At 64.5% G+C, this 54,817-nt stretch carries 56 protein-coding genes (2 of these 56 running past the window's edge); 32 read left to right on the forward strand and 24 right to left on the reverse strand.

Going from position 1 to position 54,817, the window contains the following annotated elements:
* The 7 genes from NKJ58_RS15620 to NKJ58_RS15650 all read left to right on the forward strand — a co-directional run.
* On the forward strand, positions 1-285 hold the 3' portion of the coding sequence (locus NKJ58_RS15620; RefSeq protein ID WP_023744114.1) for an SDR family oxidoreductase. 498 nt of this gene lie to the left of the window's left edge; 285 of the gene's 783 nt are visible here — the last part of the coding sequence; its start codon lies off the left edge, out of view; it ends in the stop codon at positions 283-285.
* Positions 282-1,817: a mannitol dehydrogenase family protein gene (locus NKJ58_RS15625; protein WP_352518427.1), complete on the forward strand. Its 1,536-nt coding sequence runs from the start codon at positions 282-284 to the stop codon at positions 1,815-1,817. Before NKJ58_RS15620 ends, NKJ58_RS15625 begins: the two co-directional genes overlap by 4 nt.
* A 21-nt stretch (positions 1,818-1,838) precedes the next feature.
* A complete protein-coding gene (locus NKJ58_RS15630) occupies positions 1,839-2,753 on the forward strand; it encodes a sugar phosphate isomerase/epimerase family protein (protein ID WP_352518428.1) in 915 nt (304 codons plus the stop codon).
* Positions 2,754-2,831: 78 nt separating this feature from the next.
* Positions 2,832-3,866, forward strand: coding sequence for an ABC transporter substrate-binding protein (locus NKJ58_RS15635; protein ID WP_023704174.1), 1,035 nt, complete (start codon positions 2,832-2,834; stop codon positions 3,864-3,866).
* Positions 3,867-4,134: 268 nt separating this feature from the next.
* A complete protein-coding gene (locus NKJ58_RS15640; RefSeq protein ID WP_352518429.1) occupies positions 4,135-5,685 on the forward strand; it encodes a sugar ABC transporter ATP-binding protein in 1,551 nt (516 codons plus the stop codon).
* The gene (locus tag NKJ58_RS15645; RefSeq protein WP_023669686.1) at positions 5,682-6,653 is read left to right on the forward strand and encodes an ABC transporter permease; all 972 of its coding nucleotides are present in this window, start codon (positions 5,682-5,684) and stop codon (positions 6,651-6,653) included. Before NKJ58_RS15640 ends, NKJ58_RS15645 begins: the two co-directional genes overlap by 4 nt.
* Positions 6,654-6,915: 262 nt before the next feature.
* The gene (locus tag NKJ58_RS15650; RefSeq protein WP_023669687.1) at positions 6,916-7,896 is read left to right on the forward strand and encodes an ABC transporter permease; all 981 of its coding nucleotides are present in this window, start codon (positions 6,916-6,918) and stop codon (positions 7,894-7,896) included.
* A gap of 354 nt (positions 7,897-8,250) precedes the next feature.
* Here NKJ58_RS15650 and NKJ58_RS15655 read toward each other — a convergent pair whose 3' ends face one another.
* Together NKJ58_RS15655 and NKJ58_RS15660 are read right to left on the reverse strand one after the other, a co-directional pair.
* Entirely contained in the window at positions 8,251-8,691 is a 441-nt protein-coding gene (locus NKJ58_RS15655; RefSeq protein WP_023686526.1) for a lipid-binding SYLF domain-containing protein, read from the reverse strand.
* Positions 8,692-8,851: 160 nt separating this feature from the next.
* A complete protein-coding gene (locus NKJ58_RS15660) occupies positions 8,852-9,844 on the reverse strand; it encodes a hypothetical protein (RefSeq protein WP_023710848.1) in 993 nt (330 codons plus the stop codon).
* Positions 9,845-10,042: 198 nt separating this feature from the next.
* On the opposite strand from NKJ58_RS15660, the gene NKJ58_RS15665 reads away from it, so the two are divergent.
* The 3 genes from NKJ58_RS15665 to NKJ58_RS15675 are packed head-to-tail and all read left to right on the forward strand — an operon-like array spanning position 10,043 to position 11,935.
* Positions 10,043-10,711 carry a GNAT family N-acetyltransferase gene (locus NKJ58_RS15665; RefSeq protein WP_031199642.1) on the forward strand — a complete coding sequence of 223 codons (669 nt, stop codon included), beginning with the start codon at positions 10,043-10,045 and terminating at the stop codon, positions 10,709-10,711.
* A gap of 13 nt (positions 10,712-10,724) precedes the next feature.
* Positions 10,725-11,225, forward strand: a complete 501-nt coding sequence (locus NKJ58_RS15670) for a hypothetical protein (RefSeq protein WP_352853432.1) — start codon at positions 10,725-10,727, stop codon at positions 11,223-11,225.
* 8 nt (positions 11,226-11,233) lie between these two features.
* Positions 11,234-11,935: a cytochrome P450 gene (locus NKJ58_RS15675; protein WP_352853433.1), complete on the forward strand. Its 702-nt coding sequence runs from the start codon at positions 11,234-11,236 to the stop codon at positions 11,933-11,935.
* Here the strand turns inward: NKJ58_RS15675 and NKJ58_RS15680 are convergent.
* The 4 genes from NKJ58_RS15680 to NKJ58_RS15695 form a co-directional block, all read right to left on the reverse strand.
* Positions 11,919-12,833 (reverse strand): glycosyltransferase family protein, encoded by a 915-nt coding sequence (locus tag NKJ58_RS15680; protein ID WP_023733568.1) that lies wholly within the window; start codon positions 12,831-12,833, stop codon positions 11,919-11,921. The genes NKJ58_RS15675 and NKJ58_RS15680 overlap by 17 nt on opposite strands.
* Positions 12,830-13,705 (reverse strand): alpha-1,2-fucosyltransferase, encoded by an 876-nt coding sequence (locus NKJ58_RS15685; protein ID WP_023686531.1) that lies wholly within the window; start codon positions 13,703-13,705, stop codon positions 12,830-12,832. Before NKJ58_RS15685 ends, NKJ58_RS15680 begins: the two co-directional genes overlap by 4 nt.
* A gap of 105 nt (positions 13,706-13,810) precedes the next feature.
* Positions 13,811-14,170 (reverse strand): hypothetical protein, encoded by a 360-nt coding sequence (locus NKJ58_RS15690; protein ID WP_023691921.1) that lies wholly within the window; start codon positions 14,168-14,170, stop codon positions 13,811-13,813.
* 88 nt (positions 14,171-14,258) lie between these two features.
* The gene (locus NKJ58_RS15695) at positions 14,259-15,407 is read right to left on the reverse strand and encodes an amidohydrolase (RefSeq protein WP_023733569.1); all 1,149 of its coding nucleotides are present in this window, start codon (positions 15,405-15,407) and stop codon (positions 14,259-14,261) included.
* Between the two features lie 278 nt (positions 15,408-15,685).
* Here NKJ58_RS15695 and NKJ58_RS15700 point away from each other — a divergent pair, with 278 nt between their 5' ends.
* From NKJ58_RS15700 to NKJ58_RS15710, 3 genes are all read left to right on the forward strand, one after another.
* A complete protein-coding gene (locus NKJ58_RS15700) occupies positions 15,686-16,681 on the forward strand; it encodes a GlxA family transcriptional regulator (RefSeq protein WP_023707585.1) in 996 nt (331 codons plus the stop codon).
* Between the two features lie 68 nt (positions 16,682-16,749).
* On the forward strand, positions 16,750-17,031 hold the full coding sequence (locus NKJ58_RS15705; RefSeq protein WP_023707584.1) for a type II toxin-antitoxin system ParD family antitoxin: 282 nt from the start codon (positions 16,750-16,752) through the stop codon (positions 17,029-17,031).
* Positions 17,028-17,342, forward strand: a complete 315-nt coding sequence (locus tag NKJ58_RS15710) for a type II toxin-antitoxin system RelE/ParE family toxin (RefSeq protein ID WP_023707583.1) — start codon at positions 17,028-17,030, stop codon at positions 17,340-17,342. The genes NKJ58_RS15705 and NKJ58_RS15710 overlap by 4 nt, the downstream gene beginning before the upstream one ends.
* Here the strand turns inward: NKJ58_RS15710 and NKJ58_RS15715 are convergent.
* The 3 genes from NKJ58_RS15715 to eglC are packed head-to-tail and all read right to left on the reverse strand — an operon-like array spanning position 17,329 to position 21,837.
* On the reverse strand, positions 17,329-18,648 hold the full coding sequence (locus tag NKJ58_RS15715; protein ID WP_023707582.1) for an HlyD family type I secretion periplasmic adaptor subunit: 1,320 nt from the start codon (positions 18,646-18,648) through the stop codon (positions 17,329-17,331). The genes NKJ58_RS15710 and NKJ58_RS15715 overlap by 14 nt on opposite strands.
* Positions 18,649-18,651: 3 nt before the next feature.
* The gene (locus NKJ58_RS15720; protein WP_352853436.1) at positions 18,652-20,412 is read right to left on the reverse strand and encodes a type I secretion system permease/ATPase; all 1,761 of its coding nucleotides are present in this window, start codon (positions 20,410-20,412) and stop codon (positions 18,652-18,654) included.
* Complete coding sequence (gene eglC, locus NKJ58_RS15725; RefSeq protein WP_023733571.1) at positions 20,413-21,837, reverse strand: endo-1,3-1,4-beta-glycanase EglC; 1,425 nt, start codon at positions 21,835-21,837, stop codon at positions 20,413-20,415.
* 415 nt (positions 21,838-22,252) lie between these two features.
* Here eglC and NKJ58_RS15730 point away from each other — a divergent pair, with 415 nt between their 5' ends.
* Positions 22,253-22,696 carry an SRPBCC family protein gene (locus NKJ58_RS15730; RefSeq protein WP_023683102.1) on the forward strand — a complete coding sequence of 148 codons (444 nt, stop codon included), beginning with the start codon at positions 22,253-22,255 and terminating at the stop codon, positions 22,694-22,696.
* A gap of 70 nt (positions 22,697-22,766) precedes the next feature.
* On the opposite strand, the gene NKJ58_RS15735 is transcribed toward NKJ58_RS15730, so the two are convergent.
* The 3 genes from NKJ58_RS15735 to NKJ58_RS15745 form a co-directional block, all read right to left on the reverse strand.
* A complete protein-coding gene (locus NKJ58_RS15735) occupies positions 22,767-23,732 on the reverse strand; it encodes a hypothetical protein (RefSeq protein ID WP_352518431.1) in 966 nt (321 codons plus the stop codon).
* Positions 23,733-23,860: 128 nt separating this feature from the next.
* Positions 23,861-25,363, reverse strand: coding sequence for a helicase HerA domain-containing protein (locus tag NKJ58_RS15740; RefSeq protein WP_023691930.1), 1,503 nt, complete (start codon positions 25,361-25,363; stop codon positions 23,861-23,863).
* A gap of 137 nt (positions 25,364-25,500) precedes the next feature.
* Positions 25,501-26,142, reverse strand: coding sequence for a glutathione S-transferase family protein (locus NKJ58_RS15745; RefSeq protein ID WP_352518432.1), 642 nt, complete (start codon positions 26,140-26,142; stop codon positions 25,501-25,503).
* A gap of 146 nt (positions 26,143-26,288) precedes the next feature.
* Here NKJ58_RS15745 and NKJ58_RS15750 point away from each other — a divergent pair, with 146 nt between their 5' ends.
* Positions 26,289-26,519 carry a hypothetical protein gene (locus NKJ58_RS15750; protein ID WP_023669703.1) on the forward strand — a complete coding sequence of 77 codons (231 nt, stop codon included), beginning with the start codon at positions 26,289-26,291 and terminating at the stop codon, positions 26,517-26,519.
* Positions 26,520-26,650: 131 nt separating this feature from the next.
* On the opposite strand, the gene NKJ58_RS15755 is transcribed toward NKJ58_RS15750, so the two are convergent.
* Positions 26,651-27,136: a hypothetical protein gene (locus NKJ58_RS15755; RefSeq protein ID WP_352518433.1), complete on the reverse strand. Its 486-nt coding sequence runs from the start codon at positions 27,134-27,136 to the stop codon at positions 26,651-26,653.
* 175 nt (positions 27,137-27,311) lie between these two features.
* Here NKJ58_RS15755 and NKJ58_RS15760 point away from each other — a divergent pair, with 175 nt between their 5' ends.
* Together NKJ58_RS15760 and NKJ58_RS15765 are read left to right on the forward strand one after the other, a co-directional pair.
* Complete coding sequence (locus tag NKJ58_RS15760) at positions 27,312-27,677, forward strand: RidA family protein (protein ID WP_023683098.1); 366 nt, start codon at positions 27,312-27,314, stop codon at positions 27,675-27,677.
* 104 nt (positions 27,678-27,781) lie between these two features.
* Positions 27,782-29,014, forward strand: a complete 1,233-nt coding sequence (locus NKJ58_RS15765; RefSeq protein ID WP_352518434.1) for an amidohydrolase/deacetylase family metallohydrolase — start codon at positions 27,782-27,784, stop codon at positions 29,012-29,014.
* 208 nt (positions 29,015-29,222) lie between these two features.
* On the opposite strand, the gene NKJ58_RS15770 is transcribed toward NKJ58_RS15765, so the two are convergent.
* On the reverse strand, positions 29,223-31,010 hold the full coding sequence (locus NKJ58_RS15770) for a flavin-containing monooxygenase (RefSeq protein WP_352518435.1): 1,788 nt from the start codon (positions 31,008-31,010) through the stop codon (positions 29,223-29,225).
* A 401-nt stretch (positions 31,011-31,411) separates the two neighbouring features.
* On the opposite strand from NKJ58_RS15770, the gene NKJ58_RS15775 reads away from it, so the two are divergent.
* From NKJ58_RS15775 to NKJ58_RS15805, 7 genes are all read left to right on the forward strand, one after another.
* Positions 31,412-31,501, forward strand: coding sequence for a K(+)-transporting ATPase subunit F (locus tag NKJ58_RS15775; protein WP_023669708.1), 90 nt, complete (start codon positions 31,412-31,414; stop codon positions 31,499-31,501).
* An 18-nt stretch (positions 31,502-31,519) separates the two neighbouring features.
* A complete protein-coding gene (gene kdpA / locus NKJ58_RS15780; RefSeq protein WP_352518436.1) occupies positions 31,520-33,223 on the forward strand; it encodes a potassium-transporting ATPase subunit KdpA in 1,704 nt (567 codons plus the stop codon).
* 8 nt (positions 33,224-33,231) lie between these two features.
* Positions 33,232-33,459, forward strand: coding sequence for a hypothetical protein (locus NKJ58_RS15785; RefSeq protein WP_352518437.1), 228 nt, complete (start codon positions 33,232-33,234; stop codon positions 33,457-33,459).
* On the forward strand, positions 33,456-35,549 hold the full coding sequence (kdpB, locus tag NKJ58_RS15790) for a potassium-transporting ATPase subunit KdpB (protein WP_352518438.1): 2,094 nt from the start codon (positions 33,456-33,458) through the stop codon (positions 35,547-35,549). The genes NKJ58_RS15785 and kdpB overlap by 4 nt, the downstream gene beginning before the upstream one ends.
* A gap of 12 nt (positions 35,550-35,561) precedes the next feature.
* Positions 35,562-36,128 carry a potassium-transporting ATPase subunit KdpC gene (gene kdpC / locus NKJ58_RS15795; protein ID WP_023683093.1) on the forward strand — a complete coding sequence of 189 codons (567 nt, stop codon included), beginning with the start codon at positions 35,562-35,564 and terminating at the stop codon, positions 36,126-36,128.
* A gap of 67 nt (positions 36,129-36,195) precedes the next feature.
* On the forward strand, positions 36,196-38,928 hold the full coding sequence (locus NKJ58_RS15800) for a DUF4118 domain-containing protein (RefSeq protein WP_352518439.1): 2,733 nt from the start codon (positions 36,196-36,198) through the stop codon (positions 38,926-38,928).
* Positions 38,925-39,617, forward strand: coding sequence for a response regulator transcription factor (locus NKJ58_RS15805; protein ID WP_023683092.1), 693 nt, complete (start codon positions 38,925-38,927; stop codon positions 39,615-39,617). The genes NKJ58_RS15800 and NKJ58_RS15805 overlap by 4 nt, the downstream gene beginning before the upstream one ends.
* Positions 39,618-39,632: 15 nt before the next feature.
* On the opposite strand, the gene NKJ58_RS15810 is transcribed toward NKJ58_RS15805, so the two are convergent.
* Positions 39,633-40,223: an invasion associated locus B family protein gene (locus NKJ58_RS15810; protein WP_023683091.1), complete on the reverse strand. Its 591-nt coding sequence runs from the start codon at positions 40,221-40,223 to the stop codon at positions 39,633-39,635.
* A gap of 247 nt (positions 40,224-40,470) precedes the next feature.
* On the opposite strand from NKJ58_RS15810, the gene NKJ58_RS15815 reads away from it, so the two are divergent.
* Both NKJ58_RS15815 and NKJ58_RS15820 read left to right on the forward strand, forming a co-directional pair.
* The gene (locus NKJ58_RS15815; protein WP_023669716.1) at positions 40,471-40,743 is read left to right on the forward strand and encodes a hypothetical protein; all 273 of its coding nucleotides are present in this window, start codon (positions 40,471-40,473) and stop codon (positions 40,741-40,743) included.
* Between the two features lie 122 nt (positions 40,744-40,865).
* Positions 40,866-41,342 carry an NUDIX hydrolase gene (locus NKJ58_RS15820; protein WP_023669717.1) on the forward strand — a complete coding sequence of 159 codons (477 nt, stop codon included), beginning with the start codon at positions 40,866-40,868 and terminating at the stop codon, positions 41,340-41,342.
* A gap of 6 nt (positions 41,343-41,348) precedes the next feature.
* Here the strand turns inward: NKJ58_RS15820 and NKJ58_RS15825 are convergent, their stop codons facing one another.
* From NKJ58_RS15825 to NKJ58_RS15845, 5 genes are all read right to left on the reverse strand, one after another.
* A complete protein-coding gene (locus NKJ58_RS15825; protein ID WP_031197621.1) occupies positions 41,349-42,215 on the reverse strand; it encodes a citryl-CoA lyase in 867 nt (288 codons plus the stop codon).
* Positions 42,212-43,390 carry a CaiB/BaiF CoA transferase family protein gene (locus NKJ58_RS15830; RefSeq protein WP_031192914.1) on the reverse strand — a complete coding sequence of 393 codons (1,179 nt, stop codon included), beginning with the start codon at positions 43,388-43,390 and terminating at the stop codon, positions 42,212-42,214. The genes NKJ58_RS15825 and NKJ58_RS15830 overlap by 4 nt, the downstream gene beginning before the upstream one ends.
* 15 nt (positions 43,391-43,405) lie before the next feature.
* A complete protein-coding gene (locus NKJ58_RS15835) occupies positions 43,406-44,929 on the reverse strand; it encodes a tripartite tricarboxylate transporter permease (protein ID WP_023683088.1) in 1,524 nt (507 codons plus the stop codon).
* A gap of 4 nt (positions 44,930-44,933) precedes the next feature.
* On the reverse strand, positions 44,934-45,470 hold the full coding sequence (locus NKJ58_RS15840) for a tripartite tricarboxylate transporter TctB family protein (protein WP_023683087.1): 537 nt from the start codon (positions 45,468-45,470) through the stop codon (positions 44,934-44,936).
* A gap of 125 nt (positions 45,471-45,595) precedes the next feature.
* Positions 45,596-46,573: a Bug family tripartite tricarboxylate transporter substrate binding protein gene (locus NKJ58_RS15845; RefSeq protein WP_023683086.1), complete on the reverse strand. Its 978-nt coding sequence runs from the start codon at positions 46,571-46,573 to the stop codon at positions 45,596-45,598.
* A 206-nt stretch (positions 46,574-46,779) separates the two neighbouring features.
* On the opposite strand from NKJ58_RS15845, the gene NKJ58_RS15850 reads away from it, so the two are divergent.
* Positions 46,780-47,553: an IclR family transcriptional regulator gene (locus tag NKJ58_RS15850; protein ID WP_023683085.1), complete on the forward strand. Its 774-nt coding sequence runs from the start codon at positions 46,780-46,782 to the stop codon at positions 47,551-47,553.
* Here NKJ58_RS15850 and NKJ58_RS15855 read toward each other — a convergent pair.
* From NKJ58_RS15855 to NKJ58_RS15865, 3 genes are all read right to left on the reverse strand, one after another.
* Complete coding sequence (locus tag NKJ58_RS15855) at positions 47,540-48,640, reverse strand: OmpA family protein (RefSeq protein WP_023733581.1); 1,101 nt, start codon at positions 48,638-48,640, stop codon at positions 47,540-47,542. The two genes, NKJ58_RS15850 and NKJ58_RS15855, sit on opposite strands and share 14 nt — an antisense overlap.
* Positions 48,641-48,760: 120 nt before the next feature.
* On the reverse strand, positions 48,761-49,300 hold the full coding sequence (locus NKJ58_RS15860) for a GNAT family N-acetyltransferase (RefSeq protein ID WP_023683084.1): 540 nt from the start codon (positions 49,298-49,300) through the stop codon (positions 48,761-48,763).
* A gap of 142 nt (positions 49,301-49,442) precedes the next feature.
* Positions 49,443-49,673 (reverse strand): YdeI/OmpD-associated family protein, encoded by a 231-nt coding sequence (locus NKJ58_RS15865; RefSeq protein WP_023683083.1) that lies wholly within the window; start codon positions 49,671-49,673, stop codon positions 49,443-49,445.
* Positions 49,674-49,814: 141 nt separating this feature from the next.
* Between NKJ58_RS15865 and NKJ58_RS15870 the strand changes: the two genes are divergently transcribed.
* The 4 genes from NKJ58_RS15870 (at position 49,815) to NKJ58_RS15885 (ending at position 53,512) form a co-directional block, all read left to right on the forward strand.
* Complete coding sequence (locus NKJ58_RS15870; protein ID WP_023704193.1) at positions 49,815-50,270, forward strand: DUF2214 family protein; 456 nt, start codon at positions 49,815-49,817, stop codon at positions 50,268-50,270.
* 178 nt (positions 50,271-50,448) lie between these two features.
* Positions 50,449-51,426 (forward strand): tripartite tricarboxylate transporter substrate-binding protein, encoded by a 978-nt coding sequence (locus NKJ58_RS15875; RefSeq protein ID WP_023704194.1) that lies wholly within the window; start codon positions 50,449-50,451, stop codon positions 51,424-51,426.
* 94 nt (positions 51,427-51,520) lie between these two features.
* Positions 51,521-51,994: a tripartite tricarboxylate transporter TctB family protein gene (locus NKJ58_RS15880; RefSeq protein ID WP_023686558.1), complete on the forward strand. Its 474-nt coding sequence runs from the start codon at positions 51,521-51,523 to the stop codon at positions 51,992-51,994.
* 9 nt (positions 51,995-52,003) lie between these two features.
* Entirely contained in the window at positions 52,004-53,512 is a 1,509-nt protein-coding gene (locus NKJ58_RS15885; RefSeq protein ID WP_023817173.1) for a tripartite tricarboxylate transporter permease, read from the forward strand.
* Here the strand turns inward: NKJ58_RS15885 and nth are convergent.
* Positions 53,472-54,305 carry an endonuclease III gene (gene nth, locus NKJ58_RS15890; protein ID WP_023683078.1) on the reverse strand — a complete coding sequence of 278 codons (834 nt, stop codon included), beginning with the start codon at positions 54,303-54,305 and terminating at the stop codon, positions 53,472-53,474. The two genes, NKJ58_RS15885 and nth, sit on opposite strands and share 41 nt — an antisense overlap.
* Positions 54,306-54,327: 22 nt before the next feature.
* On the opposite strand from nth, the gene NKJ58_RS15895 reads away from it, so the two are divergent.
* On the forward strand, positions 54,328-54,817 hold the 5' portion of the coding sequence (locus NKJ58_RS15895; RefSeq protein WP_023733582.1) for a DUF2244 domain-containing protein. The gene runs 5 nt beyond the window's last position; 490 of the gene's 495 nt are visible here — the first part of the coding sequence; it begins with the start codon at positions 54,328-54,330; its stop codon lies off the right edge, out of view.

Genomic DNA, 54,817 nt, shown 5'->3' on the forward strand with positions numbered 1-54,817 from the left:
ACGCTGACCAGGAACGCCGCCAACGCCCACCGCTTCGACCGCATCCGCGTCAACGGCATCAATGTCGGCTGGACCGACACGCCGGCCGAACGCATCATGCAGGCGGAGACATTGGGCAACGGCCCCGGCTGGCTCGACAAGGCCAATGCCGCGCAGCCTTTCGGGCGGCTGCTGACCCCGAACGACATCGCCAGCCTCGCCGTCTTCCTGCTCTCCGACGCCGCCGGCCCGATGACCGGCGCGGTCATCGACCAGGAGCAGGCGGTGATCGGAGCGAACCGGTGAGCGCTTCCACCGAAACGCTTGGGCCGGCGCTGCTCGATCGCTTGCCGGCTTCGGTCCAGACACCGTCCTACGACCGCACGATGCTGGCGCCCGGCATGGCGCATCTCGGCGTCGGCGCCTTCCACCGCTGCCATCAGGCCGAATACACCGACGATCTCATCTCGCTGCGCTTCGACCGCTGGGGCATCGTCGGCATCAACATCCGTCCGCCCAGCCTTGCCGACACGCTGGGACGACAGAGCGGGCTCTACACAAGGCTGATCCGCGAAAACAGCCACATCGAGGCGCGCGTCATCGGCAGCATCGTCCGGGTGGTCGACAGCCAGGACAGTGCCGCACCGGCGCTCGGCGTGCTGATTTCACCTGATATCGAACTGGTGACGATGACGGTGACGGAAAAAGGCTATTGCCACGTCCCGTCCAGCGGCGAACTCGACCTCGGCCACCCTGATATCGTCCATGACCTCGCCAACCCCGAGACGCCGCGCAGCGTGCCCGGCCTGTTGGTGCGGGCGCTGGAGCAGCGCCGGGCCACGCATGGGCGGCCGCTGACGCTGCTGTCCTGCGACAACATTCCGGCCAATGGCGTCATCCTCGGCAACGTCGTGCGCAGCTTTGCCGAACCGCGCGGCAATGGGCTGGCCGATTGGATCGCGGCCAACGTCGCATTCCCCTCGGCCATGGTCGACCGCATTGCGCCGGCGGTGACGCAGGACGATCTCGACAGCGTCGAAAATTGGTTCGGCTACCGCGATGGCGCTGTCGCTGTCGGTGAGCCGTTCCGGCAATGGGTGATCGAGGAAAAATTCGCCGGCCGCATGCCGCGCTGGGATCTGGTCGGCGCCACCTTTGTCGACGACGTCACGCCGTTTGAGCATCTCAAGATGCGGGTGCTGAATGGCGCCCAGACGGCACTCGCCACGCTCGGCGTTCTGGCTGGTCTCGAGCACACATCGGATGCCATGGCCGACCCGCTGCTGTCGGACTTCATCAGGCGCATGCTGGTCGAAGAGACTGTGCCGACGCTGATGCCGGTGCCGGGCATCCTGCCGCTCGCCTATGTCGAGCAGAGCCTTGCCCGGCTGAAGAACACCGCGATCCGCCACCGCAACCACCAGGTCGCAACCGACGGTTCGCAGAAGATCGTCCAGCGCCTGCTCAACCCGATCCGCGACCGGCTCGCAATGGGCCAGAGCATAGGCCTGCTGTCGGTGCCGGTCGCCGGCTGGATGGCCTATCTCATCCATGCTTCCGCACGCTTCGGCAAACGCTGGCCGGTGTCGGATCCCTATGCCGGCAAGGTCGCCGCGATCGCCGATGCGACCGGTCGCGATGCCAGCGCGCTGGTGTCCGCCATCCTTGCCATCGACGGGATATTCGGCCCCGGCCTTGCCGCAGACGATACGTTCCGCGCGGCCGTGATATCGGCGCTGGGCGACCTGCTGTCGGACGATCCGATGGCGGCTGTCCGGCACAGTCTCGAACAAGATGAGGTCGCGAGGTTGAAGCGATCCAAACAATCGGCATTATAGTCGTCGGTCTAGGGAGGCAGAATGAAACTTGGAGTGCTTACAGCACCGTTTGCGGAGACGCCGCTTGGCGAGGTCGCCGACTGGGCGCACTCGGCCGGCTTCGAGGCGCTGGAAATCGCCTGCTGGCCGAAGACATCCGGCGCGACGCGACGCTATGCCGGCACCAGCCATATCGATGCCGCTTCCACCTCGCCCGCGCAGGCCAAGGAGATCGTCGCTTCGCTGACGGAGAAGAAGCTGACGGTCTCCGGCCTCGGCTACTATCCCAACCCGTTGCATCCGGACCCTGCCCATCGCGAGGCCGTCATCGGCCATCTGAAGAAGGTCATCGTGCTGGCCGCCAATATGGGTGTGCCGGTGGTCAACACCTTCTGCGGTGGCGATGCCTCGAAGACCGTCGACGTCAACTGGCAGGACGCGCTGAAAGTTTGGCCCGAGACCGTCGCCTATGCGCGCGGCCACGGGGTAAAACTCGCCTTCGAGAACTGCCCGATGATCTTCAGCTATGACGAATGGCCGGGCGGGCACAACATCGCCTATTCGCCGCTGGTCTGGCGGCGCATCCTCGAAACCTGGGGCGGCGAGGTCGGCATGAATTTCGACCCCTCGCACCTGGTCTGGCAAATGATCGACCAGGGCCGCTTCATCAAGGAGTTCGGCCCCTACATGCTGCATGTCCACGCCAAGGATTTGATGATCGATCATGATGGTTTGTATGAGCGCGGGATTCTTTCCGCCGGGATAGGCTGGCAGGTGCCGCGCATGCCGGGATTGGGCGATGTCGACTGGAGCGGCTTCTTCTCCGGCCTCTACCGCGCCGGCTATGACGGCTCGGTCATCATCGAACATGAGGACAGGCGGTTTGAAGGCAACGACGATGCGGTGAAGCGGGGCTTCCTGCTCGCCCGCGACGTGCTGCGCCCCTTCGTCAAATGACGAGGTGAATGACTTGGTCCGATCCTGCCGAAGGGTCTGGCCCTGAGACGAAAAACAACAATGTGGAGGAGTACTGACATGAAGAAAATACTGACCATGGTCCCGTTGCTTGCGGGCGCTGCCTTGCTGGCATCGATGGGCGTGTCGTCGGCCGAAGCCAAATATACGATCGGCATTTCCAACACCGTGCAGGGCAATGGCTGGCGCGAGGAAATGGTCTGCGCCATGAAGGCGCAGGCGCTGGCTTCGGGCGAAGTGACGAAGCTCAACATCGCCCACCGCAACACCGATGCCGCCGGCCAGCTCGAAGACATCCGCAATCTGATCAGCGCCAAGGTCGACGCCATCGTCGTCAACCCCGCTGATCCCGCCGGCATCAAGGCGGGCTTGGAAGAAGCCACCAAGGCCGGCATCGTCGTCGTTGCCGTCGACCAGGCGGTGACCGAACCGTCGGCCTACATCATCTCCAACAACCAGGAACAGTATGCCTATCTCGGCGCCAAATGGCTGTTCCAGCAGATGGGCGGCAAGGGCGAAGTGTTCTACATGCGCGGCGCCGCCGGCGCCTCGGCCGATAGCGATCGCGACAAAGGCTTCAAGAAGGCGCTGGCCGAAAACCCCGGCGTGAAGGTGGCGCAGGAAGTCTTCACCGGCTGGCAGCAGGATCAGGCCAAGCAGCAGATGCTGTCGTTCCTGGCCACCGGCACGCCCTTCAACGGCGTGTGGACGTCGGGCATCGACAACGTCATCGTCGACGCGCTGGTCGAATCGCAGGCGCCGCTGGTGCCGGTGGTCGGCGCCGACAATGCCGGCTTCGTCGGCCAGCTGAGCTCGGTGAAAGGTCTCGTCGGTGCAGCCGTCACCAACCCCGGCTCGATCGGCGGCGCGGGCGTGACGCTGGCGCTGCAGATCCTCGACGGCAAGAAGCCGGCGCAGCAGACCGTGCTGGTCGACCCGCAGCTGTGGGACAACGCCACCGACGAAGGCAAGGCCAAGCTGAAGGCAGCCGCCGACCCGTCGCTCAGCCCGGAATGGCCGGTCTCGATCTCGATCCCTGAGTGGACGACCTACACGAAAGAGCAGATCGTGGCCTGCAAGGGGCCGGGGGAGTAAGCCTGGTTTGAGTGAACTGGCGAGGACGGCGCACGGCCGTCCCCGCCACACAGACTAGCGCTCTGCGGCGCCCCCCTCTGTCCTGCCGGACATCTCCCCCACAGGTGGGGAGATTGGCTGTCATCTCGGCTTTCGCTAATTTTCTACGTCGCAAGACGAGGGGCGGCGCCGGAACTGCCAATCTCCCCCCTTTTGGGGGAGATGTCCGGCAGGACAGAGGGGGGCGCCGTAGAGCGCCAGCAAGAGAATTTCTGATGCGGACATCGATTTGACCACCAGCCCCCTCCTCGACGCCACCGGCGTCGCCAAGAACTACGGCGCGGTTGCAGCACTTCGCAACGCGTCGCTCTCCGTGCTGCCGGGCGAGGTCCACGCGCTGATGGGCGCCAACGGCGCCGGCAAGTCGACGCTGGTGAAAATCCTGACCGGCGCCATTCCAGCGAACTCCGGGCGCATCCTGATTCGCGGTGAGGCGCGCGACATTCGCTCGCCGGCCGCCGCGCGCCGCGCCGGGCTGCTGCCCGTCTACCAGGAACCGTCGCTGATCCCCGATCTCGACGTTCTCTCCAACCTCAGGCTCACCGGCACGCCGGTCGAGCCGTTCCGCGCCTGGGTGCGCGAGCTCGGCATTGCCGACCTCGATCTGCGCGACACCGCGCGCGACATCCCGCTGGCCGTGCTGCGCGTGCTCGACCTGGCGCGGGCGCTCGCCGTCGAGCCGGACGTGCTGCTGCTCGACGAGATGACGGCGGCCCTGCCCGCCAACCTCGCCGAAAAAGTGCTGGAAGTGGTGCGCCGCCAGGGCGATGCCGGTCGCGCCGTGATCTTCATCTCGCACCGCTTCGTCGAAATCTCCGCACTGTGCGACCGCGCCACCGTGCTGCGCGACGGCGAGACCGTCGGTGTCGTCGACATCGTACCCGGAGTCGAGGAAAAGATCGTCGAGCTGATGCTCGGCACCCGCATCGTGAAAACTCATGTCGCCGCCCGCAGCGCCGCCGAGAAGGCCGCGCCCGCAGCTGCCCGGCCGCGCATCTCCGTGCGCAATCTCCGCGTCGGCGCCAAGCTCAGCGACGTCTCCTTCGATCTCGCCGACGGCGAAGTCGCCGGCGTCGTGGCGCTCGAAGGCCAGGGCCAGGACGAATTGTTCGCCGCCCTTGCCGGCTCGATCCGGCCCTCCGGCGGCACGATCGAAGTCGATGGCCAGCCAGTGAAATTCGCCCACCCGATCGACGCCATCCGCGCCGGCATTGCCTATGTGCCGGGCGACCGCTCCGAGGCGCTCGCCATGCAGCGCTCGGTCCGTGAAAACATCGCCCTGCCCTTCAGTGCCGCGCTGCGCAACTGGGGGCCGATCAACATGCGCCGCGAGCGCGCGACCGTGCTCAGCGCCATCGAGCGGCTGCAGATCGACACCCGCGCCCAGGGCGAAGTGCAGCGCCTGTCCGGGGGCAATCAGCAGAAGGTGACCATCGCCCGCTGGATCGCGGCGGATGCCCGCACCATCCTGTGCTTCGACCCGACGCGCGGCATCGATGTCGGCACCAAGCAGGAGATCTATAAGCTGCTGCGCGAACTCGCCGGCAACGGCAAGTCGGTGCTGTTCTACACCTCCGAACTGGAAGAGGTGCAGCGCGTCTGCGACCGTGTCATCGTCATCTTCGGCGGCCGCCTCGTCGACATTTTTCCGGTCGAGGAGGCCGACGAGCCGGCGCTGATGCGCGCCGCCTACGGCCTGCCGCGCGGCGCCAAGGCCGATATCGGCATATTGGCTGATCCGACCGCGAACACTTCGGCTTCGCCGGAGGCCGCGCCATGAGCCATTTCCTGCGCCGCCAAGGCTGGGTCGTCGGCCTGTTCGCCCTGCTCATCGTCCTGTTCATCGCCACCAGGATCATCCAGCCGGCCTATGGCAGCAATGATTTCGGCTCGCTCGCCCGAGCCGTTCTGCCCTATGCCTTCGCAGTCGCCGCGCAGACCGTCGTCGTCATCGCCGGCGGCATTGACCTGTCGGTCGCCGCCATGATGGCGCTGACCAGCGTCACCGCGGCGTCGATGATGAATGGCGCGAGCGAGGAATACGCGCTGTTCGTGGTGCCCTTCGTGCTGGCCATGGGTTTCGTGCTCGGCGCACTCAACGGCCTGCTCATCGTCGTCACCCGCGTGCCCGACATTGTCGTGACGCTGGCCATGCTGTTCGTGCTGCAGGGTGCAGCCCTGCTGGTACTCGACGCGCCGGGCGGCGGCATCGCCGAATGGCTGAAGGCGCTGATCTCTGGCACCGTACCGATCCCCGGCCTGCCCGACGCCATAGACGCCTGGCTGCCCAAGGCGCTGCTGGTGCTGATCGTGTGCCTCTGCGTCATCTGGATACCGCTGCGGCGCTCGCGCCTCGGCCTCTCCATCTACGCCATCGGCTCTAGCGAACTGGCGGCGTTCCGCTCCGGCGTGCCGGTCAAGCGCACTCGCATCATCGCCTATGCGCTGTCCGGCCTGTTCGCCGCCTTTGGCGGCCTGGCGCTGACCATGAGCACCGGCATCGGCGCCCCCATCCCCGGCCCCTATCTGCTCGCCAGCGTCGCCGCCGTGGTGCTGGGCGGCGTCGCGCTCGGCGGCGGCAAGGGCGGCCTGCTCGGCCCGATCGTCGCCGTCTTCGTGTTGCGCCTGGTGCGCACGGATTTGACGCTGCTTGCCATCGACCCGAATGTCACCGCCATCATCGAGGGGCTGATCATGGTGGCGGTGGTGATGTTCGGGGCGTTTATCACGATGCGGGGGCGGCAATGATGGGTGTGCTGTCGCAGAGAGACGTCGGCGTTCCTTCGCGCCCCCCTCTGTCCTGCCGGACATCTCCCCCACAAGGGGGGAGATTGGATGTCGCGACGACCTTCGCCAATCTCCAACCTTGCACGAATGAGCGAGGCGCTGAAGCTGCCAATCTCCCCACAAGTGGGGGAGATGGCCGGCAGGCCAGAGGGGGGCGCCGTAGAGCACTGTCCTCGCCAACTTGCCGCACCTTGCAAACCTCATCGCGAGCAAGAGCCGCCCCATGAGCACCACCGCCATCACCCCGGTCCCCTTCGGCCGCCGCATAAAGCGCTTCATGGCCGATCGCCCGCTCATCCCGCTGATCGTCCTGCTCGCCATCCTGGTTATAATCCTGCAGGTCCTGCGCCCCGGCATCGTCAACGAGCGCTGGATCGCCAACACCATCAAATTCGCCATCCCGCTGGCGATCCTCGCGGGATGCCAGACCATGACCATGCTGACCGGCGGCATCGACCTGTCGGTCGGCACGGTGGCAACGATGAGCGCCTTCATCATGGCGACGCAAGTGGTCAACCAGGACCCGGCGGTGGCGTTCCTGCTGGCGATGATGCCGGCGGTGCTGATCGGCCTCGTCAACGGCATCGGCGTCGGTGTCTTCCGCGTCCACCCGCTGATCATGACGCTGGGCACCAGCCTGATCGGCACCGGCTGCCTGCAGGTCTACCAGCGCACGGTGATCGCGTCGGGCGCAAAAATCCCCGACTTCTTGGCTTGGCTCGGCACCGGCGTGACATGGGGCTTCCCCAACGCGCTGCTTTTGTTCGTGCCGCTCGCCGCCCTCATCGTCTTCACGCTCGCCCGGACCGGCTTCGGCCGCCTGCTCTACGCCGTCGGCGACAATGAGCGCGCGACCCGCCTGTCGGGCGTGCAATACTGGCAGGTCATCACCGCGCTCTACGTCACCTCCAGCGCGCTCGCCGGCATCACCGGCCTGCTCTATATCGGCTTGATCAAGGCCCCCTCGCTGTCGCTCGCCGAACCGCTGGTGCTGCCCTCGGTCGCCGCCGCCGTCATCGGCGGCACCTCCATCTTCGGCGGCCGCGGCGGCTACACCGGCACCATCATCGGCGCCCTGATCCTGACCGTGCTGACAACACTGCTGACCATCCTGCAGATGCCGGAGGGGGCACGGCGGATCTTGTTCGGGCTGATCGTGCTGTTCGTGACGGCGGCGTATTTGCGGATTGTGGAGGAGCGGTAGGGGGCTGGCGGCAGTAGTGCCGCCGGTCCGGCGCTGCAAGCCAGGCTTACCCGTCAGAAGCGCAAGGCTATCGCCTACGGCAGCGCCAGCCCCCACTCCGTCTCGGCTTCGCCGAGCCACCTCTACCCCCACGTCCGTGGGGGAGAGGAAATGCCAAGCTTTCATAGGAAGGAAATCCAAGTTTTTCTTGAGGCAGAACCTAAGCCTTTGAAGCCGCGACTTCCAAAATTAGCGTTTCCTCTCCCCCACGAAAGTGGGGGTAGAGGTGGCTCGGCGAAGCCGAGACGGAGTGGGGGACCGACCTACTGATTGCCACCATCCTGGGCGACCTTGCCCACCCAGACGCAACGCCCCTTACTTCAACGAAATCGCCATCCCGCTCAGATCCGCATTCACCTGCAGGCCCACCTGCCGGCCGGTAAGCTCGAGCTGGGCGCCCTTGTCGTTGGTCATGACGATCACCTGCGCCCCCTTGCCGAGCGCGCCGCCACCGCCGGCCGCGCCATAAACGCCGGTCGCATCCCGCACCCTGCGGATATGGCGCACGGTGCCCCGGAAATAGGTCTTGGAAACCCCGAAGGCGAAGCCGCCCGAAACGCCGCCGATCGTGATGGGATAGGAGCGGCCGTGGAAGGTCAGCGTCCCCTCGCCGCCGGAACCGCCGACGAAGAAGGCCGCCTTGTAGACGGCAAAGCGGATCGTGCCGCTATCGGCATGCGCGGCGCTGGCAGCGCTGACGGACACAGTTGTGATGGCCGCAACCGCAAGCGAACGAAAGCTGGACGAGATGGTCATGGTGGGAGCTCCTCAAGTGCGCCGCTTGCCCAGCCGGCAGGCGGCGTCGAATTCGTAACCAACTTGAACAATCTAGCCCGTGATTTGGTTCCAGGCAGGCTGTGACAAGATCCGACGAAACGTGACGTGGTGTACTTTCGGGTTGCGGAGGAGGCGGCGCCTATTTTCTCTTCCTGAGCACTTTTCGCAGCATTAACTTCAGCCGCCTCATCTGGTAATGGCGCCGCAACTTGGCCAGCGCCGACTGGTGGGCGGTGTCGATTGCAGCCAGCGAGTCCGCCTCGGTAGCCTGCGGCAGCGCGAGCAGCGCGTCGGCCTGAAGATCGGCAAAGGGCTTGGGGTCATAGCTGGCGAACGGCGTCGGCGGGTCGCTGAGCACGGTGGGGTTGCTGTTGATCTCGAACACCACCAGCCTGCCGTCGACGAATGTGTAGTCGATGCGTCCATACTGCATATGGGCTTTTTCGAAGACCCGCATGACCGCATTGGCGTCAGGATTCGTATCGATATAGGTCCTGATTTCTTCGATATGCGCCGGCAGCAATTGCTCGGGCGAATTCTTGACGAACCACGATTTCGACATGGCGCAATGCTGGCCGTAGATCGTATCGCCGACCCGAAACGCCGCGTACTTCCTGAAATAACCGTCCATTCCGGGGGTGCCGATCATCTCCACCACCATCGGCCGCACTAGATCGCTACCGTCCAGCCGGGCGATCGCGGCGTCCAGCGCCGGCCGGTCGTGCAGCAGCGGCGGCTCCCTGTAGAGTGCGCCCGTCTCGTCGCGGATGAAAACGGGATAGCGTATCGGCTCTTCCAACTCGTCCGGCCTGAACACACGAAAAGCGTTGCTGCCGTCGGCGTGAAGCAGGCGCAGCAGGTCGAAGCGCTGCAGGCTGGCGGTCGGGTGATTGAGCTGCGTCAGGCCGGTGTTGTCAGCCAGTTCGGCGCTGATGCCGGCCGCGCGGCTCAATTCGTCCGATGTCAGCCGGTCCATGTCGGACCAGATGACCACCCCGGCGCGAACGCCGCGCAGCAGCCCGGCATCCTCGTAGCGCACCAGCCGGAACCACGCCTCCAGGTCAGTCCGGTGATACAGAAGCACCACCGCCTGCGTGTAGGCGTGCTCCCGATGCGCGACGTAAAATATCATGCGCTTCCGTTGTCCGTATGTAATTGCAAAGGGGAACCATGATGATTAGACAGGCTTGTGAAAGCCGTGAAATGGTTCTCGATCCGGCATGCGTCAAACAGGAGATAGAACAGGTTGACGTTTCCGTGAAGCTGCAAACCGCATTGGCAAGAAACTGCCATGCGCCATCAACGCGTTAGAAGTCGAGGCAGCCGACACATGAATTTAGACGATGTTGCGATACCCATCCGCCGGTTAGAGCTGGAAGACATGCCGTTGCTGATGGAGCTTGAGGCTGCCGCCTGGGCAGCCCCGCTGCAGGCGAGCGAAACGACCATCCGCCACCGGCTGGCACTCGGACACACCATGTTCGGCGCGATCGATGGCGATCTGCTTGCCGGCACCATCTGCTTTGCCGAGACCAGCCAGGATCCGCTGGTGCGCGCCGATTTCCCCAGGAATTTCGATGCCTATGCATCGCTGCCGCGCAGCGAGCCGGTTTACGCGCTTTACGCCTACAATCTCTGCGTCCGGCCGAGCCATCGCGGCACCAACACGGCGGTGCGGCTCTTGAAGGAGATGGAGAGCCACGGCCGCCGCCTGGGCGCCAGCTGGCTGATCGGCGATGGCCGCTGCTCGTCCTATGCCGGCTCCTCGGGCGACGAGTATGATCATGTCAAGGCCGATGCGCGGTTCCGCGCCACCATCGACCGCTGGAACCAGACCGGCACAAGACCGCCGCTGGAAGAGATCATCCGCGATCCGCTGCTGCGCATGCACTACCGCGTCTACGGATGCGAGTTCCTCTACGTCATGCCGGACTTCTTCCCGCAGGACGCCACGTCAGGCGGCTTCAGGGTCATTTCAGCCAAGAATCTCAAGGCATGAGATTCGAGCCGTCATGACAGCTCCGCATTTCGATCCGTTCGCGCTCGGCGACGACCCGTTTCCGCATTTCGCCCGCATGCGTGCCGCCGGCGGCATTGCGCGCGGCGTCGCGCCCTATCCCGAACTGGCCGACGCGCATTATGTGTTCAGCCATGAGCTGGTGTCGGGCGCGCTGAAGCATCCCGCTCTTCTTCAGGCGCCGCCGGGTACATATGAAGAGGTCCGCCGCAAGCTCGTCGACCATGCGCCCATGGCTCTGCTCAGCCGCTCGGTGCTGCTCGCCGATCCGCCTCAGCATGGCGCCTTGCGCCGGCCGGTCGCTGGCTTTTTCTCACGGCCGGCCATCGAAGCGCTGACGCAAGGTCTTCGCGCGCTGAGCCACGAGCTGGTCGAGCGTGCGCTGGCGGGTGGCCGCGTCGACGCCGTCGCCGGGCTCGCCGTGCCGGTGTCCTTCTGGCTGCTGCAGGAAATCCTCGGCATCGAGATCGAGGACCCTTGGGCGTTAAATCGGTGACCCGCCGCATGGCCAGCGCATTCGACCTGCGAAGAGCGCAGCCGCCGGCAGCAAGCGCCGAGGCCTATCGCGAATGCCAGGCTTTTGTCGAGGAGCGGCTGGCTCGACAGGCCTACCGGCCGGACGGAATGGTTGCCGGCATGGTGCGGGAGGTTGCGCAAGGCCGCTGGTCGCGCGAGGACATGGTGGCCAACATCGTCTTCATGCTGTTTGCCGGACAGGAGACTGTCGTCGACGCTCTCGGCAACGCAATTGTTGCGCTGGATCGCTTTCCCGAACAGCGCGCGCTGCTCGAGCGCGGCGCTGTCGACTGGAGCAGCGCGGCGGCCGAACTGCTGCGCTATGGCGCCTCGGTGCAATACGCCGTCGCCCGCATCGCGGCGCAGGACATCGACCTCGGCGACGTCAGGATTGCGGCTGGCGAAGCGGTCGTGCCGGTGCTCGGCAGCGGCAATCGCGACGATGCCGTCTTCGCCGATGGCGACCGGCTGGACCTCACGCGCCCGCCAACCATGTCGATGACCTTCGGCACCGGCCTGCATGTCTGCCTCGGGCAGCATGTCGCCCGTATCGAGATCGCGGCGATGATAGAAGCCCTGTTCACCCGTGCGCCCGGATGGCGGCTCGATGCCGCAAATGCCGAGCGCCGCGCCTCGATGTCGTTTCACGGCATGGCTACCGCGCCGCTGATCCTCAACCCCGCTGCGTGAAAAGCGGCCGCGTCTGGGGGATGACCGCCGGGTCGAGCGACCTGACGATTTCCGAAACCTTTGCCCGCAAGGCGCCCACCGTCGCATCGTCGAGCGGATCGAGAATATCGTTCTGATCTCTCGATACCCGGTACTCGTCCAGCGACGGCGCCTCGCTCGACGGCGTGAAGCCGCCGCCGCGGGCATGCTTGTCGGCCAGTTCCTGCCTCGATTTCACGGCATAGTGGCGGATCCAGCCGATCTTCCATTCCATCGGCATGGCCGCCGGGTGCTTGTCGAGCGTCATGCCGTCGACCAGCGTCCTGCGCAGCGAGATGCGGAAACCGTGCGGGTGCGGCATGAACTGCCCGGGATCCCGCAGCGCCTTGCGCAGCACCGAGGACACGCGGGCAAACGACTTCTTCCAGCGCGCGGTCGGGGCGTCATGCGTGCCGCGCCTTTGAAACCGCACCGTCACCAGTTCGTCGTCATAGGCCTCTTTGCCGTCGCTGCCGAAATTCACCCAGCGAAAGGCGACGCTGCGCACGCCCGGGCGGCTAAAAAGCGAGCGGACCAGTTCGGCTCCGCTCCAGGGCGGCGCGTCGAGCGGCTCGAGGAACTCGTCGGCGTCCATGAAGCCCAGATAGCGATAGCCGTGGAGCAATGCCTGCCAGTAAAGATAGGAATAGGCCCGCCGCTGCGGCAGCACCGTGTCGTGTCGCCAGTCGACCAGCCGAATCCAGCCGGCATCGCGCAACGCCTGGAGCACCGCCGTCTGCGGTCCGGCGCTGCAGTTGTCGGCGATCATCAGGTCGAAGCCATGCAGCTTGTGCCAGGCGACCCACTCGATCACATAGGGCTGCTCCAGCTTCATGATCGCGCAGATCACCGGCCTGTTGACGGAAAACGGAATTCTCATCGCAACGCTTTCCCCGCGCCACCCGCTGCTGCTTGAGGCTCGACCTGCCGGAACGGGATCGCATCGCCATAAAATGCCGCAAGCTGCTCCGAAGAGCCCGTCCAGTCGCCCATGTCGAACTGGTGGAACCGATAGCGTGGGTCGTCAAGGGGCAGCAGGTCGATATCCGGCCTGATGCACCGGTCGAATATGCCGGCCACCGGCAGATGGATCGTCCGCGCCGAAGACAACCAACCGGCCAGCCAGGAGAAGCTGCTCACCCCCGTGACGAGATGGCTCGCCCGGCGCAGCGTCTCGAAATCGGTCAATGGCGACGCCTTCGGCGCGAAGACAGCATCGGGAAAACGCTGACGCAGGCGCCGGCAATAATCGTTGTCGTCATGGGTCTGGCCGACGAAGACCGGCTTGCGGCCGCTATCCTTGATGAGCGTCTCGAAGAAGCCGAATGGCATCGGGCAATAGTTGCGGTGGAAGCCGTCGAGGATGTCGCCGGCCCGCACATGGATGACGAGAAAATCGTCGCCATGGGTCGGCGCTGCGACGGCACGCCCGTCGAACAGCCCGGAGACCTCGTCCCGGTCATAATAACCCAGCCGCTGCGCGAAGCCCTTGAAGCGGATGCTCCGCGCCCGCCTGTCGCGGAACGCGGCTATGATCCCGTCGAGGTCGTAGCGGTGATAGCCGTCGACCCGAAGCAGCCGGTATTTCCACAACAAAGGCGGCCGCACCCTGGCAATGGACCATTCCGGCAGGTCGGCGTCGCAGACATAGCCACCGGGGATACGCTTCGCCAGCACATGGCAAAACATGTACTGGAACATCTTGTTCGCCATGCCGCCAAACGGCTGCATCACGATGGGCACTTGCCGCATTGGACCCCTTTCGCCAAAGACGGTCATTGTTACCCGAGCTGCGCGGGCCGGTCGACTGGCCTCTGACGCCAAGGGCGCATCATGATCGCCGCCGGCAAGCCACCCTCAGGGGTAATGCGTCGGCTTTGGCGCGTAGATCTTTGGATCGAAGTCCAGATCCCTCGGCAAGGGCAGGCTTGAGCACTGCAAATGCACCTCGCGTGCGAGCAGCCTTCGCTGCTTCTGCTCGTTCTCCTTGATGGCCGCCACGAGGCCCATGCTGTAGGGCCCCAGCACGACGCCGGCGGCCCATCCCGGATGCTCCTTCTCGCGCGCGTCGTAATTCATGGCATCGGTGCGGGCCTGCTGGCATTCCGGCGTCGCCCATTTCGGGTCTTGGGTCGAGAGCGAGGCTCCATACTGGACCGGAGACGATACGCACCCTGCCACTGTCGCAGTCAACGCGACGACCATTGCAATTCTCATCCGCAAGCCCCTCCTAATGTAGGAGGCGACTACAAGACGATTCCAGCGGGAAAAAGGCAGCTTCAGGATGCGGATTTTGCAGGGCCGCTCACCCCAGCAGGTTGCGCGCCGTGCGCATGAAGATCTTCGAACCGATCGGGATCAGATCGTCGGGAAAATCATAATCGGGATTGTGCAATGACGGGGTGCGCTCGCCCGCGCCGAGGAAGAACATCGCCGACTTCGCCTTGTGGCCGAAGATGCCAAAATCTTCCGAAGCGCGCATCGGCAGGGCTTCCTCGCTGCGCGCGACGCCCTCTTCGTCCAGCGCGCGGTTGAGATGTTCCACCGCGTCTGGAGCGTTGACGCTGGCGACGAAGATCTCGTGATAGTCGCAGCGCACGGAAAGGTGGTGCTCGGCCGCGATCCTGGTGGCCAACGCTTCCGCCGCCGCGACCAGTTCCGCCATGCGCTCGTCGCGCCTTGTACGCAGCGTCGCCCACACCTCGGCGTAGCCGGGCGCGATGCCGAACACGGCCTCGCCCATCGTCGCATGGGTGACGGTGACCATGCTGAAATCATCGTCGGCAAAGGTACCGCGCCCCAGTGCCGGAAGCGTCGGCATCAGCTGGCTGATCGCCGGCATCGGCGACACGCCGGTTTCGGGCATGGAGGAATGCGCGGTCTTGCCCTCCAGCACGATGCGGATGCCGCGCGAGGCGCAGTTGACCACGCCGGGCTTGAGCCGCACCTCGCCGAACGGCACGCCCGGCAGATTGTGCAGCGAGAAGGCGAAGTCCGGCGCGATCTCGCCAAAGCGTGGATCGGCGACGACGCCGGCGGCACCATTGCCGGTCTCCTCCGCCGGCTGGAACATCAAGACGACGCGGCCGCGCGCCGGCCGTTCTCGTCCGAGCTGACGGCCAAGTGCGGCCAGGATCGCGGTGTGGCCGTCATGGCCGCACATATGCGATTTTCCCGGCACCTGCGAGGCATGCTCGACGCCCGAAAGCTCCTCGATCGGCAGCGCATCGATCTCCGAGCGGAACAGCACCGTCGGTCCCGCCTGGCCGCTGTCATAGACCGCCGCCACGCCATGACCGCCGAGGCCGGTCAGTACCTTGTCCGGCCCTGTATCGGCGAGGAAGCTGACGACTTCCTTGGCGGTCTGTTCTTCCTCGTTGGAGATTTCCGGGTTTTGGTGCAGCTTGCGGCGCCATGCCGTCAGCTCGATGATATCGCGATTGGTGAGGGTCATGGCTTGGGCTCCGCTTTGGTGCTGCAGGTTACACAAACACGATAGGGTTTTTCTCACGCCGTGCCATGCTGATCAATTCCACTGGTCCATCTGCCTGTCTTGTGTGAGCGTAGATGACGACATCCCATGACCACCACACAACCCAGAGAATTTCCAGCTCCGCACTGAGGCCGTCGATCTCATCTCCGACATCCGGTGGCTTCTCCTGAAAAGCGCCGCGTGCTCGCCTGTGCGACATCTTTGCTTCCATCCACCCGAAGGAACGTTTCGGAGCAACAATGGCCAGGCGGTTTGCGTTTCTCTTGGTTCGCGACTTCACGCTGTCGCCGCTGTCGCTGTTCATCGACACGCTGCGGCTGGCCGGCGATGAAGGCGACCGCAGCCGCCGGATCGAGTTCGACTGGGAGATCGTCGGCGAGCGTGGCCTGCCGATCCGCGCGAGTTGCGGTGTCGAGTTGCTGCCGACCAAGGCGATCGGCAATCCGCAGGAGTTCGATAATGTCGTCGTGGTCGGCGGTCTGCTCGACACCAACCGCAGCCTCAGCTCCGAAAAGGAGGCCTTCCTGTTGCGGGCGGCCGAAAAGTGCGTGCCGCTGACGGCACTCTGCACCGGCAGCTTCGTGCTCGCGCGCTACGGCCTGCTCGATGGCTACAGTGCCGCCGTCAGCTGGTTCCATATCAAGGATTTCCGCAGCCAATTCCCTGACGTGAACGCCCATGCCGACAGCCTGTTTTCCGTCGATAGGGGCCGCTCGACCTGCGCCGGCGGCACGGGTGCGGCCGACCTTGCCGGCCATTTCGTGTCGCAGTTCATCGGCCGCAAGGCTGCGGAAAAAGCCGCCAAGATCCTCGTGCTCGACCGCATCCGCTCGAGCCTGGATGTGCAGCCCGTCGGCGATCTCTTTCCGGCCGCGTCGAGCCGAGCGGTGAAACGGGCGCTGCTTCTGATGGAAAGCAATCTCCAGGAGACGCTGTCGGTCGCCGAGATCGCGGGCCGGTTGCATTTATCCCGGCGCCAGCTTGAGCGGCTGTTCTGCGCCGAGCTCGGCATCGGCCCGATGGCCGCCTATCTTGCGCTGCGCGTACATCAGGCCAAGTCGCTGCTGGAGGGGAGCGACTTGGCAATCGGCGACATCGCCTACCGCTGCGGTTTTCCCAATGCCGGCCATTTCAGCCGTGTCTTCCGCCATCAGACCGGTATCACGCCGACCCATCTCAGGCATCCGAACCGAATGTCCGGTGTCTTTGCCGACGGCAAGGGGAGCGGTCCCTAAGCCTATATTGGGGCGTGCGATCTCGCCGTTGGTATGATAATATCATACCAACCTGATAGGAGGGATCCATGTCCGCCACCGAAAAACGCACCTTCAGCCTGCCGGCCGAGCAGGCTGCTTTCATCGACCAGCTCGTTCGGTCCGGCACATACGCGACCAGCAGTGAAGTGATCCGCGCCGGTCTTCGCGCATTGCAGGAACGCGACGCCGCTGTGGAGCGCTGGCTGCGTGAGGAGGTCGCGCCGACCTATGATAGGTGGAAGGCAGACCCCTCCCAGGCCATCCCGGCCGACAAGTCTTTTGAAAGCATTCGCGCACATCACGCAGCTCGCCTCAAGGGGAACGTGTGAAGCGCCGGCATGTTGTCCTTTTGCCGGAAGCCCAGACGGACCTGTTATGGATATACGATACGGTCGCTCACGCATCCGGCAACCTCACCGCCCTTCGCTACATCGAGCGGATCGAGCGATTTTGCCTGGGTCTCGACTATGCCTCGGAACGCGGAACCCTAAGGGATGATGTGCGGCCGGGGCTTTGCATCGTTGGCTTCGAGCGCCGCCTGACTGTGGCCTTCACCGTAGAAGGCGACCAGGTGGTGATTCTCAGGGTGTTCTACGGCGGCGTCAACTGGGAGGACGAGTTGGCGCCTATCGCTCCGTGAACGCCCGCGCGAACGAGTCCAGCATCGGCCGCGCCAGATATTCGAGGAAGGTTCGGTCGCCGGTGCTGATAAACGCCTCGACCGGCGTTCCCGGGTAAAGCTGCTCGGCTTTCACGCCCTGCGGCAGCGTGTCGGTGATCTTCAGCCTGGCGCGGAAATACGCCTCATGCGTGGTTTCATCGATCAGCCGGTCGGCGGAAATTTGCGTCACCGTAGCCGGGACCTCAGGGGTGAGGCGCGCGTTCAGGGCGGACAGCCTGAGCTTCGCCGGCTGGCCGACGCGAACCAGGTCCACGTCTTTCGGCCGCAGCTTCGCGTCGACGATGAGGCCCGACGCGGTCGGCAGGATCTCCATGATCTTCTGCCCCGGCGCAATCACGCTGCCTTTGGAGTTGTAGATCGAGGATACCACGATGCCGGCTGCCGGCGCCTTGATCGTCGTGCGCCCCAGCACCGCCTCGGCTGCGGTGATCTGTTCGCCGATGTCGGCCAGGCTGGTGCGAACCTCGTCGAGCTTGGTCAGCGCGTCCTCGACGCGCTGCGTGGTCGCGCGCTCGACCTGCGCCTGGGCTTCGACGATCTGCGTCTTGGTCGCTGCGATATCCGCCTCCAGCGCGCCGGCCTGGCCGACCAGATCGGCCTCGCTGCGCAGAAGCTGCGAATATTCGCTGCGGTTGGTGAGACCCTTGTCGAGCAGGCCGGTCTTGATGCCGAGTTCCTTCTTCACGATCTCGGCCTGTTGCTGGATGGCGAGTTTCTGCGCCTCCAGTCCCAGCGCCGACTCACGATGCATGGCGACGCGCTGCGCCAGGATCGACTGCTCGGAGCGGAACCGGGCGAGCCTGGCCTCGAACTCCTTCTGCTGTTCGTGCACCAGATTGTCGAAATCGCGCTGGAACGGCGCGGGTGCTGCTTCGGCGATCGGCGCCAGCCTGTCCGATCCGTCGCGCTCGGCCTCAAGTCGCGCGGCACTTGCCCTGAGCGCGATCGTCTGTCTGGTCAGCCGGTTGAGGTCGGTCTGAGCCGCCCTGCGGTCGAGCAGGACCAGCGGTTCGCCTTGTTGCACGCGGTCGCCTTCATGCACCAGCAACTGCTCGATGATGCCGCCCTCGGGGTGCTGGATGAGGATGTTGCCGCCCGTCGCCGAGATCGTGCCGGAGGTGATCACCGCGCCGGAGAGCGGCGCGTTCGCCGCCCAATAGCCGAAGCAGCCGACGAAGAGCGCTATGGCCACGTAGCCGACGACGGCCATGCGGCGGAAGTCGGTGCGCGGTCGACCTTCGAAGGCGAGGCTCTGCTGCATCATCGTCTATGACCCGAAGCGGACGCTGTGCGGGCGCACGGTCGGCACGAACGAGCCTGTCACCACCGCGCTCCCGGCCTTGCCGGCCGCCGGTTGCCTCAGCACCTCGCTCGCAGGGCCGAAAGCTTCGACCATGCCGTTGCGCAGGACCATGACGCGGTCGCAGGCCGCGGCGATCGAAGGGCGATGCGTGATGACGACTGTCGTGACGCTTACACTTCGCGCGGCCGAAAGCATCCCTTCGAGCGCCGCCTCCCCACTGCCGTCGAGATGGGCGTTGGGCTCGTCCAGCACCAGCATGCGTGGCTTGCCGTAGAAGGCGCGCGCCAGCCCTATCCGCTGGCGCTCGCCGCCCGACAGCACGGTATGCGACGGGCCTATCATGGTCTGATAGCCGTCGCGCAGCGTGAGAATCAGCTCATGCGCCTCGGCGCGCCTGGCCGCTTCGACGATCGCGGCGTCATCGGCGTCGGGTTCGAAGCGGGCGACATTTTGCGCGATCGATCCCGGGAAAAGCTCCACCTCCTGCGCGAGATAGCCGATATGCCTGCCAAGCTGGGTTTCGTCCCAGCTCCTCAGGTCGGCGCCGTCGACCCTGACCGCGCCGCCGGTCGGCTGCAGCGCGCCCACAAGCAATTTCGCCAGCGTCGATTTGCCGGCCCCGCTCGGGCCGACGATCGCCACCGCTTCGCCGGCGCCGATGGCAAAATTCAACCGCTTGAGGATGGGCTCCGTGCCGAAAGCCGCAGTCGGCGCGATGAAGAACAGATCCTGCACCGAAATCGCGCCCAATGGATCGGGCAGTGCGAGCTTGCGCCCCTGCGCTGGTTGCGCCGCAAGGGCGGTGTCCAGCCGCTTCCAGCATCGCTTGGCGTCGACGATCTGCCGCCAGGATCCGATCAGCTGGTCGAGCGGCTGCAGCGCGCGCGACGACACCAGCGACGAAGCGAAGATCATGCCGGCGGTCATCTGCCCTTGTAGCACCAGCCACGCGCCGGCGCCGAGGATCGCCAGTTGCAGCATCATGCGCAGCGCCCGCGACGTCGCGCTGAAGATCGCATTGGCGCTTCCGGAACGGTCATGCAGGGTCAGCACCTCAGCAACGTGTTGTCCCCAGACCGCGGCGGCATTTTGCACCATGCCCATGGCGCGCAGCGTGTCGGTGTTGCGGGCGAAGGCCTGTTCCGCCTGGCTGGCCACCGCCGAGCGTTCCGCCGACATGGCATCGTTCCTGCCGATGGCAAGCTGGTTGGCCACGACCAAGAGAAACAGCAGCACGGCGCCGGCGAGCGTCAGCCAGAACAGGACGGGATGGATGAAATAGAGCAAGGCCAGGAAGACGGGCGCAAACGGCAGGTCGAACAACACCGCCACGCCGCGCGACCTGATGAAGGCGCAAGCAGTGGCAAGGTCGTTCAGCGGCGACAGCCCGCTGCCGGCATGTCTGGCGCCAAGCGAGGCGGCGAACGTCCGCGCGCCCAGTTTCTGGTCGACGGTGGCCGCAACACGCTGCGCGTAGATGGCGCGGACCGCGTCCAGCAGGCCGAGGAAGGCGAGCGCGACCACCGCCATGACGGAGAGATAAAGCAGAGTCTCGACGCTGGAGGACGGCAACACCCGGTCATAGACCTGCAGCAAATAGAGCGGGATCACCAGGAGAAGGATGTTGATCAGCAACGAAAAGATGCCGATATCGGCGATGCCGCGCAGGAAAACCGGGCGCAGGCCGATGGCCGCATCCCTGAGTGGCGCGCGGTCCCGTGACATCTAGACGGCGTGCTCGGCTGTCGTGCTCAGATGGCTCTGCTGCAAATCGTTCAGCGTATAGGCGTGGATATAGTCGATCTTCATTTGCGCGGGCGTCGCCAGATGGTCGGGCGGCGCGCCGGCTTGACCGCCGACCGCAAGGTCGACCAGCATATACATGGGCTTGTTCATATCGGACGGCGTCGCCGCTTCCGCGACCTGGACGCCATCATAGGTCCAGACCAGCTTGTCCGGCGTCCACAACAGGCCATAGGTGTGATAGCCGTCGGTGTTGGAGACATTCACCGTCGACCCGACCGTGGTGTGGGTTCCCGTCTCATTTGTGTGCGCGGTCATGAGAAGCGCATTCGGGTTCTGCCCATACATTTCGATCACGTCGAGTTCCGGTGGCCATGAACCGTCTTCGGGCAGAAGCCAGAAGGCCGGCCACGCGCCGGCGTTTTCCGGGAGATCGGCCCGCATTTCGAAATAGCCATAGGTCTGCGAGAAGGTGTCGTGCGTCGTCAGTATGCCGGAAGTGTATTCGTAATTGTTGATCAGCGGCTTGATGTCGTCGGGCGTATGCGCCGCGGTTATGGTGAGCACGCCGCTTGCGACGCTGAACGGATGGACCGAGCTGGTCGGCGCATAATTGGCGTCGATATACCATTGCAGCTCGCCGTTCTGGGGCTGCGAGCTGCCGTTCTGCGCCCCCCACCAGAAATTGGAATCCCAGATGCCGCTCTGGCCGTTCCACAGGCTCAGCGTGTTGAAATCGTCGTTGAAAGACAGCGTCATGCCGGTCTTGTCGATCGGCAGCTCGAACTGGCCGGGCTGAAACTTGTCGATCGTGGTGTTGTGGAACACCAGCACCTCGCTCGAGCCGAGGTTCAGCTGCACGTTCGATCCCACCTGGACCATATTGGCGTGGACGGCCTCGAACGAGGTGAAGGCATAGCCGTTGAGGCGCACCGTGTCGGTCGCGCCGAAATCGGAGATAAGGTCGCTGCCATTGCCCTTGGTGATGATGAAGGTGTCGGCGCCGGCGCCGCCGATCAGCACGTCATTGCCCTTGCCGCCGTCCAGCGTCTGGCTGCCAGCGCCGCCCGTTATGATGTTGTCCTGACCATTGCCGAAGGCATAGTGGCCGTCGCCGGTGACGACGAGGTTCTCGAAATTCGCGGGCAGCTTGTAGCTCATCCAGGTATCGATCGTGTCGACGCCCGCGCCGTAGTTCTCGACCGCTTTGTTGATCGTCGAATAGAGATGGTAATAGTCGTCGCCCGCGCCGCCATACATGGTGACCTTGACGTTGGTGTCGCCCCAGAAGGAATCGTTGCCCGAGGTGCCGTAGCGGTAAGGCGCGCCTCCAGTCGCCGAGAACCAATGGGTGGAAGCGCCGGTATACGGAAGTGGAATGCCTTTGGCGTTGAGGACTGTGGTCATTCCGACACTCCTTGCGCGTGCTGCCTTGGTCGTTCGACAACCTTCGAGCGACCATTTCGGATCAACTCTTAAATTGATCCGTCGTTCCAGGGAATCATTCTATAGTACACCAAGGAGATCGTCGCCCATCATTTAATAGATAATGCCGAAGGCGTTAAGCTGATCCTAATACAACTTTGTAGGAGAGACTTACAATTTTAATAAATTGTGAGATCCGCGCCGAAAAGTTAGGCAACCTGTCAATGATGCATGCAATTTGACGCGACACGACCGCCTGCCTGAGGCGGCGGTCGAAGTCGCGGGCGGATGGCCGCGGGCAAAGGGCTCAAGAAAATTTGACAGGCTATGTCGGACCGGGTGAGGTTCACCCGTCCTTGGGGCATCGGACAACGAAACCACAAAGGATACCGAAGAGATGCCAAGCACCGTACGTTTGCACCGCGTTCTGACGACCAGCCCGGAGAAGGTCTACCGCGCATTCACAGAAGCCGACGCGCTGGCGAAATGGCTTCCGCCGAACGGCTTCACTTGCACGGTACACAGCTTCGACGCGAAAGTCGGTGGCGCCTTCAAGATGTCGTTCCGAAACTTCACGACGGGCGGCAGCCATTCCTTCGGCGGCGAATATCTCGAACTCGTTCCCGGCGAGCGCCTGCGCTACACCGACAGGTTCGACGACCCCAATTTGCCCGGCCAGATCGAAGTGACCGTGCTCCTGAAGAAAGTGTCGGTCGGCACCGAACTCGACATCACCCAGGCCGGCATTCCGGACGTTATTCCGGCTGAAGCCTGCTATCTCGGCTGGCAGGAGTCGCTGCGCAATCTGGCAAAGCTCGTCGAACCCGAGATCAATCAGTAGAGCCCATCGGATCGGCGGCGCCGCCCAGCCAGTCCGCGCCGCCGACAATGCCGAGCCGAGGACTCATCCCTCACGGCCCGGTGCAGACCGGCAACGGTTGCGGCGGCGGTGGCGGGTTGTCCTTGGCGTATTGCGCGATGATCGGCTCAAGGCTCTTTCGCGGCCAGAATTTCGGCTTGCCGATCTCCTTCAGGCAGGACGCATTCCAATAGGCGCCCGATTTACCAACGGCGGCGATGTCGCGCGATTCCGGGTAGATATAGAGCGTCGTCGGATTGCCCTTCACCATCGAAATGATCTGGTCGGCGTCGGACGGCGACCAGCTGGTGCAGCCATTGCTGCGGCCGCCGGCATAATCCACCAGCTTGCCGTATGGCACGAAGCCGTCATGGTCGGCATAGGAGCTGTTCGGGTTCTTGCGCACGCACATGCCGCGCAACAGCCGCGCCGCGTGGCCGCCGATCACCCGCTGCCTGGCATTCGCCGTCTCGCCCTCGCCGTCGAACTGGATGAAGGTGCGCAGCAGCGCCTGGTCTTTTTTTGCGCCGATGCGGTAAAAACCCTTGAATGAGGTCTTTGCCTCGCCGGTCATATAGGCGCCACCGGTCGTCAAGGACGAGTCCAGGGCATTGCCGAAGTTTCTCGCGCAGCGCTTCCCGTTGGAGAAATCGACCACGCCTTTCAAATTGCGGCCGCCGCCATGGCCCGACGAGATCGCCCTGAACGACTGCTTGGCCTCGCAAATGACGTAGTAGCGCCGCCCTAGCACGCCATTGCCGAGATCGCCGGGGCGCGTCGCATCCATGGCGAAATAGCAGCCATTGTGGACCGCGCCTTGCGCGACCTTTTTTAGGTAAAGCGCGCGCGCCCGCTCCAGCACCACTTGCGAAATCTCGCCGTCGTCATTGCCGACATGGGCCTGCAGCCAGGCCGGTATATCGGAGGACGCGGCAAAAGACCGGGCAGACATCGTCAAGGCGATGCCGGCGATGGCGAGGAGGCCAAAGACAAAGACAGCCAGAGATTTCAACCGCACCGGACAACCCTCCCGCCCGAACCGTTCTGCGATTCTCGGAAACCCATCATAAATCGTCGCGCGCCGATCGGCGAAACACATCTTGTTCAGAACCGCGCAAGCAAGTCAGGTAGCTGCCTGTTCGCCTTTCACAGCGCCAGGCTGCCCTGTTCCGCCTCCGCGGCATTGGGGTCGCCCGGCGCCGTCGCCCAGGCGAGCTCGACCAGCGTCACCGTGCGGCGGCCGGTGCCGTCGAGCTGGCAGACGATGAGGCCCTGCTCCTCGATATAGGTGAGCAGCCGCCGGGCGCGCCGCAGCGAATGCGAGCCGTAGGCGCGCGCGATCGCCGCGTCGCTCGGGCACGGCCAGCCCTCCTTGGCGGCGCGGGCGATCATCATGAACACGCCCTGCATGTCCTCGGGCAGCAGCGAGGCGCGCACGGAAACGTCCTGCCAGGCGTCATCGCCTGCCATGTCGGCGCCGAGCCCGGCGCGGGCACGCGTCAGCATGCGACGGAATTCTGAGAGGTCCGGCACCACCGAAGCGAGGCCTTCGATGCGGCAGCGGACGACGAACTCCTGATAAAGCACGCCGATGACGCGGAAACCCGCATCGGGCTGCGCCAGGATGGCGCGCAGGACACGGTCCACCCGCTCTCGCCGCTCGGCCATATCCTCGGCGCTTACCGCCGGTTCCGCAGGTTCCGGGCGGATCTCCATCGCCGCCGATTTGGCCGCCATCAGCTGGTCGAGCAGCTCCGGCGACGCCATCCGGCGCGGCGCGCGCATCGTCTCGGGCGGCGGCGCCGCCAGGATGATGGCGCGCGCGTCTTCAAGCGCTGTTTCCGGCATTGCCATCAGCCGCGGCGTACCGTTGCGCGGGCTGGTCTCGGTCTGGCCGATGCGCACGCCCAGCGGACGGCGCGACAGCGCTGGGCCCAACGCCATGAAGTGCCCGCGCTCCAGGTCTCGAAACGCCTCGGCCTGACGCCGTTCCATGCCCAGAAGGTCGGCGGCGCGCGCCATGTCGATATCGAGGAAGGTACGGCCCATGAGGAAATTGGACGCCTCCGCCGCGACATTCTTGGCGAGCTTTGCCAGCCGCTGCGTGGCGATGATGCCGGCAAGGCCGCGCTTGCGGCCGCGGCACATCAGATTGGTCATGGCGCCGAGCGAGAGCTTTCGCGCCTCGTCGGACACTTCGCCGGCCACGGCGGGCGCGAACAGCTGCGCTTCGTCGACCACCACCAGCATCGGATACCAATGCTCGCGGGCAACCTCGAACAACCCGCCGAGAAAGGCAGCGGCGCGCCGCATCTGGTTCTCGGCATCGAGCCCTTCGAGATTGAGCACCGTGGAGACGCGGTGGATGCGCGCCCGCTCGCCGGCTGCTTGCAGGCCACGCTCCGTATGCTCCTCGGCATCGATGACCAGATGGCCGTAATGGTCGCCCAGCGAGACGAAATCGCCTTCCGGGTCGATGATGGTCTGCTGCACCCAGGGCGCGCTCTGCTCCAGGAGCCGGCGCAAAAGGTGCGATTTGCCGGAGCCGGAATTGCCTTGCACCAGAAGCCGGGTCGCCAGCAGCTCCTCAAGGTCGAGCGCCGCCGGCGCACCCGCCGTCGTCTGTCCCATCTCGATGGCTACGGTCATGGCACGACTCTCCTTGCGGACAGGGCTTATCAACCCGGCCGCGAGCCGTCGAGCGCGCCATGGCAACTCGCCCGCTGTTCCACACCTATGCTGCCAAAGCGCCACACATCAGCCCATCTGCCCAAAGGGAAGGCACATCAAGCGGAGTTGACCGGCGGCAGAAGCGGCGCTTCCAGCCCGTCGAAGGGTCCGCGCCAGGCATCGATGGCTTCGAGCCGGCGATACCAACCCAGAACAGAGGGATAGTCCGCCAGCGGCAGGCCGGCTGCATCGTTGAACGGCAAAAACGTCGCCATGCGGAAATCGGCATAGGAAAGCGACTTGCCCACAAGCCATGGCCGCTTGGCGAGCTCCGCCTCGAGAATCGCTGCCGCGATGCGGAACTCCGCCAGCCCCTCCTCGACCTTGCCCTGGTCGACAGGCCCAATCCCGTAGCGCTGCTTGGTTCCGCGCTCGAAATGCACGGTGTCGCAGGCCCGCACGAAATTTTCCTTGCCCCAGCTCAGCCAGCGGATCATGTCGGGTTGGTCGCCGCCGCCGCGCCAGAAATCCGAACCCGCTTCGCGCGACAGAAGGCAGGCTATGGCGTCGGCTTCCCACAGGCTGCCGCCCGTCCATGCCAATATCGGCAGGGTAAGATTGGGATTGAGCTGACGAAACCGCTCAGCCTGCCCGGGCGCCATGGGTGCCGCGAACTCACACTCGACCTTGGCCTGCAGATGACGTGCCGTTGCTACCGCAAGGCGCGGATTGGGATTGCGGCTGAAGTACAGTTTCATATCCGGTCCTGGACGCTGTGGGCTCGACCCTATCAAACACGCAAACGTGCCCTCCCGGCAATCTGGTCGGACCACGATTCCGCTGGCACACGCCGTCGTTCGGCGTATTATTTCCTTCGGGAGAGGGTTCTTGGCAGGAGGAAGCCATGAACGTAGTGCCGAGCGTACCTGTCATCGACGTGACAACCCAGAACCTTGTTTCCTCTGCGCTTTCCAGATTCCGTGCCGGCGATACCGTCTCGACTAGGGCGGCGCTCGACGCCATCCGCCGTATGGATCCAACCTGTGTCGACAGCGACGACGATCTCGTCGAACTCGTCGTCATGGCGGCAATTGGTAAGACCATGGCGGTTGTGTTCGACCACCGCTCCCGCTAGCCCTGTTGGACGAACCTGTCCCGTTTAACTCGCTTGAGCTCGAGTGGGTTCGGTTGGCGAGCTTTTACAGCTGCAGCCCGGAAGCGGACGTCTTCGTGCGCGAAGGCCGGCAGTAGCATAAGCGGCAAGACTCAGATCCCCAAGGGATGTGGCATGTAGCCGACGAAGCCGCCGATCTTCCAGTGGCCCGCCACCTTCCTGCAAAAATACAGCGTCTGCCATTTCAGCTTGTCGATGCTGCCATCGGCCTTGGCCACCGAGCCGTTGAACTTCTTGTGCAGCACGGCGCGGTCGCCATCGACGTCGATGTCGCGCATGTTGGTGACGCGAAACAGCGCCTCGCGCAGCGGCTCGGCGAATCTGGCCGCCGCCGTCTCCTTGGCCTGGCGCAGCCATTCGTCGCGATAGACGGCAAGGCTCGGGAATTGCAGACGCCAGGCGTCGGCATCGCTGAGGAAATGCGCATGCATGCCGAAGAAGCTGTCGGCGAGGAAATCATCCTCGACCATCGACCAGTCCTGACCGATAAAGGCGTCGATGTCGCGCCGCACCAGCATTTCCCAGAGCGCGTGACGATCGGCATCGCCCTCTGGAAACGGGTTCTTGTCGAAGGTCATTGAAATCTCCTGTCGGGAAAATGCGACGCGCAAGATGCTGGCGAGCCTGCGATAAAGCAACATGCGTTTGGAAAAATGTTGCTTTCCAAAAAGCCCCCTATGAGGATCACCGGGACAGGCGTAGAGCGGTCGGCGAAAACGGGGCGCGGCCCGCCATTCTGAACAGGAGTTTCCCTTGCCCAAAGAGTGTTTTGGAACATCCCACGTGCCGCTGTCGCCGGCCGTGCGCGCCGGGGATTTCGTCTACATCTCAGGTCAGGTGCCGGTCGACGGCGACCGCATCGTGGTCAAGGGCGGCATCACCGAGCAGACCGAGCAGGTGCTGCAGAATGTGAAGGCGGCACTCGCGCTGGCCGGTTGCACCATGGACGATGTCGTCAAGACCACGGTCTGGCTCGAGGACGCGCGCGACTTCGGCGCCTTCAATGCCGTCTACGCCAAGCACTTCCCGAAGAATCCGCCGGCCCGCACCACGGTCGAATCGCGGCTGATGATCGACATCAAGATCGAGGTCGAAGCCGTCGCCTACCGGCCGGTTTGACCAGCCGGGGCATGATCCCGAAAAGTGGAGACGGGGTTTTCTCGGACAAATGGAAACCGTTTTGTCCAGAGATCATGCCCCAAAACGAAGAGAGGCAGGCGCCGATGCAGTTCGATCTCCTGATCAAGGGCGGCCGTCTGATCGATCCGGCCTCGGGCCTGGACGCGCCGCGCGATGTCGCCGTTGCGGGCGGACGCATCGTGGCCATCGAGGCGGCGATCGATGCCGAGCACGCCACCAAGATAGTCGACGCTCGTGATTGCATCGTCACGCCCGGCCTCATCGATTTGCATAGCCATGTCTACTGGGGCGGCACCTCGCTGGGCGTCGACGCCGACCGGCTGGCGGCCAAGAGCGGCACCACGACCTTCATCGATGCCGGCAGCGCCGGCGCCGGCAATTTTCTGGGCTTTCGCCGCCATGTCATCGAGCGCTCGAAGGTGCGCATCCTGGCCTATGTCAACATCTCCTTTGCCGGCATATTCGGCTTCTCGCAAAGCGTCTCTGTCGGCGAATGCAGCGATCTCAGGCTCTGCGAGCCACGCGAGACGGTGGCCGCGGTGCGCGAGCACGCCGATGTCGTCGTCGGCGTAAAAGTGCGCTCCGGCAAGCATGCCGGCGGCGCCAGCGGCATCGCGCCGGTCGATCTCGCGCTGGAAGCCGCCGACCAGGCCGGCCTGCCGCTGATGGCGCATATAGACGAGCCGCCGCCCGGCCGCTCCGAAGTGCTGCCGCGGCTGCGCCGCGGCGACATCCTCACCCACTGTTTTCGCCCGTTCCCCAACGCGCCGGTGTTCGCCTCCGGCGCGGTGCGGCCGGACATGCGGCTGGCCCGCGAACGCGGCGTCATCTTCGACATTGGCCACGGCATGGGCTCGTTCGACTTCGCCGTGGCGAAAGCGATGCTGGCCGAGGGCCTCGCGCCCGACGTCATCTCCAGCGACGTGCATCTCTATTGCGTCGACGGTCCGGCCTTCGACATACTGGTCTGCATGTCGAAGCTGATGGCGCTGGGCATGCCGCTGGTCGAGGTGCTGCGCGCCGCCACGCAAAGGCCGGCCGAGGCGATCGCCAGGCCGGAGCTTGGGACGCTGAAAGTTGGCGGTGTCGGCGATGTCGCGGTGCTGAGACTGCGCCCCGGGCGCTTTACCTTCGTCGATGCGGTCGGTGCGGCGCTGATCGCGGATCAGCGGCTCACATCGGACGGCATCGTCGTGGGTGGTGTCTGGTGGCCGAACGAAGCCGCCGACCACAACGAGACCGAGCGCTTCGAGGCCCACACGCACCATACGCATGTCGAGGTCGCGGCACGGCATTTCGGGCGTAGGCACGATTAGCTGGTCTCCCCTTCATGGGAGATGGTCTGTCTTTCGGCGGCGCGTTTGAGGACCGCCTTCCCCCACTCCGTCTCGGCTTCGCCGAGCCACCTCTCCCCCCTCCGGAGGGAGAGGAAAGGCGCCAGCTGGAATCGCTTCGCGCCATTCCTCTCCCCCGTCGATCGGGGGAGAGGTGTCGAGCGAAGCTCGACGGAGTGGGGGTCGAACCTTACCCCGAATTACTCACCGCCCCAAACACCGGCGTCGCGATCCCCTCCATCCGCGCCTTGATCTGCAGCGCCACATATTTCGAGTAAAACCGCGACAGCGCCAGATTGCCGCCGTGGAACCACAGGGCGTCCTGCGCCGTCGGCTTCCACATGTTGCGCAGCTCGCCTTGCCAAGGACCGGGATCGCCCTTGACGCCGGAGCCGAGGCCCCAGCATGGCCCGACCTTGTCGGCGACCTCGCGCGAGACGATGGCCGCCACGGTCTCGTTCATCGACTGGTAGCCGGTACAGGCGACGATCGCATCGACGGCCAGCTCGCTGCGGTCGTCGAACAGGATGCCGGTCGGCGTCAATGAACTGATGCCGACGCCGCTCTTCACTTTGATCTCGCCATTGATGATCAGTTCGCAGGCGCCGACATCGATGTAGTAGCCGGAGCCGGTGCGGTAGGCCTTCATCAACAGCCCGGTCTCGTCCTCACCGAAATCGATGGCGAAGCCGGCGGCGCGTAGCTGGTCGTAGAAGTCTGCGTCGCGTGCCTTGATCACCTCGTAAAGATCCCGCTGGCCCTTGGGTACAAGCGCGAACGGCGTGGACGCGACGATCAGGTCGGCCTTGTCGGTGCTGATGCCGCGCGCCAAAGCCTTTTCCGAGAAGATCTCGAAGCCGACTTCCATCAGAGTGTCGGATTTCACCACTGTCGTCGGCGACCGCTGGATCATGGTGACGTCTGCGCCGCTCTCCCAGAGGTCGACGCTGACATCGTGCCCCGAGCTTGCCGCGCCGATGACAGCGACACGTCTGCCGCGGAATTTCTCGCCGCTGGCATACTGGCTGGAATGCAGGAGTTCGCCCTTGAAGGTCTCGGCGCCGGGCAGCGCGATCTGGCGTGGCGGGCCATAGGCGCCGGTGGCAAAGACAATGTGCTTCGGCTTCAGCGTGATCTGCCGGCCGACGCGGTCGACCACCACAGTCCACACCTTCTCGGCCTCGTCATAGCTGGCGCTGAGGCATTTGGTGGCGACCCAGTAGTTGAGCTCCATCACCCTGACATACATCTCCAGCCAGTCGCCCATCTTGTCCTTGGGCGTGAACACCGGCCAGTTCTCCGGGAACGGAATGTAGGGCAGATGGTCGTACCAGACCGGATCGTGGAGCACGAGCGAGCGATAACGGTTGCGCCAGGAATCGCCGGGGAGCGCATTTTTCTCGATGATGATGGTGGGCACACCGAGCTGCCTCAGCCGCGCGCCGAGCATGATGCCGCCCTGCCCGCCGCCGATCACCAGGCAATAGGGCTGCTCGGTGGCGCCGAGGTCGCGCGTCTCGCGCGCCCGCGCCTCCGCCCATGTCTCGCGTGCAGGGTCGGCCTTGTGGCGGATGCCGAGCGGCCGCGCCGGTCCCTTTTGCTCCTCGAACCCTTTGAGCTCCCGCACCGCCGTGAACAAGGTCCGGCAGCGGCCATCCATGAGGCGTACAATCCCTTCGCCCCGCGCGACAGACGTCTCGAAGGTGAACCAGGCCTCGACCGTGCCTTCATCCGAGGTCGCCTCGCCGGACAGCGTCCAGTGTGAGGGCTTCGCTTCGGCGAGCCTCGCTTGCAGCATGTCGCGGATCTCATCGCGGCCTTCCATCGTGGTGATGTTCCAGGTGAAAGCCAGCAGATCGCGCCAGTAGCAATCCTCGACGAACAGGTTGGCGGCCGCCTCGGCGTCATCAGCTTCCAGCGCCCGTGCAAGCGCGGAAAGCCATGTCGCCGCCTGTTTCGATGGTGCCATGTCGAGCATCTGTTTTTCCCTCATTTTGCGTCCCATTGTTTCGAAAGACGGAGCCGCCGCAAGAGGGGTCGCGATATCATACCGTCGGTTTCTAGCGGCCCGGAACGGAGCCATCTCCCGGAAATCTTTATAGGAATTTTATATCTTTCCTCCGCGGCCCGTCTCGAACCTTTATGGCGATCGGGTCCATATTCCTCTTCGAGCAAAACGCTCCGGACGCCGTAGCCCTCGAAGCTACGGCGGGTAGTTCTCATGGATTTCTGGCTCGCCAGTCGCTGGGGCCAAATACAAGCAGAAGCAAGGACCAACACAAATGGACATCGTCGTCATCGGAATCGAGGTTTTGTTCTTCGGTCTTTCCCTCGCCTACATCAAAGCTTGCGACGCTCTTTAAGCGGAAGGATCGCACCATGCTTGTCGATTACATCCTCGGTGGCGGCGTGACCTTGTTCCTGCTCGTCTACCTGACATACGCCCTCGTTCGCCCAGAACGCTTCTGAAGCAAGGCACGGAAAGCCATGACACTCAACGGATGGATACAGATCCTGGTTTATTGCGGGATCGTCGTTTTGCTGGTGAAGCCGCTCGGCGGCTACATGTACCGCGTCTTCAACGGCGACCGCACATTGCTGTCGCCAATACTCGGGCCTGTTGAGCGCGGCCTCTACCGCATTTCGGGAACCAGCGAGCGCGAGGAGCAGCACTGGACGACCTACGCGGCAGGAATCATCTTCTTCAGCCTTGCCAGCTTCCTGGTGCTGTACTTTCTGCAACGCCTGCAGGGCGTCCTGCCTTACAATCCGGCCGGGATGGCATCGGTCGAACCCAATCTCGCCTTCAACACTGCCGTCAGCTTCGTCACCAACACCAACTGGCAGAATTACGGCGGCGAAAGCACGATGTCCTATCTCGTGCAAATGGCCGGCCTCACCGTGCAGAACTTCATGTCGGCCGCCGTCGGCATTGCCATCGCGGTGGCGCTGATCCGCGGCTTCGCCCGCGCCTCGGCAAAATCGATCGGCAATTTCTGGGTCGATATGACCCGCTGCACGCTCTACATCCTGCTGCCGCTCAGCATCATGCTCACCCTGGTCTATGTCTGGCTCGGCATGCCGCAGACGCTGGGGCCGTATGTCGATGCCACCACGCTCGAAGGCGCCAAGCAGACGCTCGCCCTTGGGCCCGTCGCCTCGCAGGTTGCCATCAAGATGCTCGGCACCAATGGCGGCGGCTTCTTCAACGCCAATGCCGCGCATCCTTTCGAAAACCCCGACGCCATCTCCAACATGATCCAGATGGTGACGATCTTCGCGCTGGGTGCTGCACTCACCAACGTCTTCGGCCGCATGGTCGGCAACCAGCGCCAGGGCTGGGCGATCCTGGCCACGATGGGTGTGCTGTTCATCGCCGGCGTCGTTGTCTGCTACTGGGCGGAAGCCGCGGGCAATCCGCTGGTGCATGCGCTGGGCATCGATGGCGGCAACATGGAAGGCAAGGAGAGCCGCTTCGGCATTGCCGCTTCGGCACTATTCGCCGTCATCACCACGGCTGCGAGCTGCGGTGCGGTGAACGCCATGCATGACTCGTTCACAGCACTTGGCGGCCTGATCCCGATGCTCAACATGCAACTCGGCGAAGTCATCGTCGGCGGCGTCGGCGCCGGCTTCTACGGCATCGTCATGTTCATCGTCATCACCGTGTTCGTCGCCGGCCTGATGGTTGGCCGCACGCCCGAATATCTCGGCAAGAAGATCGAGGCCAAGGAGGTCAAGATGGCAATGCTCGCCATCCTCGCTCTGCCGTTGGTCATGCTGGTCTTCACGGCAATAGCGGTCGTGCTGCCAAGCGCCGTCGCCTCGATGGCCAATGGCGGTCCGCATGGCTTCTCCGAGGTTCTTTATGCCTACACTTCGGCGGCGGCCAACAACGGCTCGGCCTTTGGCGGCCTTTCCGGCAACACGCCCTGGTACAACATCACGCTCGGCATCTCCATGTGGGTGGGTCGCTTCTTCGTCATCATTCCAGCGCTTGCCATTGCCGGCTCGCTAGCGACGAAGAAGACGGTTCCGGCTTCCGCCGGCACCTTCCCGACCGACGGCCCGCTGTTCGTCGGCCTGCTCGTCGGCGTCATCCTGATCGTCGTCGGCCTGACCTTCTTCCCGGCACTGGCGATCGGACCGATCGTCGAGCACCTGGCTGCCATCAACGGCCAGACATTCTGAGGCTTGTCATGTCCTGGTTCTACCCAAAACGCATGAAGGCCCGGCCGCGAGCCGGCCCACGAGCCGGCAATGCGGGGGAGGAAACGCCCCCTCCCTTCCCCGGCGTGTCCACCTTCCTCGGCATTGCGGCGGTCATGATCGTGATCTGGCTGCTGGCCTATGGTCCGCCGCCCCTCTTTTCGGCATCCGGTCGGTCGGTGCCGGCCAACAGTTCAGATTCTGGAGCCATCAAATGAGCCAGTCCAAATCCGCGGTCATCATGGATGCCCGCATCCTGTGGCCGGCCATCGGCGGCGCCTTCAGGAAACTCGACCCCCGCACGCTGGTCAGGAACCCGGTGATGTTCGTCGTCGGCATCGTCTCGCTTCTTACCACGGTCCTGTTCGTCAAGGATCTCGTCACCGGCGGCGGCGATTTCGGCTTTACGCTGCAGATCATCATCTGGCTGTGGTTCACCGTGCTGTTCGCCAACTTCGCCGAGGCCGTCGCCGAAGGCCGCGGCAAGGCGCAGGCCGATTCGCTGCGCAAGGCGCGCACCGAAACCCAGGCCAAGCTGCTTGCCGGCGAAGACCGCTCCAGGTTCAAGCTGGTGCCCGGCACCAGCCTGAAGGTTGGCGACATCGTGCTGGTCGAAGCCGGCGACATCATCCCGTCCGACGGTGAAGTGATCGAAGGCGTGGCCTCGGTCAACGAGGCGGCAATCACCGGCGAGTCCGCACCCGTCATTCGCGAATCCGGCGGCGACCGTTCGGCGGTCACCGGCGGCACGCAGGTTTTGTCCGACTGGATTCGCGTGCGCATATCAGCCGCCTCCGGCCACACCTTCCTCGACCGCATGATCTCGCTGGTCGAGGGTGCCTCGCGCCAGAAGACGCCCAACGAGATCGCGCTCAACATCCTGCTCGTCGGCATGACGCTGATCTTCGTGCTGGCCACCGCCACGATCCCGAGCTTTGCCTCCTATTCCGGCGGCTATATCCCGGTGACAGTGCTGGTCGCGCTGTTCGTCACCTTGATCCCGACCACCATCGGCGCCCTGCTGTCGGCCATCGGCATTGCCGGCATGGACCGCCTGGTGCGCTTCAACGTGCTGGCCATGTCCGGCCGCGCCGTGGAAGCGGCGGGCGACGTCGATACGCTTTTGCTCGACAAGACCGGCACCATCACGCTCGGCAACCGCCAGGCCACCGAATTTCGGCCGGTCAAGGGTGTGACCGAGCAGGAACTGGCCGATGCGGCACAGCTTGCCTCGCTCGCCGACGAGACGCCCGAGGGACGCTCGATCGTCGTGCTGGCCAAGGAAAAATACGCCATCCGCGCCCGCGACATGGCGACATTGCACGCCAGTTTCGTGCCCTTCACCGCGCAGACCCGGATGAGCGGCGTCGACATCGACGGCTCGTCGGTGCGCAAGGGCGCCGTCGATTCGGTTCTCGCCTATGTCAGCCAGTCGACATCGGCCACCCATGGCGCGCGCCCCGGCAGCGACACCGTCAAGGATCTCCAGGCGATCGCCGACGAGATCGCCAAGGCCGGCGGCACGCCGCTGGCCGTCGAGCGTGACGGCCGCCTGCTCGGCGTCGTCCACCTCAAGGACATCGTCAAGGGTGGCATCCGCGAGCGCTTTGCCGAACTGCGCAAAATGGGCATCCGCACCGTGATGATCACCGGCGACAATCCGATGACTGCGGCGGCGATCGCAGCCGAAGCCGGCGTCGACGATTTCCTCGCCCAGGCCACGCCCGAGGACAAGCTGAAGCTGATCCGCGACGAACAGGCCAAGGGCAAGCTGGTCGCCATGTGCGGTGACGGCACCAACGACGCGCCGGCCTTGGCGCAGGCCGATGTCGGCGTCGCCATGAACACCGGCACGGTTGCCGCCCGCGAGGCCGGCAACATGATCGACCTCGATAGTGACCCGACCAAGCTGATCGAGATCGTCGAGATCGGCAAGGCGCTGCTGATGACGCGCGGTTCGCTGACGACCTTCTCGATCGCCAACGACGTCGCCAAATACTTCGCCATCATCCCGGCCATGTTTGCCGTCTTCTACGTTGCGCCGGGACATACAATCGGCCCCCTGCAAGCGCTCAACATCATGCACTTGGCGACGCCGCAGAGCGCCATCCTGTCGGCCATCATCTTCAACGCGCTGATCATCATCGCTCTGATCCCGCTGTCGCTGAAAGGCGTCAAATACCGCGCCATCGGCGCCGGCGCGCTGCTCAGCCGCAACCTCCTGGTCTACGGCCTCGGCGGCATCATCGTTCCCTTCGCCGGCATCAAGGCGATCGACATGATCGTCACCGGCCTCGGCCTCGCTTAAGGAAATACGTCCATGCTCACTCAGATAAGACCCGCTGTTATCATGATCGTCTTTTTCACCGTTTTGACCGGCCTGATCTATCCCCTGGGCATGACCGGCATCGCCCAGGCGCTGTTTCCGCACCAGGCCAATGGCAGCTTGATCGAGAAAAACGGCACGGTCATCGGCTCCGAACTGATCGGCCAGGGCTTTGCCGACGACAAGTATTTCCATGGCCGCCCCTCGGCTGCCGGCGACGGATACAACGCCGCAGCGTCCAGCGGCTCCAATCTCGGTCCAACCAACCCCAAGCTGATCGACCGCATCAAGGGCGATGTTGCAAAGCTGAAGGCGGAGAACCCGAACCAGCCGGTGCCGATGGATCTGGTGACGACGTCCGGCAGCGGCCTCGACCCCACCATCAGCCCGGACGCCGCCTATTTCCAGGTCGCTCGGGTGGCCAAGGCCAGGGGCTTCGACGAAGCCAAGGTCAAGGCGCTTGTCGACAGCCATGTCGAAGGCCTCGAACTCGGCTTCCTCGGCGAGCCGGTCGTCAATGTGCTGGCGCTCAACCTGGCACTGGACGATACCAAGCAGTGAGAGACAATCTCTGAAGCCAGGGGCCAGGGATCGACACGATCCTCGGCGCCGTTCATGATCGAGCCTGATGCCGGACGCCAGAAGCAACTATACCAGACCCTCTCCGGACGCGCTGCTCGAGCATGCGGAACGGGAAGAGCGCGGCCGCCTGCGGATATTTCTGGGTGCTGCACCCGGTGTCGGCAAGACCTACGAAATGCTGATGGCCGGCCGCGCCATGCTTGCCGACGGCATCGACGTGGTCATCGGCATCGTCGAAACCCACGGCCGCAAGGAAACCCTGGCGCTGGTCGAAGGCTACGAGGTCATCCCGCGCCAGAAGGTCGACTACAAGGACCGCGTGCTGAATGAGATGGACATCGACGCCATCCTCGCCCGCCGGCCGGCGCTGGTGCTCGTCGACGAACTCGCCCACACCAACGCACCCGGCAGCCGCCACCCCAAGCGCTATCTCGACGTCCAGGAAATCCTTGCGCGCGGCATCGACGTCTACACCACGCTCAATATCCAGCATGTCGAGAGCCTGAATGACGTCGTGGCACAGATCACCCGCGTCAGGGTGCGCGAAACGGTCCCGGACTCCATCATCGACCAGGCCGACGACATCGAGATCATCGACCTCACGCCCGACGACCTGATCAAGCGGCTGAAAGAGGGAAAGGTCTATTTCCCCAACACTGCCCAGCGCGCAGTCGAAAACTATTTCTCGCCGGGCAATCTGACCGCGCTTCGGGAATTGGCGCTGCGCCGCACCGCCCAGCGCGTCGACGAGCAGTTGCTCAACCACATGCAGTCGCACGCGATTCCCGGCCCTTGGGCGGCGGGCGAAAGGGTGCTCGTCTGCGTCGATGCGCGTCCGGGCGGAGCGTCTCGTGTCCGCTATGCGCGCCGGCTGGCCGACCGGCTGCGCGCACCGTGGACGGCGCTGCATGTCGACACGCCGCGTTCGGCCGCCATGTCGGAGGAAGACAAGGACCAGCTGGCCACGCTCTTGCGCCTGGCCGAGCAGCTCGGCGCCGAGGTGACGACCATTCCGGGCCAGAACGTCGCCCAGGACATCGTCCGCCACGCCACGGCCAACAACTTCACCCATATCGTCGTCGGCAGGCCGACCCGCTCGCGCTGGCGCGAACTGATCGAGGGTTCGCTCACCTACGATCTGATCCGCAATGCCGGCGATATCAGCGTCCATGTCATTTCAGGAACGGAGCGCGACAACGAGGCCACGTCGAGGGTCAAGGCGGCGGCCGAGCAGACGCCATTTCAAATCTGGCCTTATCTTTTCTCGACGGTCTATGTCGCCGGCGCGCTTGCCGTCAGCGCCGTCCTCGATCAGTTCCTCGACGTTCGCAACCTTGCCAGCGTGCTGCTGCTGGCGGTGCTGACATCGGCAGTGACCTTTGGCCTGTGGCCGGCGCTGTACGCCTGTTTCCTCAGCGCCATTGCCTTCAACTTCTTCTTTCTCGAGCCGCGCTACACGATGACGATCCGCGATCCGGAGAGCATCGTTGCCTTCGCCGTCTTCCTCGTCGTTGCCGTCATCGCTAGCAATCTGACGGCGCGTGTGCAGCGTCAGGCAGCCGCCGCCCGTTCACGCGCCCGGGCCACCGAGGACATCTACCTCTTTTCAAAGAAGCTCGCCGGCGCCGGCACGCTCGACGACGTTTTGTGGGCCACAGCCTTCCAGATCGCCTCGATGCTGAAGCTGCGCGTGGTGCTGCTTTTGCCGGAAGAAGGCACGATCACCGTCAAGGCCGGTTATCCCCCCGATGACACGCTGGCCGAGGCCGACATCGCGGCTGCACGCTGGGCTTGGGAACACAACCGGGCTGCCGGCCGTGGCGCCGATACCCTGCCCGGGGCAAAACGCCTCTACCTCCCCTTGCGCACCGCACGCACGGCCGTCGGCGTCGTCGGCCTCGACAATGACAAGCAAGGCCCGCTGCTGACGCCCGAGCAACAGCGCCTGCTCGACGCGCTGGCCGACCAGGCGGCGGTTGCCATCGAGCGCATCCAGCTGGTCGCCGATGTCGATCGCGCCAGGCTGGCGGCCGAGGCCGACCGCTTGCGCTCGGCACTGCTGACGTCGATCTCGCATGATCTGAAGACCCCGCTGGCGGCCATCATGGGCGCGGCCGGCACGCTCAGGGAATTTGCGCCGGCACTGCCCGAGAACGATCGGGCCGAGCTGCTGACCACCGTGCTCGACGAGTCCGAACGGCTGAACCGCTTCATCGCCAATCTGCTCGACATGACCAAGATTGAATCGGGCGCCATGGAACCGAATTTCGCCCTGCACTATGTCGGCGATGTCGTTGGCTCGGCCTTGCAGCGGGCACGCAAGATCACTGCCGGGCACAAGACCGAGATCGATATTCCGCCCGACCTGCCGATGCTGAAGCTCGATCCGGTGCTGTTCGAGCAGGTGCTGTTCAATCTGTTCGACAATGCCGCGAAATACGCGCCACCGGGATCGACAATCCGGCTGCAGGGCTGGGCCGACAATGGCTCCGTCGTGCTGCAGATCATGGATGAGGGACCGGGCATTCCGCCCGCCGACCTGGAGCGCGTCTTCGACAGCTTTTACCGGGTGCGCAAGCGCGATCAGGTCCAGGCCGGCACCGGGCTCGGCCTGTCGATCTGCCGGGGCTTCATCGAGGCGATGGGCGGCACTATCATGGCGGCGAACCGCAGCGATCGCCAAGGCGCGGTCTTCACCATCCGCATGCCGAAGCCGGCACGATCGCCCGGCCTGGACGAACGGAACGCGGACGGGCAAAACTCTGGTGATCCGGCATGACAAATTCCAACGTCAGCATACTGGTCGTCGACGACGAGCCGCCGATCCGCAAACTGCTGCGCGTCGGCCTCGGCAGCCAGGGTTATGCGGTCAGCGAAGCGCCCAACGCCAACGCTGCGATCGAACTCGTCGATGCACAAAAGCCGGATCTGATCCTGCTCGACCTCGGCCTGCCCGGCATGGGTGGCCTCGATCTCCTGCGCAAATGGCGCGACGACGGCCTCGACGTGCCCGTGGTCATCCTGTCCAGCCGCACCGACGAAGCCGGCATCGTCGCGGCGCTCGAACTCGGCGCTGACGACTACATCACCAAGCCGTTCGGCATGAACGAGCTGGTCGCCCGCATCCGCGTCGCGCTGCGCCACAAATTCCAGCAGCATGGCGAAAAGCCGGTGTTCCACACCGGCGATCTCAGCGTCGACCTGGTCAAGCGCATCGTCAAGGTCGAAGGCAAGGAGATAAAGCTCTCCCCCAAGGAATACGACATATTGCGTATTATGGTGCAGCATGCCGGCAAGGTGCTGACCCACCATTTCCTTCTGAAGCAGGTGTGGGGCGATTCGACCGACGTGCAGTATCTCAGGGTCTATGTCCGCCAGCTCCGGCAGAAGATCGAAAAGTCGCCCGACCAGCCGCGCTACATCACCACCGAAACCGGGGTGGGGTACCGGCTACGCGAGGTTGAGTGACCGCGCGCTTGCTGCTCAGTCGACCGACAATTCCGCCGTCCGTGCCAGTGCGCCGCCGAAGCCGTTGAGCGGGATGGTGAAACTCACCGCTTGACCGGTGTCGGCCGCGAAGGCGTCGATCTTCAGCGTGGTGGCTGCCTTGAGCAGCGGCGTGACGCTGGCATCGAACGCCACCGGCACCAGGCAGCCGACGGCCTGGCAGGTGTTGAACGGCAGGCTGCCTTCCAGCTTCTGGTCGTCGATGGTCAGGCTGACGCCTTTGGCGAGTGCCAGGCCGAACGGCAGCGCCAGCGTTCCGGTGGCATCCTCGCCGCTCTTGCTCGACAGCTCGATGGCCAGCAGGCGCTGGTTGGACTGCTTGTTGAACTGCTGATGCGACAGGCTGCAAACCTTGGCCGTGCCGGTTACCTGGCAATTGACCGTCCAGTCGCCATGTGTCTCGGACAGCGCCGAGGCGCCGCCAGGCAATGTCGGGCCGGCAGCAGGGGCGGGCGCTGCGGCGGCAGGCGCCGCCTTGTCGGTCTTGGTTTGCGCCGCGACTGCCACGGAGCCAAGAATACAGATGCTGCCCAGTAGCGCCGCGAAATATACTTGCCTGCTTTTCATCAATATGCTCCCGATTGTGCCTCGAGTCAGCCGCGATTGAGGCCGAGATCCGCGCCCGATAGAGCGGTCAATCGATCTTTTCTGTCAAGTGCGGCAGGCCGCATCCTCAGGGATTTCGCCAACCCGTGGCAGATCGGCCCATGGCAGACCCGCCCATGGCAGATCGAGACGAACGCCCTATATAGAGAGGAGGTTATATCTGTACGGGAATGAACTGATGTCGACGCTTCGCCTATCGACAGTTCTGATGTCGGCAATGCTGGCGGCGGCAACGCTCGCCGGCATCATGCAATCTGCTGCGGCTCAGTCCGTCAATCCCAGCGCCAACCGGCTGATCCAGCAGAACCAGCTGCAGCAATTGCGCAACAGCCTGCAGCGGCAGCAGTTCCAGCAACAGCAGCAGCAATATCGCGAGCAGGACCGTCGGATCGTGCCGCAGCCGCGCCCCGAAGTGCCCGTCGTCCGGCAAGCTTGTCCGATTCAGATCGTCAACAACCAGATTGTGCGTGTTTGCCGTTGATATCGGTCGCTTGCGATTTACTTAGTCGACTTATTTACTAAAAATGCCTCATTGCCTCGCGGGCATATCAGGGGTTTGCAGGCGGCGTGCGGCGGTGCGCCCGCCGACCGGATTTTCAGCACATGGCGACGACCAAGAAAAAGGCGGTACGCAAGGCAAGGCGAGGCGAACGCATTCGCCAAGTCGCCGCCATTCCCTTTCGCCTGGACGTTTCAGGCAATTTCGAAGTGATGCTGGTGACGTCGCGAGCGACGAAGCGGTTCATCGTGCCCAAGGGCTGGCCCATGAAAGGCAAGAGCGGGCGCAAGGCCGCCACCATCGAGGCGCGCGAAGAAGCCGGCGTGCTCGGCAAGACCCGCAAGGCGCCGGCCGGCAGCTATTCCTACTGGAAACGGCTGGAGCACAATTTCGTGCGCGTCGACGTCGTCGTCTATCTGTTGGAGGTGTCCGAGGAACTGGCCAACTGGCAGGAGGCCAAGAGCCGCCAGCGGGCATGGCTCAAGCCGCAGGACGCGGCGTTGCTCATCGATGAGCCGGATCTCTCGACGCTGATGGCCAACCTGGCGCCGCCTCAGCCGGCAGTGCCGGACCCGGCCTGACCAACCTCACTTGCCCTCGTCCCCTTCAGCGGGACCCTCATCCCCCTCAGCGGGAAATGGTCGCAGCGGCGTGCCCGTATAGGCCCACAGCCATTCGCGCGGCAGCGGCCCTTTGTTGCGCTCGCTTTGCTGCGACTGTTCCCATGCATGCGCCAGGATGCCCACCGAGCGCGAGAGCACGAACAGGCCGCGCGTCAACGGCGGCGGAAAGCCGAGCTCGCCATAGATGACGGCGGTGGCGCCGTCGATGTTGAGCGGTATTTTCTTGCCCTTGCGCCGTGCCACCTCTGCTTCGACGGCCTCGGCGATGTCGGCGAAGCGTCCGCTGACGACGCCGCGCGCGGCAAAATCGCGCGTCACTTCGATCAGGCGCGGCGCGCGCGGATCGACCGGGTGGAAGCGATGGCCAAATCCCGGCACATAGCCTTTCTCCTCGGCGAAGAAACGGTCGAGCCGTGCGGCTACGGCTTGGTCCAGCGCAACACCCTGGTCAAGTGCCACGGCAATGTCGCCATAGAAGGACAGCGCCTGTTCGCCGGCGCCGCCATGCACGTCACCCAGCACGTTGACGGCGGACGCCATGGCGCTGTTGATGCCGACGCCGCAGGTGATGGCCATGCGGGCAATGGCGATCGACGGCGCCTGCGGCCCGTGGTCGACGGCCGCCCCCAGCGCAATGCCGAGCAGCGCCGCCTGCTCCTCGCTCGGCAATTCGCCGCGCAGCATCAGCCAGATCGTGGCCGGAAAGCTGACGCGGCCGATCAGCTCCTGGATTTCATAGCCGCGCAGCCGGATGATGCCGGGGCTCATCTCGATGATGCCGGTCTGCCACCATTCCTCGCCGCGTTCGCGGCCGGTTTTTCTCTCGCTCACGCGCTTCTCCTGGCGCGCGGCGGCAGGGTGGAAAAAACCTCGTCCATATGCTCACCCAGCACCGGTGGCGGCAGGACCGGCAAGGGTGCCGCGCCATCGACCATGAAGCCGCCGCGCACCACGGTCAGCGGCTGCGCCATGCCGGGCAGACCCTGGAAACGCGTGGTCATGTCGCGCTCGACGACCTGACGCTCGCCAAGCACTTGGGGGATCGTCAGCACCCGGCCCGCCGGCACGCCGGCGCGGTTGAATTTTTCCTCCCAGGCTGCGGCCGAGGCGCTCGCCAAGGCCGTCTCGATCAGCACCTTCAGCACAGCGCGGTTCTGCTTGCGCGTCTCGCGCTCGGCAAAGCGCGGATCGTCGGCCAGTTCCGGCTGGCCGATCAGCCGGCAAAGCATGACGAACTGCTCCTGCTTGTTGGCGGCGATGTTGAGCAGGCCGTCGCCGGTGCGAAACGCGCCGGAGGGCGCAGCCGTCATGTTCTCATTGCCCATCGGCTGCGGCTCGACGCCGGCGGTCAGATAGTTGGACACCGGCCAGCCCAGCGCCGACAGCGTGCATTCGAGCATCGAGACATCGAGAAACGCGCCCTCGCCCGAGGTCTTCTGCTTGACCAGCGCCGCGGCGATTGCGAAGGCCCCGACCAGCCCGCCCAGCGTGTCGGCGACGGGATAGCCGACCCGCAAGGGTGCTGTCTCCGGCGTGCCGGTGATGCTCATGATACCGGACAGCCCCTGGATGATCTGGTCGTAGGCCGGATTGTCGCGCATCGGCCCGCTCTGGCCGAAACCGGATATGGCGCAATAGACGAGACCGGGGCGGACCGCTTTCAGCACCTCATAGCCGAGACCCAGCCGCCCCATCACGCCCGGTCGAAAATTCTCGACCAGCGCGTCGGCCGAGGCGACGAGATCGAGGAAGCGTTCGCGGTCGGCTTCGCTTTTGAGATCCAGCACCACCGATCGCTTGCCGGCATTCTGCGCCAGGAACGACGCGCCCATGCCGGCTTTGTTGAGCGCCGGCGAGGCGCCGAGCTGGCGCGCCAGATCGCCGCCTTGCGGCGTCTCGACCTTGATGACATCGGCGCCGAGCAGCGCCAGCTGATAGGCACAATAAGGGCCCGCCAGCACATTGGTCAGATCGAGGATGCGGATGCCGGCAAGCAGATCGGTCATGATGCTCCAGGTTGCTCAGGCATCGCCCGGCACATGCTCCGGTCCGCGACGGCGCCGGTGCTCGATGAAGGCCCAGATATGCGGCCCGGCTAGGCCGATGAAGGCGAGGATCAGCAGCACCAGCGACAGCTTGTGGGTGTAGAACACCGACCAGTCGCCGTTCGAGATCGTCATCGCCCGGCGGAACTGCGTTTCGGCGAGCGGCCCCAGGATCATGCCGATGATGACCGGCGCTGTCGGGAAATCGAAGCGCCGCATCAGGAAGCCGGCGGCCCCCAGGAGATAGAGGATGACGAGGTCGATCGGCGATTGCGAGATGCCGTAGGTGCCGACGGTGGCGAACACCAGGATGCCGGCATAGAGCTGCGGCGCCGGGATTTTCAACAGCCGTACCCACAGCCCGATCAGCGGAAGGTTGAGGACGACCAGGATGACGTTGGCGATGAACAGGCTGGCGATCAGGCCCCAGACCAGATCGCCCTGCGTCGTCAACAGCAGCGGTCCCGGATTGATGCCGTAGCTCTGGAAGGCCGACAGCATGATTGCGGCGGTCGCCGAGGTCGGCAGGCCAAGGGTGAGCATCGGCACCAGCACGCCGGCGGCAGACGCATTGTTGGCGGCTTCCGGTCCGGCAACGCCCTCGATGGCGCCGACCGTGCCGAACTCCTCCTTGTGCTTCGACAGCTTCTTTTCGATGGCATAGGACAGGAAGGTCGGGATCTCGGCGCCGCCGGCAGGCATGGCGCCGATCGGGAAGCCGATAAAAGCGCCGCGCAGCCATGGCTTCCACGATCGTCCCCATTCGGCCGCTGTCATGTAGAGCGATCCCTTGAGCGGCACGATCTCGTCCTTGCCGGCATAGCGGCGCGAGGCCATGTAGAGCGTCTCGCCGACGGCAAACAGGCCGACCGCGGCAATGATGACATCGACGCCATCGAGCAGTTCGTTCATGCCGAAGGTGAAGCGCGGCTGTCCCGTCTGCAGGTCGACGCCGATCATGCCGATGACGAAGCCGATGAACAGGCTGGTGAGGCCGCGCACGGAGGACGAGCCGAGCACCGCCGAAACCGTGATGAAGGCGAGCACCATCAGCGAGAAATATTCAGCCGGCCCGAAGGCCAGCGCGAACTTCACCACCACCGGCGCCAGGAAGGCGACGCCCATCGTGCCGATGGTGCCGGCGACGAAGGAGCCGATCGCCGAGGTCGCCAGTGCCGCGCCGCCGCGACCCGAGCGGGCCATCCTGTTGCCTTCCAGCGCGGTGACGATGGTGGCGCTTTCGCCCGGCGTGTTGAGCAGGATCGAGGTCGTCGAGCCGCCATACATGGCGCCGTAATAGATGCCGGCAAACAGGATGAAGGACGCCTCCGGCGCCACCTGGTAGGTGATCGGCAGCAGCAGCGCGATGGTCAGCGCCGGCCCGAGGCCGGGCAGCACGCCGATGGCCGTGCCGAGCGTGGTGCCGACCAGGCACCACAGCAGGTTCATCGGCGAGAAAGCGACGGAAAATCCGTGGGCGAGATGGCCGAGCGTCTCCATGGCGTCAGCCCCTCGCAGTGGCGATGATCGCGTCGATCACCGTGTTCAGCTGGTTTTCGATGAAGCCGGCGCCAATGTTGACGCCGAGCGCCCTGGCAAAGCCGAAATAGGCGGCAAGCGCCAGGATCAGGCCGGTCAGCGCATCGCGCAGCGTGTGCTTGCTGCCGAAGCCATAACAGACGAGCACGAACATGATGACCGAGGCGGCGGTGAAGCCGAGCGGCTGGATCAGCACCAGATTGGCGACCAGGCCGGCAACGACGATGCCCATGGCCTTCCAGTCGGTCGGCGTTTCCTTTTCCTCCTGCGGCTGCCAGCCGCCGCGCAGCGCGGCGACGATGAGCAGCAGCGAAAGCACGATCATGCCGGTCATGGTGATGTAGGGAAAGACGGTCGGCCCGACCTTGGAATAGAGCGGCGAAACCGGGATCGCCAGGGTCTGCCACGCCACGGCCGCAGCACAGGCGAGAAGCCCGATGCCGATCAACAATTCGGGCATGGCAAGGCGCGGGGGCGCCGGCTGCTGGTCGCTGGTGCTCATCGATGTCCTCCCGAGATGGCCGGCATCCTCCCGCCGGCCGCATCCGCAGTTTCACTCCCAGCGCATGATATGTCCATGCCGCAGGCGAATGTCGGAAGGGGCGGCCGTGGCCGCCCCTGAAGACATCAGGCGAGGCCGAGATCCTTGAGGATCGCGGTGATGCGGGCGGTGTCGTCGACGAGGAATTTCGCATAGTCGTCGCCGGTGAGCAGGATGGGCGTCCAGTTGCGGTTCTTGCATTCGGCTGCCCAGGCATCGCTCTTGGCCATGGTCTCGATCATCGTGACCATCGCCGCCTCATCGGCGTCGGAGACGCCTGGCGGTGCGAAGACGCCGCGCCAGTTGAACAGTTCGACGTCAATGCCGGCTTCCTTCATCGTCGGTGCGTCGATGCCGTCCTGGCGCTTGTCGGCGGAGATCGCCAACAGCCGAAGCGCGCCCGCCTTGACCTGCTCGGAGAACTCGCCGAAGCCAGAAATGCCGGCCGCCACCTGGTTGCCGAGCAGCGCCGACAGCGCCTCGCCGCCGCCGGCGAAAGGCACATAGGAGAGGTTGGTTGCCGGAACGCCGACCGTCTTGGCGATCAGCCCGAACAGGATGTGGTCGGAGCCGCCGGCCGAGCCGCCGGCCACGGGAACCTTGGTCGGATCCGCTTTGAGCGCGGCGACGAAATCGCCGGCCGTCTTGAACGGCGAATCCGCCGGCACCACCAGCGCCTCGAACTCGCCGGTGAGGCGGGCGATGGGCGTCACTTCGGAAAGGTTGTTGGCCGATTTGTTGGCGATGATGGCGCCGACCATGACCATGCCGGCCACCATCAGCGAATTGCCCTTGCCCTTCCACTGGCTGATGAACTGCGGCAGGCCGACAGTGCCGCCGGCGCCGCCGACATTGGTGATCTGCGAGCCGGAGATCAGTTTTTCACTGCGCAGCACCTGGTCGATGGTGCGCCCCGTCTGGTCCCAGCCGCCGCCGGGCGCGGCCGGCACGAAGATCTGGATCTGCGGTGCATCCTGAGCGAAAGCGGGCGTCAAATGCGTTGCGACGAATCCGGCAGCGCCTGCGGCCGCGGTGCTCATCAAAAATCTGCGTCTGTTCAGCATGGGATTCCTCCAAATCACGACACCTCCTCCGGTGCCTGCCAGAAACGTAGCCTGAAAACAGACCCGCTCGGCAAAAATTCATGCCGATTTCGGTACGTTCTGTCAACAGGAACGCTGTTCTACTAGACAGAACCATGGATGTGCGGCACAATCACTTCGGCCGGCCTTTGTCCGAGCAGGTAAACTGGAATGAAACTGTTCGTGAGATGACCGAAGCGCGATCCCAGCCGTTGCCGGCCGATGGCGTTGCCGCGCTCGACCGCGCGATCGCCATTCTCGACGCGTTCGCGACCGCCGACCGCTCGCTCAGCCTGGCCGAGATCGCGGCGCGCACCGGGCTCTACAAAAGCACCATTTTGAGGCTGGCGAACTCATTGCTGCGCGGGCAGTTGCTGGAGCGGCTCGACGATGGCCGCTACCGCATCGGACCCGCCACCTTCCGGCTCGGCGCGCTCTACCAGCGCTCCGTGGTGGCGGTCGACATCCTGCTGCCGATCATGCGCGATCTCGCCGAGCGCAGCTGGGAAAGCGTGGCGTTCTATGTCCGCTCGGGCGACGCCCGCACCTGTCTCTACCGCGTCGAATCCAAGCATCCTATCCGCTACACGATCCGGGAAGGCGACCTGCTGCCGTTGCTCACCGGCTCGGGCGGCCGCGTGCTGGCAGCGTTTTCAGGCCAGCCGGGCGAACCATACGAGACCATCCGCAAGGCCTGCCACTATCTGTCGATCGGCGACCGCGACCCTGAGACGGCGGGCGTCTCGGTGCCGGTGTTCGGACCGGGCCGCGTTCTGCTCGGCGCCTTGACGCTCGCCGGCCCGTCGACACGCGTCGATACGGCGTTCCTGCGCCGCATGACACCGGACCTGCTGGAGGCCGCCGCTCGCGCCACCCGCGCCTTCGGCGAGGATGCCTCGATGCTGGAGCAGGCAGCGCGCCTAGCCGGCGCTGAAACCGTGATCGGCCTCAGTTCGCCTTGACCAGCACCACGCGGCGGTTCTTGGCGCGGCCGGCTTCGTCGTCATTGCTGGCGACGGGCGCCATCATGCCGGCGCCGGCGGCGGTCAGCCGGCCGCCATCGATGCCGTATTTCGAGACCAGCGCCGCCTTCACCGACTGCGCCCGCCGCGACGACAGATCGATATTGTAGTCGAACGCGCCCTGGTTGTCGGTATGACCGACGACGATCACCGCCATGCCGGGCTCGTTGGTCAGAAGCGTCGAGATCTCCTTCAGCGTCGGTTCCGATTCCGGCTTGATGTCGGCCTTGTCGGTGTCGAAGAAGATGCCGTAGAGCGAGATGGAGCCGGTGGCCGACAGCGAATCCGCCATCTTGGCCGCTTCGACCACCACCATCTTCTTGTCGCGCGCCTTGGGCTCCAGCACCTGAACGACGGCAATGGTGCGGCCGTTGAGTTCCTTGCAGTAGAGGTCGTCGATCAGCGAATAGGCCTGAACCGTGACATAGGCGTCGCCGCCGTCCTGCGGCAGCTTGGCGGCGAAGAAGCGCTGGTCGTTGATACCGGTGGTTACCGCACAGGCGCCATTGGAAAAGGCCGCGTCCTTGACGTCGCTTTCATGGAAGAAATACATCATCAGGCTCATGTCGCCGCCGCCACCGCTCGACGACCGGTCGGCGGCGCCGCCGCACTCTTCCTTCTTGCATTCGAACAGGACTTCGCCGCCGGCGGCCGCGATCACATCCTGGTAGTTGCGCAGCACTTCGAGCGGGGAGCGCTCGGCCGGCAGCACATAGGCGATGCGGGTCAGCGCGCCTTCGACCTCAGCCTTCTTGTCCGGCGCGAACACACGGTTGTTCATCGTGTCACGGGCCTCCGGATCGGCGCTCGGCTTCAGCGGCGACAGCGGCACTGTAAAATCGGTATAGGCGAATTTTTCGTAGGAGACGATGAACGACCCCTCGTAGCGCTTGGCCAGATGATTGTCGGCACCGCCCTCGATGTCGGCGGTCGGCACCGTCGCATCGGCGCCCGCCAGTTGCACGGCCGCCAGCAGCAGCAGCCCCGCCCAGAAAAGCTTCAGAAATATCGCATTGATCGCACGCATGGTCGGCTCCCCCAAAGAGCAATTCCAGGAAAAGTGTGAGCGGTTTTCCCACAGGAATTGCGTAGCTAGATTAGAATAGCCAACCCTGGCAGAACGTGGAAATTGCGTCGATGAAGCGCTTCACACCCGCCGTTCGAGCAGGATCGTCAGCCCGTCGTGATAGGTGGTTTCCAGGACCTTGGTGTAGCCGCACTTTGCCGCAACGTTCAACGAACCGGTGTTTTCCGGATCGATGATGCAGACGGTTCTCGCGCCGGCAAAGGTGTCGTCGCCCCAGGCCAGGGCCCTTCTGACGACTTCGCTGGCAAGACCCTTGCCATGCGCTTGCGGCGCCAGCGCCCAGCCGGCTTCCGGAATGCCCTCGAGCGACGGCTCGATGTCCCGCTTCAGATCGTGGAATCCGGCCTCGCCGATGAAGCGACCGCTGGCCTTGTCCTCGACCGCCCAGAAGCCGTAGCCGAGCAGCGACCACAGGCCGGCATGCCGCAGGAACCGCATCCAGCTTTCCTCCCGCGTCCGCGGCTTGCCGCCGATGAAACGGGTGGTGACGGGGTCGGCCCACATGACGGCATAGTCGTCGAAATCTTCGATCCGGTGCGCCCGCATGATGGTCCGTTCCGTTTCGAGAACCGGGACGCCGGCTGTTTTTGGACTGCCCATGAAACTCTGCCTCCGTTGACGGTCAGCGCTTAGCAAACCAGCGCGCCCGGACAAGGGCCAAGCCGGATCATCATTCAGCCAGGGAAGCTTCCGAACGGCCTGGCGCGACCAGGCGGTCGAAGCGAACAGCGTCGGCTTACTTTCAGCCGTGCCAGACCATCTTCATGTAGAGCCCACCGCGCCGCAATTCGTCCAGCATCTGGTCGAGCCGCTTCTGCCTGGTGTCGCTGCGTTTGGCGCGGGCGACCCAGCCGAGATAGTCGTTCTTCTGGTAGTCCGGCCGCGCCTCGTAGGCCGCTGTCAGTCCTTTTTCGGTCAGGGCGATGCGGATGTCGTCCGGCATCGGGTTCAGGGCGCGCTTCAGTCCGGTCATTTCAGAAAACCCCAGCTGTCAGGATGGCGACGCCGATGGTCCAACCCAGGTCCGCCTCTGGGAATTCTGCCGAACGATGCTACCTTTCGCAACCGGTCCGGCAAGGGCCGGTCTCGATACTGCCAATGGGAGGAGAACGCCATGGACACCACCGATCTCGTGCTTGCCATTTTCCATCATCTGCTGGTGTTGTCGCTGGCCGGCATCATCGGCGCCGAATTTGTCCTGATCCGCGGCGACCTCTCCGCCGCCACGCTCAAGCGGCTTGCCGGCATCGACCGCCATTATGGCATCATCGCCATGCTGATCATCATCATCGGCATCTGCCGCGTCATCTACGGCCTGAAGGGCTGGGAATTCTACGTCTACAACTGGGTGTTCTGGGCCAAGATGGCGGCATTCGGCATCGTTGGCCTGCTGTCGATCATCCCGACCATCCGCTTCATCTCTTGGAAGCGGCAAGCCAGTGCAAATCCCGGCTTTCAGGTGCCGGTGGCGGAACTCGCCTCGGTGAAGACCTATGTGCGCGCCGAAGCCTTCATCTTCCTGCTGATCCCGATCTTCGCGGCGGCGATGGCGCGCGGCTACGGTTATTGAAGCAACGCCAACACCAAACCCATCTCCGCCGGGCATACTCCGCACTGATCGCCATGGTTGCGCACGGCTGTATTTTGCAGTTTGCGTCAGGCGACAATCTGTTAGCTTGCCTTTGTTGCACCGTCGCTGCCTGACCTGCACAGCGATCGGAGATTGATATCCTGGGAGGAGAATTACGATGAGGAAAATTGTAGCCGCCCTGGCCGCCGCCGCGGCCGTCTCGCTTTATTCGTTCGCCGCCAGCGCACAGACCTATCCCGAGCGCACCATCACCGTCGTCGTGCCGTTTGCGGCCGGCGGTCCGACCGACACGGTTACGCGGCTCGTCGCCGAAGCCATGTCGAAGGATCTCGGCCAGCAGATCATCGTCGAAAATGTCGGCGGCGCCGGCGGCACGCTGGGCGCCGGCCGCGTCGCCAACGCCGACCCGGATGGCTACACGCTGCTCCTCCATCACATCGGCATGGCGACCAGCGCGACCCTCTACAGAAAACTCGCCTATGACACGCTGAACGCCTTCGAGTATGTCGGCCTCGTCACCGAGGTGCCGATGGCGATCGTCGCCCGCAAGGACCTGGAGCCGGCCGACCTGAAAGGGCTGGTCGAATACGCCAAGACCAACAAGGACACCATCACTGTAGCCAATGCCGGCATCGGCGCTGCCTCGCATCTGTGCGGCATGCTATTCATGAGCGCCATCGGCACGCCGCTGGTCACCGTACCCTACAAGGGCACCGGCCCGGCCATGACCGACCTTCTCGGCGGCCAGGTCGACATTATGTGCGACCAGACTACCAACACCACCAAGCAGATCCAGGGCGGCACGATCAAGGCCTATGCCGTCACCACGCCGGAACGCCTCGACGTGCTGAAGGACGTGCCGACGACCATCGAAGCCGGCCTGCCCGCGGTGCAGGTCAGCATCTGGCACGGCCTCTATGCGCCGAAGGGCACGCCGGCCGAGATCACCGGCCGACTGTCGAAATCGCTCCAGGTCGCGCTGAAGGACCCCAACGTCATCGCCCGCTTTGCCGAACTGGGCACCAAGCCGTCGTCCGAGTCCGACGCGACGCCGGCAGCGCTGAAGGCCAAGCTGGAAGGCGAGATCACGCGTTGGAAGCCGATCATCGAAGCCGCCGGCCAATACGCCGACTGAGGCTTGAACGGGGCGCTGCCGGCGCCCCGTTTTCGCTTCGACGTCCGTTTCACATTTGCAACGGCAGCCGTCGCAAGGGTCAGGGAGGACCGCCATGAAACCTTTCGCCATCGACAGGACAAACGGCCTGTGCGCCGCGCTGTTCATCTTTTTCGGCGCCTTTTTCGCGATACAATCGCTCGGCCTCGAAATCGGCACCGCCTTCCGCATGGGACCGGGCTATTTCCCGCTGGTGCTGGCGATCGTGCTGATCGTGCTTGGCGCCATCATCCTCGTCCAGGCGGTGCGCGTCGAGGGCGAGCCGATCGGCCCCATTGCGTGGCGCGGCATGCTGTTCATCCTGCCGGCGCCGATCTTTTTCGGCATGACCGTGCGCGGCCTCGGCTTCGTCCCGTCGATCTTCCTGACGGCGCTGATCGCCTCTTTTGCCAGCGCCCGCATGAAGCCGCTGACGGCACTTCTGCTGTCGGCCGGCCTGACGCTGTTTTCGGTGCTGGTCTTCAGCTACGCGCTCGGGCTGCCATTCCAGCGCTTCGGCCCCTGGTTGCCCCAATGGCTGGCATTGTGAGGCGCTGAGATGGACCTCCTCAGGAACCTCGAACTCGGCTTTTCGACGGCCACCACGCCGGCCAATCTGGGTTTTTGCCTCATCGGCGTTCTGCTCGGCACGCTGATCGGCGTCCTGCCCGGCATCGGCGCCACCGCAACCATCGCCATGCTGCTGCCGATCACCTTCCAGATCGGCGACCCGGTCTCGTCCCTCATCATGCTGGCCGGCATCTACTACGGCGCCCAGTATGGCGGTTCGACCACCGCCATTCTCATCAACATGCCCGGCGAATCCTCCTCGGCCGTGACCGCCATCGACGGCTACCAGATGGCCAGGAACGGTCGCGCCGGGGCGGCTCTGGCGATCGCCGCGATCGGCTCGTTCTTCGCCGGCACGGTGTCGACCTTTCTCGTCGCCGTCTTTGCCCCGCCGCTGACGGCAATAGCCCTGCAATTCGGCGCGGCCGAATATTTTTCGCTGATGATCGTCGGCCTCGTCTCGTCCATCGCGCTCGCCCACGGCTCGATCGTCAAGGCGCTGGCGATGGTCGTGCTCGGCCTGCTGCTCGGCATTGTCGGCACCGACATCTACACCGGCACGCCGCGCTTCACGCTCGGCATCCGCGAATATGCCGACGGGCTGAACTTCGTCGCGGTGGCGGTCGGCGTCTTCGGCGTTGCCGAGATCCTGCGCAATCTCGAAAACGAGCACGAGCGCTCGGTGATGATCAAAAAGGTCTCCGGCCTGATGCCGACCCGCGACGACTTCAAGGCGATGGCCGCGCCCATCGTGCGCGGCACGATCATCGGTTCGGCGCTCGGCATCCTGCCCGGCGGCGGCGCGGTGCTTGCGGCCTTTGCCTCCTACACGGTCGAAAAGCGCGTGTCGAAACACCCGGAGGAGTTCGGCAAGGGCGCCATTGCCGGCGTCGCCGGACCGGAATCGGCCAACAATGCCGGCGCCCAGACCTCCTTCATTCCGATGCTGACGCTGGGCATTCCGGCCAATCCGGTCATGGCGCTGATGATCGGCGCCATGATCATCCAGGGCATCGTGCCCGGCCCCAATGTCGCGATCGAGCAGCCGGCGCTGTTCTGGGGCACCATCGCCTCGATGTGGATCGGCAATCTGATGCTGATCGTGCTGAACCTGCCGCTGATCGGGCTGTGGGTGAAGCTGCTGACGATCCCCTATTATGTGCTCTTCCCGATCATCATGGCGTTCTGCTCGATCGGCGTTTACAGCGTCAACACCAACGCCTTCGATCTCTACGCGGTGGCATTCTTCGGCCTGCTCGGCTACATCCTGACCAAGCTGCGCTGCGAACCCGCCCCCCTGCTGCTCGGCTTCGTGCTCGGCCCGCTGCTCGAGGAAAACCTGCGCCGCGCCATGATCCTGTCGCGCGGCGACCCTTCGACCTTCGTGACGCGGCCGATCAGCGCCGGCCTGCTGCTCGTCGCACTGGCCGTGCTCGTCGTCGTCTTCCTGCCGTCGGTCAAGAAGAAGCGCGAAGAGGTGTTCGTGGAGGAAAGCTAGTTGTCGGGACGCCGGGCGCCGCGATTTCCACCAGCGGCGCCGGCACGTCTGTCGTCTTCACCTCGGCCTTGCAGAGATCGGCGATGACGCAGGCCGGGCAATCGGGCTTGCGCGCCTTGCAGACATAGCGGCCATGCAGGATCAGCCAGTGATGCGCATGGCGCATATACTCGTCCGGGATGATCCGCAGCAGCCCTTGCTCGACCTGTTCGGGCGTCTTGCCTGGCGCCAGGCCGAGGCGGTTGCCGATGCGGAAAATATGGGTGTCGACCGCCATCGTGTGCTGGCCGAACGCCATGTTGAGCACGACATTGGCGGTCTTGCGCCCGACCCCCGGCAGCTTGACCAACTCATCGCGCTCGCTGGGCACCTCGCCGCCGTAATCGCGTATCAGCGCCTCCGAGAGCGCCACGACATTCTTGGCCTTGTTGCGCCAGAGTCCGATGGTGCGGATGTACTCGCCGACCCTGGCTCCGCCCAGCGCCAGCATCTTTTCAGGTGTGTCGGCGACCTTGAACAACGCCCGCGTCGCCTTGTTGACGCCGGCATCGGTCGCCTGCGCCGACAGCACCACGGCCACCAGCAGCGTGAAGGCGTTGACGTGCTCGAGCTCGCCCTTCGGCTCGGGCCGCTGCACCGAAAACCGCCGGAAGATCTCATGCACCTCGGCGGCGCTGTAGAGCGAACGGAGCCGCGCCGGCCGCGGTCGCGGCTTGGCATTCGAGCCGTCGCGCCGCCCGGGCGGCAGTTCACTTTTGGATAGGGAAAGATTTTTGGACTTGGGGCTGGCCATTTCCCTCCTATAATATCCTGGGATGAGCGACACAAACGCCTCGTTTCAGGCCGACGAGCCATTCTTCCAGGCGCTGCTGACACCGCACCGCTCGCTGGGCCGCACCGGCTTTGCCGTGCTGATGGGCGCGCTGCTGTTCGGCTGGGTGGTGACCGGGGCGTTTTTCCTGTCGCGCGGCGCTTGGCCGGTGTTCGGCTTCTTCGGCCTCGACGTCATCGCCGTCTACATCGCCTTCCGCGCCAACTATCGTGCCGCCCGTGCCCGCGAGGAAGTGTCGGTGTCGCGCACCAGCCTCGACATCCGCAAGACGGCGCCCTCGGGCCGGTCGGAAGCGCATAGCTTCAACCCGTTCTGGGCGCGCTTTTCCGTCGCTCGCCATGCCGAGATCGGCATCACCAGGATGACGGTGGAAGCACAAGGACAGAATGTGCCGATCGGGTCATTCCTGGACCCTGACTCCCGCGAGAGTTTTGCCACTGCATTTTCACGTGCTCTGACAAAAGCCAGGACGC

The organism is Mesorhizobium sp. M0139 (assembly GCF_040322455.1).
Lineage (GTDB): Bacteria > Pseudomonadota > Alphaproteobacteria > Rhizobiales > Rhizobiaceae > Mesorhizobium.

What these genes read in the sequence shown, in the direction of transcription:
- NKJ58_RS15630 (WP_352518428.1), top strand. Translation starts at nt 1,839, where the DNA reads ATGAAACTTGGAGTGCTTACAGCACCGTTTGCGGAGACGCCGCTTGGC.
- NKJ58_RS15635 (WP_023704174.1), top strand. Translation starts at nt 2,832, where the DNA reads ATGAAGAAAATACTGACCATGGTCCCGTTGCTTGCGGGCGCTGCCTTG.
- NKJ58_RS15645 (WP_023669686.1), top strand. Translation starts at nt 5,682, where the DNA reads ATGAGCCATTTCCTGCGCCGCCAAGGCTGGGTCGTCGGCCTGTTCGCC.
- NKJ58_RS15650 (WP_023669687.1), top strand. Translation starts at nt 6,916, where the DNA reads ATGAGCACCACCGCCATCACCCCGGTCCCCTTCGGCCGCCGCATAAAG.
- NKJ58_RS15655 (WP_023686526.1), bottom strand. Translation starts at nt 8,691, where the DNA reads ATGACCATCTCGTCCAGCTTTCGTTCGCTTGCGGTTGCGGCCATCACA.
- NKJ58_RS15660 (WP_023710848.1), bottom strand. Translation starts at nt 9,844, where the DNA reads ATGATATTTTACGTCGCGCATCGGGAGCACGCCTACACGCAGGCGGTG.
- NKJ58_RS15665 (WP_031199642.1), top strand. Translation starts at nt 10,043, where the DNA reads ATGAATTTAGACGATGTTGCGATACCCATCCGCCGGTTAGAGCTGGAA.
- NKJ58_RS15670 (WP_352853432.1), top strand. Translation starts at nt 10,725, where the DNA reads ATGACAGCTCCGCATTTCGATCCGTTCGCGCTCGGCGACGACCCGTTT.
- NKJ58_RS15675 (WP_352853433.1), top strand. Translation starts at nt 11,234, where the DNA reads ATGGCCAGCGCATTCGACCTGCGAAGAGCGCAGCCGCCGGCAGCAAGC.
- NKJ58_RS15680 (WP_023733568.1), bottom strand. Translation starts at nt 12,833, where the DNA reads ATGAGAATTCCGTTTTCCGTCAACAGGCCGGTGATCTGCGCGATCATG.
- NKJ58_RS15685 (WP_023686531.1), bottom strand. Translation starts at nt 13,705, where the DNA reads ATGCGGCAAGTGCCCATCGTGATGCAGCCGTTTGGCGGCATGGCGAAC.
- NKJ58_RS15690 (WP_023691921.1), bottom strand. Translation starts at nt 14,170, where the DNA reads ATGAGAATTGCAATGGTCGTCGCGTTGACTGCGACAGTGGCAGGGTGC.
- NKJ58_RS15695 (WP_023733569.1), bottom strand. Translation starts at nt 15,407, where the DNA reads ATGACCCTCACCAATCGCGATATCATCGAGCTGACGGCATGGCGCCGC.
- NKJ58_RS15700 (WP_023707585.1), top strand. Translation starts at nt 15,686, where the DNA reads ATGGCCAGGCGGTTTGCGTTTCTCTTGGTTCGCGACTTCACGCTGTCG.
- NKJ58_RS15705 (WP_023707584.1), top strand. Translation starts at nt 16,750, where the DNA reads ATGTCCGCCACCGAAAAACGCACCTTCAGCCTGCCGGCCGAGCAGGCT.
- NKJ58_RS15715 (WP_023707582.1), bottom strand. Translation starts at nt 18,648, where the DNA reads ATGATGCAGCAGAGCCTCGCCTTCGAAGGTCGACCGCGCACCGACTTC.
- NKJ58_RS15720 (WP_352853436.1), bottom strand. Translation starts at nt 20,412, where the DNA reads ATGTCACGGGACCGCGCGCCACTCAGGGATGCGGCCATCGGCCTGCGC.
- eglC (WP_023733571.1), bottom strand. Translation starts at nt 21,837, where the DNA reads ATGACCACAGTCCTCAACGCCAAAGGCATTCCACTTCCGTATACCGGC.
- NKJ58_RS15730 (WP_023683102.1), top strand. Translation starts at nt 22,253, where the DNA reads ATGCCAAGCACCGTACGTTTGCACCGCGTTCTGACGACCAGCCCGGAG.
- NKJ58_RS15740 (WP_023691930.1), bottom strand. Translation starts at nt 25,363, where the DNA reads ATGACCGTAGCCATCGAGATGGGACAGACGACGGCGGGTGCGCCGGCG.
- NKJ58_RS15745 (WP_352518432.1), bottom strand. Translation starts at nt 26,142, where the DNA reads ATGAAACTGTACTTCAGCCGCAATCCCAATCCGCGCCTTGCGGTAGCA.
- NKJ58_RS15750 (WP_023669703.1), top strand. Translation starts at nt 26,289, where the DNA reads ATGAACGTAGTGCCGAGCGTACCTGTCATCGACGTGACAACCCAGAAC.
- NKJ58_RS15755 (WP_352518433.1), bottom strand. Translation starts at nt 27,136, where the DNA reads ATGACCTTCGACAAGAACCCGTTTCCAGAGGGCGATGCCGATCGTCAC.
- NKJ58_RS15765 (WP_352518434.1), top strand. Translation starts at nt 27,782, where the DNA reads ATGCAGTTCGATCTCCTGATCAAGGGCGGCCGTCTGATCGATCCGGCC.
- NKJ58_RS15770 (WP_352518435.1), bottom strand. Translation starts at nt 31,010, where the DNA reads ATGCTCGACATGGCACCATCGAAACAGGCGGCGACATGGCTTTCCGCG.
- NKJ58_RS15775 (WP_023669708.1), top strand. Translation starts at nt 31,412, where the DNA reads ATGCTTGTCGATTACATCCTCGGTGGCGGCGTGACCTTGTTCCTGCTC.
- kdpA (WP_352518436.1), top strand. Translation starts at nt 31,520, where the DNA reads ATGACACTCAACGGATGGATACAGATCCTGGTTTATTGCGGGATCGTC.
- NKJ58_RS15785 (WP_352518437.1), top strand. Translation starts at nt 33,232, where the DNA reads ATGTCCTGGTTCTACCCAAAACGCATGAAGGCCCGGCCGCGAGCCGGC.
- kdpB (WP_352518438.1), top strand. Translation starts at nt 33,456, where the DNA reads ATGAGCCAGTCCAAATCCGCGGTCATCATGGATGCCCGCATCCTGTGG.
- kdpC (WP_023683093.1), top strand. Translation starts at nt 35,562, where the DNA reads ATGCTCACTCAGATAAGACCCGCTGTTATCATGATCGTCTTTTTCACC.
- NKJ58_RS15800 (WP_352518439.1), top strand. Translation starts at nt 36,196, where the DNA reads ATGCCGGACGCCAGAAGCAACTATACCAGACCCTCTCCGGACGCGCTG.
- NKJ58_RS15805 (WP_023683092.1), top strand. Translation starts at nt 38,925, where the DNA reads ATGACAAATTCCAACGTCAGCATACTGGTCGTCGACGACGAGCCGCCG.
- NKJ58_RS15810 (WP_023683091.1), bottom strand. Translation starts at nt 40,223, where the DNA reads ATGAAAAGCAGGCAAGTATATTTCGCGGCGCTACTGGGCAGCATCTGT.
- NKJ58_RS15815 (WP_023669716.1), top strand. Translation starts at nt 40,471, where the DNA reads ATGTCGGCAATGCTGGCGGCGGCAACGCTCGCCGGCATCATGCAATCT.
- NKJ58_RS15820 (WP_023669717.1), top strand. Translation starts at nt 40,866, where the DNA reads ATGGCGACGACCAAGAAAAAGGCGGTACGCAAGGCAAGGCGAGGCGAA.
- NKJ58_RS15830 (WP_031192914.1), bottom strand. Translation starts at nt 43,390, where the DNA reads ATGACCGATCTGCTTGCCGGCATCCGCATCCTCGATCTGACCAATGTG.
- NKJ58_RS15835 (WP_023683088.1), bottom strand. Translation starts at nt 44,929, where the DNA reads ATGGAGACGCTCGGCCATCTCGCCCACGGATTTTCCGTCGCTTTCTCG.
- NKJ58_RS15840 (WP_023683087.1), bottom strand. Translation starts at nt 45,470, where the DNA reads ATGAGCACCAGCGACCAGCAGCCGGCGCCCCCGCGCCTTGCCATGCCC.
- NKJ58_RS15845 (WP_023683086.1), bottom strand. Translation starts at nt 46,573, where the DNA reads ATGCTGAACAGACGCAGATTTTTGATGAGCACCGCGGCCGCAGGCGCT.
- NKJ58_RS15850 (WP_023683085.1), top strand. Translation starts at nt 46,780, where the DNA reads ATGACCGAAGCGCGATCCCAGCCGTTGCCGGCCGATGGCGTTGCCGCG.
- NKJ58_RS15855 (WP_023733581.1), bottom strand. Translation starts at nt 48,640, where the DNA reads ATGCGTGCGATCAATGCGATATTTCTGAAGCTTTTCTGGGCGGGGCTG.
- NKJ58_RS15860 (WP_023683084.1), bottom strand. Translation starts at nt 49,300, where the DNA reads ATGGGCAGTCCAAAAACAGCCGGCGTCCCGGTTCTCGAAACGGAACGG.
- NKJ58_RS15865 (WP_023683083.1), bottom strand. Translation starts at nt 49,673, where the DNA reads ATGACCGGACTGAAGCGCGCCCTGAACCCGATGCCGGACGACATCCGC.
- NKJ58_RS15870 (WP_023704193.1), top strand. Translation starts at nt 49,815, where the DNA reads ATGGACACCACCGATCTCGTGCTTGCCATTTTCCATCATCTGCTGGTG.
- NKJ58_RS15875 (WP_023704194.1), top strand. Translation starts at nt 50,449, where the DNA reads ATGAGGAAAATTGTAGCCGCCCTGGCCGCCGCCGCGGCCGTCTCGCTT.
- NKJ58_RS15880 (WP_023686558.1), top strand. Translation starts at nt 51,521, where the DNA reads ATGAAACCTTTCGCCATCGACAGGACAAACGGCCTGTGCGCCGCGCTG.
- NKJ58_RS15885 (WP_023817173.1), top strand. Translation starts at nt 52,004, where the DNA reads ATGGACCTCCTCAGGAACCTCGAACTCGGCTTTTCGACGGCCACCACG.
- nth (WP_023683078.1), bottom strand. Translation starts at nt 54,305, where the DNA reads ATGGCCAGCCCCAAGTCCAAAAATCTTTCCCTATCCAAAAGTGAACTG.